General features: G+C 73.0%; 58 protein-coding genes and 1 riboswitch (1 of these 59 cut by a window edge). Of the genes, 41 read left to right on the forward strand and 17 right to left on the reverse strand.

What is annotated here, in order from left to right:
- The 6 genes from ACWDBE_RS30095 to ACWDBE_RS30120 all read left to right on the forward strand — a co-directional run.
- Positions 1-730: hypothetical protein (locus ACWDBE_RS30095; RefSeq protein WP_449809581.1), on the forward strand; the 730-nt coding region annotated here is incomplete at its 5' end.
- Positions 731-892: 162 nt separating this feature from the next.
- The gene (locus tag ACWDBE_RS30100; RefSeq protein WP_449792225.1) at positions 893-1627 is read left to right on the forward strand and encodes an LmeA family phospholipid-binding protein; all 735 of its coding nucleotides are present in this window, start codon (positions 893-895) and stop codon (positions 1625-1627) included.
- A 224-nt stretch (positions 1628-1851) separates the two neighbouring features.
- Positions 1852-1932, forward strand: a complete 81-nt coding sequence (locus tag ACWDBE_RS30105; RefSeq protein WP_350517234.1) for an Ms5788A family Cys-rich leader peptide — start codon at positions 1852-1854, stop codon at positions 1930-1932.
- 233 nt (positions 1933-2165) lie between these two features.
- On the forward strand, positions 2166-3002 hold the full coding sequence (locus ACWDBE_RS30110; RefSeq protein WP_449809582.1) for a sulfurtransferase: 837 nt from the start codon (positions 2166-2168) through the stop codon (positions 3000-3002).
- Positions 3003-3042: 40 nt separating this feature from the next.
- Entirely contained in the window at positions 3043-3333 is a 291-nt protein-coding gene (locus tag ACWDBE_RS30115; protein WP_030288989.1) for a DUF1416 domain-containing protein, read from the forward strand.
- A 73-nt stretch (positions 3334-3406) separates the two neighbouring features.
- Positions 3407-3679, forward strand: coding sequence for a DUF3099 domain-containing protein (locus ACWDBE_RS30120; protein ID WP_449792227.1), 273 nt, complete (start codon positions 3407-3409; stop codon positions 3677-3679).
- A gap of 13 nt (positions 3680-3692) precedes the next feature.
- Here the strand turns inward: ACWDBE_RS30120 and ACWDBE_RS30125 are convergent, their stop codons facing one another.
- Positions 3693-4055, reverse strand: coding sequence for a DsrE family protein (locus tag ACWDBE_RS30125; RefSeq protein WP_030059603.1), 363 nt, complete (start codon positions 4053-4055; stop codon positions 3693-3695).
- 370 nt (positions 4056-4425) lie between these two features.
- Here ACWDBE_RS30125 and ACWDBE_RS30130 point away from each other — a divergent pair, with 370 nt between their 5' ends.
- The 3 genes from ACWDBE_RS30130 to ygfZ all read left to right on the forward strand — a co-directional run bounded on the left by ACWDBE_RS30130 (position 4426) and on the right by ygfZ (position 6560).
- On the forward strand, positions 4426-5010 hold the full coding sequence (locus ACWDBE_RS30130) for an FABP family protein (protein ID WP_402406171.1): 585 nt from the start codon (positions 4426-4428) through the stop codon (positions 5008-5010).
- Positions 5011-5113: 103 nt separating this feature from the next.
- Positions 5114-5578, forward strand: a complete 465-nt coding sequence (locus ACWDBE_RS30135) for a Fur family transcriptional regulator (RefSeq protein WP_402406172.1) — start codon at positions 5114-5116, stop codon at positions 5576-5578.
- A 19-nt stretch (positions 5579-5597) separates the two neighbouring features.
- A complete protein-coding gene (ygfZ, locus tag ACWDBE_RS30140) occupies positions 5598-6560 on the forward strand; it encodes a CAF17-like 4Fe-4S cluster assembly/insertion protein YgfZ (protein WP_449792250.1) in 963 nt (320 codons plus the stop codon).
- Positions 6561-6596: 36 nt separating this feature from the next.
- Here the strand turns inward: ygfZ and dtd are convergent, their stop codons facing one another.
- A complete protein-coding gene (gene dtd, locus ACWDBE_RS30145; RefSeq protein WP_359818859.1) occupies positions 6597-7037 on the reverse strand; it encodes a D-aminoacyl-tRNA deacylase in 441 nt (146 codons plus the stop codon).
- A 552-nt stretch (positions 7038-7589) separates the two neighbouring features.
- Here dtd and ACWDBE_RS30150 point away from each other — a divergent pair.
- From ACWDBE_RS30150 to ACWDBE_RS30160, 3 genes are all read left to right on the forward strand, one after another.
- Positions 7590-8210: an RsiG family protein gene (locus tag ACWDBE_RS30150; protein WP_449792251.1), complete on the forward strand. Its 621-nt coding sequence runs from the start codon at positions 7590-7592 to the stop codon at positions 8208-8210.
- A 74-nt stretch (positions 8211-8284) separates the two neighbouring features.
- Positions 8285-9244, forward strand: a complete 960-nt coding sequence (locus ACWDBE_RS30155) for an asparaginase (protein ID WP_449809583.1) — start codon at positions 8285-8287, stop codon at positions 9242-9244.
- A gap of 125 nt (positions 9245-9369) precedes the next feature.
- The gene (locus ACWDBE_RS30160) at positions 9370-9579 is read left to right on the forward strand and encodes a dodecin (RefSeq protein WP_030288965.1); all 210 of its coding nucleotides are present in this window, start codon (positions 9370-9372) and stop codon (positions 9577-9579) included.
- A 129-nt stretch (positions 9580-9708) separates the two neighbouring features.
- Here ACWDBE_RS30160 and ACWDBE_RS30165 read toward each other — a convergent pair whose 3' ends face one another.
- Positions 9709-10200 carry an inorganic diphosphatase gene (locus tag ACWDBE_RS30165; protein WP_030059594.1) on the reverse strand — a complete coding sequence of 164 codons (492 nt, stop codon included), beginning with the start codon at positions 10198-10200 and terminating at the stop codon, positions 9709-9711.
- A gap of 76 nt (positions 10201-10276) precedes the next feature.
- Here ACWDBE_RS30165 and dacB point away from each other — a divergent pair, with 76 nt between their 5' ends.
- The 6 genes from dacB (at position 10277) to folE (ending at position 18328) form a co-directional block, all read left to right on the forward strand.
- Positions 10277-11899: a D-alanyl-D-alanine carboxypeptidase/D-alanyl-D-alanine endopeptidase gene (dacB, locus tag ACWDBE_RS30170; protein WP_449809584.1), complete on the forward strand. Its 1623-nt coding sequence runs from the start codon at positions 10277-10279 to the stop codon at positions 11897-11899.
- Between the two features lie 226 nt (positions 11900-12125).
- On the forward strand, positions 12126-13298 hold the full coding sequence (locus tag ACWDBE_RS30175) for a zinc-dependent metalloprotease (protein WP_449792230.1): 1173 nt from the start codon (positions 12126-12128) through the stop codon (positions 13296-13298).
- Positions 13299-13583: 285 nt separating this feature from the next.
- Complete coding sequence (gene tilS / locus ACWDBE_RS30180) at positions 13584-14711, forward strand: tRNA lysidine(34) synthetase TilS (RefSeq protein WP_449809585.1); 1128 nt, start codon at positions 13584-13586, stop codon at positions 14709-14711.
- 71 nt (positions 14712-14782) lie between these two features.
- On the forward strand, positions 14783-15337 hold the full coding sequence (gene hpt / locus ACWDBE_RS30185; protein WP_030059589.1) for a hypoxanthine phosphoribosyltransferase: 555 nt from the start codon (positions 14783-14785) through the stop codon (positions 15335-15337).
- A 226-nt stretch (positions 15338-15563) separates the two neighbouring features.
- Entirely contained in the window at positions 15564-17615 is a 2052-nt protein-coding gene (gene ftsH, locus ACWDBE_RS30190) for an ATP-dependent zinc metalloprotease FtsH (protein ID WP_449792232.1), read from the forward strand.
- 107 nt (positions 17616-17722) lie between these two features.
- Positions 17723-18328: a GTP cyclohydrolase I FolE gene (gene folE, locus ACWDBE_RS30195; protein ID WP_449792233.1), complete on the forward strand. Its 606-nt coding sequence runs from the start codon at positions 17723-17725 to the stop codon at positions 18326-18328.
- Positions 18329-18348: 20 nt separating this feature from the next.
- Here the strand turns inward: folE and ACWDBE_RS30200 are convergent, their stop codons facing one another.
- The gene (locus ACWDBE_RS30200; RefSeq protein ID WP_449792234.1) at positions 18349-19137 is read right to left on the reverse strand and encodes a ferritin-like domain-containing protein; all 789 of its coding nucleotides are present in this window, start codon (positions 19135-19137) and stop codon (positions 18349-18351) included.
- Between the two features lie 149 nt (positions 19138-19286).
- The gene (locus ACWDBE_RS30205; protein ID WP_449809586.1) at positions 19287-20441 is read right to left on the reverse strand and encodes an alpha/beta hydrolase; all 1155 of its coding nucleotides are present in this window, start codon (positions 20439-20441) and stop codon (positions 19287-19289) included.
- Between the two features lie 379 nt (positions 20442-20820).
- On the opposite strand from ACWDBE_RS30205, the gene ACWDBE_RS30210 reads away from it, so the two are divergent.
- The 7 genes from ACWDBE_RS30210 (at position 20821) to ACWDBE_RS30240 (ending at position 27338) form a co-directional block, all read left to right on the forward strand.
- The gene (locus ACWDBE_RS30210) at positions 20821-22662 is read left to right on the forward strand and encodes a phosphatidylglycerol lysyltransferase domain-containing protein (RefSeq protein WP_449792236.1); all 1842 of its coding nucleotides are present in this window, start codon (positions 20821-20823) and stop codon (positions 22660-22662) included.
- 80 nt (positions 22663-22742) lie between these two features.
- Complete coding sequence (gene folP / locus ACWDBE_RS30215) at positions 22743-23624, forward strand: dihydropteroate synthase (RefSeq protein WP_392882584.1); 882 nt, start codon at positions 22743-22745, stop codon at positions 23622-23624.
- Between the two features lie 67 nt (positions 23625-23691).
- Positions 23692-24132, forward strand: a complete 441-nt coding sequence (locus ACWDBE_RS30220) for a nuclear transport factor 2 family protein (protein ID WP_449792237.1) — start codon at positions 23692-23694, stop codon at positions 24130-24132.
- A gap of 246 nt (positions 24133-24378) precedes the next feature.
- Positions 24379-24738, forward strand: coding sequence for a dihydroneopterin aldolase (gene folB, locus ACWDBE_RS30225; protein ID WP_392882701.1), 360 nt, complete (start codon positions 24379-24381; stop codon positions 24736-24738).
- A gap of 43 nt (positions 24739-24781) precedes the next feature.
- On the forward strand, positions 24782-25372 hold the full coding sequence (gene folK / locus ACWDBE_RS30230; RefSeq protein ID WP_449792238.1) for a 2-amino-4-hydroxy-6-hydroxymethyldihydropteridine diphosphokinase: 591 nt from the start codon (positions 24782-24784) through the stop codon (positions 25370-25372).
- 224 nt (positions 25373-25596) lie between these two features.
- Positions 25597-26085, forward strand: coding sequence for a DUF3180 domain-containing protein (locus ACWDBE_RS30235; RefSeq protein WP_449792239.1), 489 nt, complete (start codon positions 25597-25599; stop codon positions 26083-26085).
- Between the two features lie 143 nt (positions 26086-26228).
- Positions 26229-27338: a hypothetical protein gene (locus tag ACWDBE_RS30240; RefSeq protein WP_449809587.1), complete on the forward strand. Its 1110-nt coding sequence runs from the start codon at positions 26229-26231 to the stop codon at positions 27336-27338.
- Positions 27339-27432: 94 nt separating this feature from the next.
- On the opposite strand, the gene ACWDBE_RS30245 is transcribed toward ACWDBE_RS30240, so the two are convergent.
- Positions 27433-28008: a TerD family protein gene (locus tag ACWDBE_RS30245; RefSeq protein WP_449792241.1), complete on the reverse strand. Its 576-nt coding sequence runs from the start codon at positions 28006-28008 to the stop codon at positions 27433-27435.
- Positions 28009-28142: 134 nt separating this feature from the next.
- Positions 28143-28640, reverse strand: coding sequence for a hypothetical protein (locus ACWDBE_RS30250; protein WP_449792242.1), 498 nt, complete (start codon positions 28638-28640; stop codon positions 28143-28145).
- Positions 28641-28775: 135 nt separating this feature from the next.
- On the opposite strand from ACWDBE_RS30250, the gene arfB reads away from it, so the two are divergent.
- Positions 28776-29210 carry an alternative ribosome rescue aminoacyl-tRNA hydrolase ArfB gene (gene arfB, locus ACWDBE_RS30255; protein WP_392882569.1) on the forward strand — a complete coding sequence of 145 codons (435 nt, stop codon included), beginning with the start codon at positions 28776-28778 and terminating at the stop codon, positions 29208-29210.
- A gap of 40 nt (positions 29211-29250) precedes the next feature.
- Here the strand turns inward: arfB and ACWDBE_RS30260 are convergent, their stop codons facing one another.
- Positions 29251-29778, reverse strand: a complete 528-nt coding sequence (locus ACWDBE_RS30260) for a flavin reductase family protein (protein WP_449792243.1) — start codon at positions 29776-29778, stop codon at positions 29251-29253.
- 371 nt (positions 29779-30149) lie between these two features.
- On the opposite strand from ACWDBE_RS30260, the gene ACWDBE_RS30265 reads away from it, so the two are divergent.
- Together ACWDBE_RS30265 and ACWDBE_RS30270 are read left to right on the forward strand one after the other, a co-directional pair.
- Positions 30150-31934 (forward strand): diguanylate cyclase domain-containing protein, encoded by a 1785-nt coding sequence (locus ACWDBE_RS30265; RefSeq protein ID WP_449809588.1) that lies wholly within the window; start codon positions 30150-30152, stop codon positions 31932-31934.
- A 152-nt stretch (positions 31935-32086) separates the two neighbouring features.
- Positions 32087-33097 carry a hypothetical protein gene (locus ACWDBE_RS30270; protein ID WP_449792245.1) on the forward strand — a complete coding sequence of 337 codons (1011 nt, stop codon included), beginning with the start codon at positions 32087-32089 and terminating at the stop codon, positions 33095-33097.
- Between the two features lie 72 nt (positions 33098-33169).
- Here ACWDBE_RS30270 and nagA read toward each other — a convergent pair whose 3' ends face one another.
- Together nagA and ACWDBE_RS30280 are read right to left on the reverse strand one after the other, a co-directional pair.
- Complete coding sequence (gene nagA, locus ACWDBE_RS30275) at positions 33170-34366, reverse strand: N-acetylglucosamine-6-phosphate deacetylase (RefSeq protein ID WP_449809589.1); 1197 nt, start codon at positions 34364-34366, stop codon at positions 33170-33172.
- Positions 34363-35310 carry an ROK family protein gene (locus ACWDBE_RS30280; RefSeq protein WP_449809590.1) on the reverse strand — a complete coding sequence of 316 codons (948 nt, stop codon included), beginning with the start codon at positions 35308-35310 and terminating at the stop codon, positions 34363-34365. Before ACWDBE_RS30280 ends, nagA begins: the two co-directional genes overlap by 4 nt.
- 324 nt (positions 35311-35634) lie before the next feature.
- Here ACWDBE_RS30280 and ACWDBE_RS30285 point away from each other — a divergent pair, with 324 nt between their 5' ends.
- The gene (locus ACWDBE_RS30285) at positions 35635-36915 is read left to right on the forward strand and encodes an extracellular solute-binding protein (RefSeq protein WP_449809591.1); all 1281 of its coding nucleotides are present in this window, start codon (positions 35635-35637) and stop codon (positions 36913-36915) included.
- A gap of 47 nt (positions 36916-36962) precedes the next feature.
- Here the strand turns inward: ACWDBE_RS30285 and ACWDBE_RS30290 are convergent, their stop codons facing one another.
- The gene (locus tag ACWDBE_RS30290) at positions 36963-37313 is read right to left on the reverse strand and encodes a cupin domain-containing protein (RefSeq protein WP_392882550.1); all 351 of its coding nucleotides are present in this window, start codon (positions 37311-37313) and stop codon (positions 36963-36965) included.
- Between the two features lie 102 nt (positions 37314-37415).
- On the opposite strand from ACWDBE_RS30290, the gene ACWDBE_RS30295 reads away from it, so the two are divergent.
- Positions 37416-37643, forward strand: coding sequence for a DUF3263 domain-containing protein (locus ACWDBE_RS30295; protein ID WP_449792704.1), 228 nt, complete (start codon positions 37416-37418; stop codon positions 37641-37643).
- 101 nt (positions 37644-37744) lie between these two features.
- Entirely contained in the window at positions 37745-38584 is an 840-nt protein-coding gene (gene otsB / locus ACWDBE_RS30300; RefSeq protein WP_449792705.1) for a trehalose-phosphatase, read from the forward strand.
- Here otsB and ACWDBE_RS30305 read toward each other — a convergent pair.
- On the reverse strand, positions 38571-40037 hold the full coding sequence (locus ACWDBE_RS30305; RefSeq protein ID WP_449792706.1) for an alpha,alpha-trehalose-phosphate synthase (UDP-forming): 1467 nt from the start codon (positions 40035-40037) through the stop codon (positions 38571-38573). The two genes, otsB and ACWDBE_RS30305, sit on opposite strands and share 14 nt — an antisense overlap.
- A gap of 97 nt (positions 40038-40134) precedes the next feature.
- Positions 40135-41172, reverse strand: coding sequence for a glucosyl-3-phosphoglycerate synthase (locus ACWDBE_RS30310; RefSeq protein ID WP_449809592.1), 1038 nt, complete (start codon positions 41170-41172; stop codon positions 40135-40137).
- Positions 41173-41283: 111 nt separating this feature from the next.
- Positions 41284-41418: riboswitch (SAM riboswitch) on the forward strand.
- A 16-nt stretch (positions 41419-41434) separates the two neighbouring features.
- Between ACWDBE_RS30310 and thrC the strand changes: the two genes are divergently transcribed.
- The 5 genes from thrC to ACWDBE_RS30335 all read left to right on the forward strand — a co-directional run bounded on the left by thrC (position 41435) and on the right by ACWDBE_RS30335 (position 46194).
- A complete protein-coding gene (gene thrC / locus ACWDBE_RS30315; RefSeq protein WP_449809593.1) occupies positions 41435-42715 on the forward strand; it encodes a threonine synthase in 1281 nt (426 codons plus the stop codon).
- 27 nt (positions 42716-42742) lie between these two features.
- A complete protein-coding gene (locus ACWDBE_RS30320; protein WP_449792709.1) occupies positions 42743-43021 on the forward strand; it encodes a MoaD/ThiS family protein in 279 nt (92 codons plus the stop codon).
- 553 nt (positions 43022-43574) lie between these two features.
- Entirely contained in the window at positions 43575-43778 is a 204-nt protein-coding gene (locus ACWDBE_RS30325) for a cold-shock protein (RefSeq protein WP_030289665.1), read from the forward strand.
- 323 nt (positions 43779-44101) lie between these two features.
- Positions 44102-45724, forward strand: coding sequence for a chaperonin GroEL (gene groL, locus ACWDBE_RS30330; RefSeq protein ID WP_316526858.1), 1623 nt, complete (start codon positions 44102-44104; stop codon positions 45722-45724).
- Positions 45725-45837: 113 nt separating this feature from the next.
- The gene (locus ACWDBE_RS30335) at positions 45838-46194 is read left to right on the forward strand and encodes a hypothetical protein (protein WP_449809594.1); all 357 of its coding nucleotides are present in this window, start codon (positions 45838-45840) and stop codon (positions 46192-46194) included.
- 82 nt (positions 46195-46276) lie between these two features.
- On the opposite strand, the gene ACWDBE_RS30340 is transcribed toward ACWDBE_RS30335, so the two are convergent.
- Entirely contained in the window at positions 46277-46903 is a 627-nt protein-coding gene (locus ACWDBE_RS30340) for an HD domain-containing protein (RefSeq protein WP_449809595.1), read from the reverse strand.
- Positions 46904-46968: 65 nt separating this feature from the next.
- Between ACWDBE_RS30340 and ACWDBE_RS30345 the strand changes: the two genes are divergently transcribed.
- From ACWDBE_RS30345 to ACWDBE_RS30355, 3 genes are all read left to right on the forward strand, one after another.
- Positions 46969-47352 carry a PadR family transcriptional regulator gene (locus ACWDBE_RS30345; RefSeq protein WP_449792712.1) on the forward strand — a complete coding sequence of 128 codons (384 nt, stop codon included), beginning with the start codon at positions 46969-46971 and terminating at the stop codon, positions 47350-47352.
- Positions 47349-48305: a hypothetical protein gene (locus tag ACWDBE_RS30350; protein ID WP_449809596.1), complete on the forward strand. Its 957-nt coding sequence runs from the start codon at positions 47349-47351 to the stop codon at positions 48303-48305. The genes ACWDBE_RS30345 and ACWDBE_RS30350 overlap by 4 nt, the downstream gene beginning before the upstream one ends.
- Positions 48306-48437: 132 nt before the next feature.
- Positions 48438-49124 carry a copper homeostasis protein CutC gene (locus tag ACWDBE_RS30355; RefSeq protein WP_449809597.1) on the forward strand — a complete coding sequence of 229 codons (687 nt, stop codon included), beginning with the start codon at positions 48438-48440 and terminating at the stop codon, positions 49122-49124.
- A gap of 54 nt (positions 49125-49178) precedes the next feature.
- Here the strand turns inward: ACWDBE_RS30355 and ACWDBE_RS30360 are convergent, their stop codons facing one another.
- A complete protein-coding gene (locus ACWDBE_RS30360) occupies positions 49179-51230 on the reverse strand; it encodes a HelD family protein (protein WP_449792715.1) in 2052 nt (683 codons plus the stop codon).
- Positions 51231-51656: 426 nt separating this feature from the next.
- Between ACWDBE_RS30360 and ACWDBE_RS30365 the strand changes: the two genes are divergently transcribed.
- Positions 51657-51818: a hypothetical protein gene (locus ACWDBE_RS30365; protein WP_449792716.1), complete on the forward strand. Its 162-nt coding sequence runs from the start codon at positions 51657-51659 to the stop codon at positions 51816-51818.
- 21 nt (positions 51819-51839) lie between these two features.
- Here the strand turns inward: ACWDBE_RS30365 and ACWDBE_RS30370 are convergent, their stop codons facing one another.
- Entirely contained in the window at positions 51840-53477 is a 1638-nt protein-coding gene (locus tag ACWDBE_RS30370; RefSeq protein WP_449809598.1) for a DNA repair helicase XPB, read from the reverse strand.
- 125 nt (positions 53478-53602) lie between these two features.
- On the opposite strand from ACWDBE_RS30370, the gene ACWDBE_RS30375 reads away from it, so the two are divergent.
- Positions 53603-53857, forward strand: coding sequence for a hypothetical protein (locus ACWDBE_RS30375; RefSeq protein WP_392882511.1), 255 nt, complete (start codon positions 53603-53605; stop codon positions 53855-53857).
- 12 nt (positions 53858-53869) lie between these two features.
- Here the strand turns inward: ACWDBE_RS30375 and ACWDBE_RS30380 are convergent, their stop codons facing one another.
- Positions 53870-54826, reverse strand: the 3' portion of a protein-coding gene (locus ACWDBE_RS30380) for a helicase-associated domain-containing protein (RefSeq protein ID WP_449792718.1). Its footprint extends 1545 nt past the window's final position; only the last 957 of its 2502 coding nucleotides appear in the window; its start codon lies off the right edge, out of view; it ends in the stop codon at positions 53870-53872.

A 54826-nucleotide genomic window follows, 5' to 3' on the forward strand; every position in this document is an offset into this window, starting at 1 on the left:
CCCGCCCGCCGGCCCGCGCGGCCGGACCGGCTCGCCGATCATCGACCCGGGCCTGCAGCCGGCGCTGATCACCGCCGGCGCGGCCGCCCTGCTGGCCGGCGGCGCCGCGCTCGGCCAGGTCGCGCTGGCCCTGGTGGTGGCGCTGCTCCAGCTGCTGACGGCGGCCGGCTGGTTCCGGCTGAACGGGATGTGGCCGGCCCGGCAGGGCATCCTGCTCGCCGCGCTGGCCGGCTTCACGGCGGACGCGGCGGTGCTGCTGGCGGACTCCGACGGTGGCGTGGCGGCCGTGGTCGGCACCCTGGGCGGGTTCTTCCTGCTCGTCCTGGTGCTGCAGACGTTCCGCCCGTCGGACCCGAAGGAGCGCTTCTACGCGTTGACCGTGCTCGGCTCGGCCACCGTGGTGACGGCGCTGTGCACCACGCTGCTGCTGGCCGACTGGGTGCCCGCCGCGGTGGGTGCGGTGGCGCTGGCCACCCTGCTGGCCGCGGCGCCGCTGCCCGGGCCGAAGCAGCTGGGCCCGGTGCTGGGCCTGGCCGCGGCGGTGGCGCTGGGCCTGCTGGTCGGGGCGCCGGTGGCGCTCGGCGCGCTGGCCGGGCTGGGCGCGCTGGTCGGTCGCCGGGTCGCGGCGTACGACTTCCCGTCCCGTTTCGTGCACATGACGGCGGGCGTGGCGCTGCCGTTGGCGGTGGCGGCGCCGCTGATCTGGATCGCCACCGAGCTGCTGGCCTGACCCTTCCGCTCCGCCCCGGGTCGGATTCCGGCCCCGGAACCATGTTCCGGGGCCGGACGTCGTACGGTCGTGCTAGGGCGGACGTGTCCTGCGACCGCCGTGGAACGACGACTGACGACGACCGACGAACGACCACAGCGACCGGCGACGACGGGGGACACGATGCGCGGATGGCTGAAGGCCACGATCGGCCTGGTGGTGCTCTCCGGCCTGCTGCTGGGTGCCGACCGGATCGCGGTCGGCGTGGCCGAGGACGAGGCCGCCGACCGGATCGTGAAGAGCGGCCGGATGAGCCAGCGCCCGGACGTCTCGATCGAGGGCTTCCCGTTCCTCACCCAGGTGGTGTCGAAGAAGCTGGACGACGTCCGGATCTCCTCGGACGGCCTGACCGTCGGCGACGGCAGCCACCGGGTGGCGCTGCACTCCTTCAAGGCGCGGCTCTCCGGGGTCAAGGTGAGCGACAGCATGAGCAGTGCCACGGTGGACAGCGGCACCGGCAGCGGGGTGATCTCCTACCAGGACCTCGCGCAGCTGCTGCCGCCCGCCTCCGAGCTGCTGCACGGGACCAAGCTGCCGGTGGGCGGCAGCTCCCGGCTGAGCCTGTCCTACGCGGGCCCGGGCAAGGTCAAGGCCGCGCTGGGGCCGATCGCGATCGGCGAGGGCACCGTGCACAACAAGGGCAACACCGTGACGGTGGACGGCTTCCGGCTGAGCTCGCTCGCGGGGATGGTGGCCGGTGCCACCGGCCAGCAGGTCGAGCCGATGAGCTTCACCCTGGACTCGCTGCCGGCCGGCCTGAAGCTGGCCGACCAGGACGGCGGGAGCGGCGGCGTGACGCCGCTGCCGGAGGGCCTCCAGCTGACCTTCGACGGCAAGGACGTCAAGCTCCTGGGCTGATCCCGGCCCGTGCCGGGCGCTGCCGAATCGTTCCGCTCCGCGAGACGCGCTGTCCAGCGCGGACCGCGGAGCGGTGTCGTTTCCGCCCCGCGCACGCCGCCGGAGGGCCTCCGGCGGGGCCCGGGCGGGCCGTGCCGAGAGTGAATCCCATCATCCGGTCACTTCGATCCCATTATTCGATACGTTGATGACAGCGGGCCTCCGGTGTCCCTAGCATCGTCGGCATGAAGCGACAGACGGACCTCACGAAGCGGCGGGCGGTAGACCTGTGCCGCGTGGCCGCCTGTCTGTGTCGAATGCGCTGACTCGGCGCTCCGGCAGGGCAGTTGACGCCCGCCGCCGATCTTCCCGGTGACCGTGCCCGGCTCTGTGAGCGGGTGGTCCCCGAGGTATTCCGCAGTTCACCGCCCGGCCGCACCGGTCCACCCTCTCGTCCCAGCATTCGGACGGATTTTCGGACCGTGCCTGCCCGGGCCCCTGCAGCACCCCTCCTGAGCAGCACCTTCCGCACAACCGCCCTCGGATGGAGATCACCACCATGAGCCGCAGCGACGTCCTGGTCGACGCCGACTGGGTCCAGGCCCACCTGGACGACCCGAAGGTCGTCATCGTCGAGGTCGACGAGGACACCTCCGCGTACGACAAGAACCACATCCGCAACGCCGTCCGGATCGACTGGAAGCAGGACCTCCAGGACCCGGTCCGCCGTGACTTCATCGACCAGGCCGGCTTCGAGGCGCTGCTCAGCGCCAAGGGCATCGCCAACGACGACACCGTCGTCCTGTACGGCGGCAACAACAACTGGTTCGCCTCGTACGCCTACTGGTACTTCAAGCTGTACGGCCACGGCGACGTCCGCCTGCTGGACGGCGGCCGCAAGAAGTGGGAGCTGGACTCCCGCGACCTGGTCGCCGAGGTGCCGGCCCGCCCCGCCACCTCGTACACGGCGCAGGCCGCCGACTCCTCGATCCGCGCCTTCCGCGACGACGTGATCGCCGCCATCGGCAACCTGAACCTGGTCGACGTCCGCTCGCCCGACGAGTTCTCCGGCAAGCTGCTCGCCCCGGCGCACCTCCCGCAGGAGCAGTCGCAGCGCCCCGGCCACGTGCCGAGCGCCCGCAACATCCCCTGGGCCAAGAACGCCAACGACGACGGCACCTTCAAGAGCGACGACGAGCTCAAGGCGCTGTACGAGGCCGAGGGCATCGACCTGGCGAGGGACACCATCGCCTACTGCCGCATCGGCGAGCGCTCCGCGCTCACCTGGTTCGTGCTGCACGAGCTGCTCGGCCAGGAGAACGTCAGGAACTACGACGGCTCGTGGACCGAGTACGGCAGCCTGGTCGGCGTGCCGATCGAGCTCGGCAGCAACTGAGCCCCGGCTCGACCCGTAAGTCAGAAGGGAAATCACAGACATGTGCGGTGCGAAGGCCGGCGGCCCGGACCTGGCAGGAGTTGACGTGGCGAACGAGACGATCATCCAGGGTTCGGTGACCCGCGACGGTGAGCCGGTCAACGGCTACGTCCGGCTGCTGGACGAGAACAACGAGTTCACGGCCGAGGTGCCCACCTCGGCGACCGGCCAGTTCCGGTTCTTCGCCCGCCCGGGCAAGTGGACCCTGCGCGCGCTGGTGCCGGGCCAGACCGTGGACCGCCAGGTGGTGGCGTCCCAGGGCACCGCCGTCGAGGTCGCGATCGCGGTCTGACCCCGGTCGGAACGACTCCGGAGCACCCCGAGGGCCCCTGCCGCGCAGGGGCCCTCGGCCGTACCGTGGAGGAGTGCGGGCAAAGCGGCGGCGTCGCTACTACTTCGCCATGATGGGCGTGTGCCTGGGCCTGTTCGTCATGGCCTGGGGCGTGGTGCGGTTCTTCTCGGTCGGCGCGGCGATCGGCATGTGCGTGGTCGCGATGGTCATCCCGCCCGTCGCCGCGGTGTTCGCCAACAAGCGGGACCCGGACGACGACTGGTGGGACGACCCGCGCTGGGACGACCCGAAGTGGGACGAACCCGGTCACGACCGGGACCGCCCCGACCACGAGCGACGCCCGTAAGGCCCGGCGGGCGTCAGTACACGAGCGCCTGGACGCCGTCCGCCATGATCTCGCTGACGAAGACCTGGGCGCCCGCGATGCGGACGCCCTCGACGGTGTCCTTCTGCTCGATCCCGCGCCGGGCCGCGCACTGGGTGCACAGCGTCACCGAGCCGGCCGCCAGGATCGACTCCAGCAGGTCCGGCAGCGGCGCCGCGTGCGGCAGCTCGAACTCCGCCGCCCGGCCCGGCAGCGCGAACCAGGAGGACTCCCCGGTCAGCCAGAGCGAGACCTCGATCCCGCTGGCGACGGCCACCGCCGCCACCGTGAACGCCTGCGAGCACCGCTCCGGCGCGTCCGCCCCTGCGGTGACCTTGATGACCAGTTTCTTCGACATGGCGCCACCATAGAGCCCCTGCCACCCCCGCCGTCCGGCATCCCCGGAACCCTTGGGCAAAGCTTGGGCAGCGCCGGGGAGGCGGCGGGAACACGGCGGGGAGGCGGCGCGAGCCGCGACGTGGTGGGGCTCACCGCGACCGCCCGGAACCCGGCGGATAGAGTGAGCGGAGCAAAATCCACCACACTGTCGCCGCCTGGGAGCCCCCCGTGTCCGGTCTGGAAATCTTCTTCGACGGTCTGCTGGCCCTCATGGCCGTGCTGATCACCTGGTTCGCCATCTTCTCGGTGATGAAGCTGTACCAGGGCCAGCGCTGAGCCTGCCGTACGGTTGAGGCAGTCCCACACCGACGAGAACAGCGACCAGGAACATGATCGAGATCCCCTCTGACCTCCACAGGGACGTCGTCCCGCTCGCCTTCCTCCTCGGCACCTGGGAGGGCGCGGGAGTCTTCGACTTCCCCGGCGCGGAGAAGTGCAACTTCGGCCAGGAGATCGTGATCCGCCACGACGGCCGCCCCTTCCTGGAGTTCCGCTCCCGCACCTGGGTGCTGAACGAGGAGGGCGAGAAGGTCCGTCCGCTGGAGAACGAGCACGCGTTCTGGCGCATCACCAGCAACCACGACGGCACCAGCGGCGCCCGGGGGATCGAGATCTCCTCCGTCCGCGACGACGGCACGGTCGAGATCTGGTACGGCGAGCTGGCCGACGGCAAGCCCCAGGTCGACGTCTCCACCGACGCCGTCGCCCGGATCGAGGGCTCCCCGGAGTACTCGGGCGGCAAGCGGCTGTACGGCTTCGTCAACGGCGAGCTGCTCTGGGTCGGCGAGAAGGCCGCCCCGAACGTGCCGCTGCGCCCGTACATGTCCGCGCAGCTGAAGAAGGTGCTCAGCCCCGCCCAGCTGATCAAGGACATCAACGACCTGCCGGACGACGGCATCGCGTTCTTCAAGTAGGCCGGTCGCACGACCGGCACTTCGGTGCACGAGGTAGGGACCGGCCGGCGGCCGGTCCCTACACTTGCATCCAGGACCCCCGACCATTGGCAGGGACAGTACCGTGGCGGACACCGGCACCACCGACTGGCAGCTATCCGGCGACTGGAAGGCCGACCTGCGCGAACGCGGGTACCGACTCACCCCGCAGCGCCAGCTCGTGCTGGAGGCCGTCGACGAACTCGACCACGCCACCCCCGACGACATCCTCTGCCACGTCCGCCGGACGGCCAGCGGCGTCAACATCTCCACCGTCTACCGGACCCTGGAGCTGCTGGAGGAACTGGGCCTGGTCTCGCACGCCCACCTCGGCCACGGCGCCCCGACCTACCACCTGGCCGGCCGCCACCACCACCTGCACCTGGTCTGCCGGGACTGCGAGCAGGTCACCGAGACCGGCACCGAGATCGCCCAGCCGCTGGTCGACAGCCTGCGCGAGCGGTACGGCTTCGACACCGACCTCAAGCACTTCGCGATCTTCGGCCGCTGCGCGGACTGCACCGCCAAGCTCGCCGAGGGGCGGTCGTAAGCTGGCCGGTATGACCGGTGTGAAGAGCCCGCTGCTTTCCCTGTCCGGAGCCGTCCCCGCCGAGGGGGCAGACGAAGGCGTCGCCGCCCACTACGGCGACATCTTCCGCGAGCAACGCAACCTGGCGCAGGGCGCGGGCTTCGTGGACCTCTCGCACCGCGGCGTGGTCACCGTGACCGGCCAGGACCGGCTCTCCTGGCTGCACCTGCTGCTCACCCAGCACGTCAGCGAGCTGCCGCCGCAGCAGGCCGCCGAGGCGCTGGTGCTCTCCCCGAACGGGCACGTCGAGCACGCGCTCTACCTGGTGGACGACGGCACCACCACCTGGGCGCACGTCGAGCCGGGCACCCAGGAGGCGCTGGTGGCCTACCTGGACAGCATGAGGTTCTTCTACCGGGTGGAGGTCGCCGACGCGACCGCCGAGTACGCCGTGGTCCACCTGCCGGCCGGCTCCACCGCCGCCGTCGAGGGTGCCGCCGCCGTCCGCGAACTCCCGTACGGGCGTGACCTGTTCGTGCCGCGCGACGAGCTGGAGCGGCTCACCGCCGGGTACGGCCCGGCGGCCGGGGTCTGGGCGTACGAGGCGCTGCGGATCGAGGGCCACCGGCCCCGGCTGGGCTTCGAGACCGACCACCGGACCATTCCGCACGAGGTGGACTGGCTGCGCACCGCCGTCCACCTCCAGAAGGGCTGCTACCGCGGCCAGGAGACCGTCGCCCGGGTGCACAACCTGGGCCGCCCGCCGCGCCGGCTGGTCTTCCTGCACCTGGACGGCACCGAGGAGACGCTTCCCCCGCACGGCACCGAGGTGCGGCTGGCCACCGACCCGGACGGGCGGGCGCTGGGCTTCGTGACCTCCTCGGCCCGGCACCACGAGCTGGGGCCGATCGCGCTGGCGATCGTCAAGCGGAACGTCCCGGTGGACGCCGTGCTGCTGGCCGGGACGGTTCCGGGCACCCAGGACGTGATCGTCCCCCAGTAGACCGCCGCGCGGCCGGGGCCGCCCGGCCCGACGCGGTCAGACCTCGACGAGGACGGTGAACGGGCCGTCGTTCACCAGCGCCACCCGCATGTCGGCGCCGAACCGGCCCGTCTCCACCTTGGCGCCCAGCGCGCGCAGCTGCGCCACCACCTCGTCCACCAGCGGCTCGGCGACCGGGCCGGGGGCGGCGGCGTTCCAGGTGGGGCGGCGGCCCTTGCGGGCGTCGCCGTAGAGCGTGAACTGGCTGATCACCAGCAGCGGGGCGCCGAGGTCGGAGCAACTCTGCTCGACGCCCTCGTCGTTCGCGGGCAGCAGCCGCAGCGTCCAGAGCTTGCGGGCCAGTTGGGCGGCCTTGGCGGGGGTGTCGTCGTGGGTGACGCCGACCAGGACGCAGAGCCCGGGTCCCTCGATCGCGCCGACGGTCTCACCGGCCACGGTCACCCGGGCCTCGGTCACTCGCTGCACCACTGCTCGCATGCCGCCATTGTGCCGGAGCGCCGCAGGGCCCCCGGGAGGGCCCCCGGAGAGCCGTCCGCCGCCGCGTGTCGGTCGTGCCCCGGGCGCCCGCCGCACCCTTCCCGTCCGCCCCGGCGGCCTCCTCAGGGCGCACACCAGGGGCGCGCGTAAAGGTCGTGCACGCCCTGGAGTGCGCGCCTGCGCTGAATCGGGCGCCGCTCTTCCTGCGAAAAGGACCGGTCATATCAGCCACCCCCGTTCGCCAGGGGGCCGTTCGGGTGCACGGGCGGTGCGCGCGCGCCGGGAGGGGTGGCACGCTGGTGGACCGTACGAAGGGTCCGGGGCGCCAGGAGGTCCGCCGCGCCGGGCCGGGTTCGGCCGGGCGGTCGAGCCGGTAGGTCAGGCGTCTGGCGGTGCCGCCCGGTGGGCGGTCGCGGTCGGGGACCGGACCCTCCCGGGTTCCCGGGGGTGCCGGTGGACGGGACGCCCGGCCCGTCGGGGGCCGGGCCGGACCGGCGGCAGGGACGGGGTGCCGCGAGCGGGCGGGATCGGACGACGTCAGGTGGTTGGGTGATGGACGCGAGCGGCGCGGCGCGGGACCGGTTCGGGCCGGTGGTGCGGGACCCGGGGGGCCCGTACGGTCCGGCGGCGGGCGCGGAGGACGAGCCCGACCTGGAGCGGCTGGGCCTGGAGCAGCTGCGGGTGCTGCGCCGGGAGACCCTGGAGCAGGAGGCCGACCTGTCCTACCTGCGGCGGCTGCTGCACGGGCGGATGGACATCCTGCGCGCGGAACTCGACCGGCGGCCCGGGGTGGGCCCGGTCCGTACGGCCGGCCCGTCCGGCCCCGACCTCGTCCCCGGCGACCTGCTGGACCGGCTGCCGGCCATCCTGACCGACGCGCCCTCCACCGTGCGGCGCTCGGCCCGGCACGTCACCCTCGGCCCGCCGCGCACCGAGGAGTCCCGGCTGGAGGCGGACGCGCTGATGGGCGACGTCCAGCTCGCCGACCTGGCCGCGCACCCGGCCGAGGAGCTGCTGGCCGCCCTGGAGCGGCTGCGGGCGCACGAGCGCGAGGTGTCCGGACGGCGCCAGCGGCTGCTGCGCACGGCCGACGGTTGCAATGCCGAGATCACCCGCAGGTACCGTGATGGGGAGGCACGGGTCGACGACCTACTCGCAGGTGGGCCGCTCTGACCGGGTGAGTCACCGCGGGCGGTGGGACCCGGCTCGCTCCCGGCCCACCCTCGTCCCCGGAAGGCTCATCCGTCATGTCCCTGCCCGTCACCGCGCCCGTTCTCGCCGAGGTCGTGCGCTCCGGTTTCGTCGAGGGCCGCCACCGTGGCTCCCTGGTGCTGCTCGCGGCCGACGGCTCGGTCGAGTTCGCGCTCGGCGACCCGGACGCCCCGGTCTTCCCGCGATCGACCGCCAAGCCGTTCCAGGCGGTGGCCACGCTGCGGGCCGGGCTCGCGATCGGCGGCGAGCTGCTGGCGCTGGCGGCCTCCAGCCACTCTGCAGAATCGTTTCACCTCGATGGTGTGCGGAGCATCCTCGGCTCCGCCGGGCTCGACGAGTCGGCGCTGCGCACCCCGGCCGACCTCCCGCTGGACGAGACCGAGGCGGAGCTGCTGCTCGCCGCGGGCCGCGGGCGCGCCCCGATCCTGATGGACTGCTCCGGCAAGCACGCCGGCTGGCTGGCCGCCTGCACCGCCAACGGCTGGGACACCGCGAGCTACCTCGACCCGGTCCACCCGATCCAGGTCCTGGCCCGCGAGGCCCTGGAGGAGGCCACCGGCGAGACTGCCGTGCACGCCGGGGTGGACGGCTGCGGCGCGCCGCTGCTGGCCGTGTCGCTGACCGGCCTGGCGCGCGGCTACCGCGGCCTCGTGCTGGCCGCCCAGGGCACTGGGCCGCGCCGCGTCGCCGACGCGATGCGCGCCCACCCCGAGTACGTGGCCGGCACCCGCCGGGCCGACACCTGGCTGATGCGGGCGGTGCCGGGCGCGCTGTCCAAGATGGGCGCCGAGGCCGTCCAGGTGGTCGCGCTGCCGGACGGGCGGGCGCTGGCCTTCAAGATCGAGGACGGCGCCGAGCGGGCCCGTGGCCCGGTGCTGGCGGCCGCGCTGCGCCGGCTCGGGGTGGCCGGGGCGGACGGGACCGTCGAGCGGATAGGCGCGGCTCCGCTGCTCGGCGGCGGCGTGCCGGTCGGCGAGGTGCGGGCGGCCTTCTAGGGTCCCTGCCCGGCAGGGTGCGGGCGGCCTTCCGGGGCCCCTCGTCCCGGGGGCCGTCGGGGTGCGGGCGGACCCGGGCCGGTGCACGGTGGACCGGGGGCCGTCGCACAGCTGAGGAGTCCGCCATGACCGACCATGTGTACCGGGTGACCGAGATCGTCGGGTCCTCGACCGAGAGCGTCGACGCCGCGATCCGCAACGGGGTGGAGCGGGCCTCCCGGACGCTGCGCAACCTCGACTGGTTCGAGGTCTCGCAGGTCCGGGGCCACCTGGAGGACGGCCGGATCAAGCACTACCAGGTGTGCATCAAGGTCGGCTTCCGGCTGGAGGACTGACCTCCCCGGCGCCGGCCGGGTTCGGACACGACAGGGGCCGGGGCCCGCGGAGGAATCCGCGGGCCCCGGCCCCTGGCTGTCCCGACCTACCTCGAACCGCCCTCGATCGAATGAGATCGGAACGACGGCTCAGTGGCCGCCCTGCTCCGCCAGACGCTTGATCGAAGCGGTGACCTCGGCCTCGGCCTCGGCGCGGCCGACCCAGTTGGCGCCCTCGACGGACTTGCCCGGCTCCAGGTCCTTGTAGACCTCGAAGAAGTGCTGGATCTCCAGGCGGTCGAACTCCGACACGTGGTGGATGTCGCGCAGGTGCTCCCAGCGCGGGTCGGTCGCCGGGACGCAGAGCAGCTTGTCGTCGCCGCCGGCCTCGTCGGTCATGTGGAACATGCCGATGGCACGGCACTTGATCAGGCAGCCCGGGAAGGTCGGCTCGTCCAGGATGACCAGGGCGTCCAGCGGGTCGCCGTCCTCGCCGAGCGTGCCCTCGACGTAGCCGTAGTCGGCCGGGTAGCGGGTCGAGGTGAAGAGCATCCGGTCGAGCCGCAGACGGCCGGTCTCGTGGTCGACCTCGTACTTGTTACGAGAGCCCTTCGGGATTTCGATAAGGACGTCGAACTCCAACGGTTCCTCCAAGGTAGGGACTGACAGAATCCAAGTGTCTCCTACGGGAGTGAGTGCTCGGGAAAGGGGCCGGTCGGTGCGAGCAGGGGGAGGGGCGGCGCGCCGCCGCGGGGGGACGGCCGCGGGGCTGTTCGGGGCGGCGCTGCTGGTCGTCGGTACGGTCCTGACCTCGGGCGGCGCGTACGCGCAGCCGTCCCCGTCGCCGGGCGGGCACAGCGCCGGGCAGGGCGAGGACGGGGACCACGACGGGCAGGGCGGCCGCGACGGGAAGAAGGACGACCACGGGAAGGGCGGCAAGTCCCGGCCGGGCGACAGCCCGAGCGCGGGTCCGAGCACCACGCCCGCCCGCCGGGCCGCGCAACCGGGCGCCACCTCGCCCGCCGCCGCCGGCAGCGATGCGCCCGGCACAGGCCAGGCCCCCGCGCCGGGCGCCGTCCTGGCCGCCGTCGAGGGTGGTGCCGGCGCCGCCGTCCCCACCGCCCAGGGCCTCCAGCAGGCGCTCGCCGCCGCCCTCGCCGACCGGAGCCTCGGCGAGGTCACCGTCGCCGTCGCGGACGCCGGCACCGGCCAACTCCTGTACGGCTCAGGGGAGAACACCCCGGCCACCCCCGCCTCCACCACCAAGCTGGCCACCGCGGTCGCGGCCCTGTCCCTCATCCCGGGCGACACCCGGCTGCACACCCGGGTGGTCCAGGGCGCGGACCCGTCCGCGATCACCCTGGTCGGCGGCGGAGACCCGACGCTCACCGCGCTGCCCGCCGACCAGGTGCAGATCGGCGGGCAGCCGGCCGACGCCGACACCGCCCCCGCCTCGCTGGACCTCCTCGCCCAGCAGACCGCCGACGGCCTCAAGAACATCGGCGTCACGTCGGTCCGGCTGGACTACGACCTGTCGCTGTACGCGGGCAGCCCGCAGCACCGCAACCACGACGCGCAGAACATCGCCCTGGTGGTCCCGCTGATGGTGGACGAGGGCAGGGCGGACCCGAAGAGCCGGGAGGACGCGCCGGACCGGGTCGCCGACCCGGCCGCGGCGGCCGCCGAGGCCTTCGCCGCGCTGCTCAGGGCCCGGGGCGTCGCCGTGACGGGCAAGGTCGCGCCCGCCGCCGCCCCGGCTCCCTCCGACGCGATACCCCTCGCCGACGTCCGGTCGCCGACGGTCTCCCGGCTGGTCGAACGCCTGCTGACCACCTCCGACAACCAGCTCGCCGAGGCGATCGCCCGTCAGGTCGCCATCGCCGCCCACCAGCCGGCGAGCTTCGAGGGCGCCGCGGCCGCCGTCACCCAGGAGCTCACCCGGCTCGGCGTGCCGATGGGCAACGCGGTCCTCAACGACGGCAGCGGCCTGCACCCGGGCAACGCGATCCCGCCCGCAGTCCTGGTCCGACTGCTCGTGCTGGCCGCCTCCGAACAGCACCCCACCCTGCGCCCGGTGCTCACCGGCCTCCCGGTCGCCGGCTTCACCGGCACCCTCAACAAGCGCTACGGCTCCGGGTCCGGCGCCGCCGACGCGGCCGGCCTGATCCGCGCCAAGACCGGCACCCTCAGCGGCGTCAACACCCTCGCGGGCACCGCCGTCGACGCCGACGGCCGGCTGCTCGCCTTCGCCGTCATGACCCGCACCACCGCCCCCGCCGACACCGCCCGCGCCGCCATGGACCGGGTGGCCGCCCGCCTCACCGCCTGCGGTTGCCACTGACCCGGGCGTCCGGCGGCGGTGCCACGGGCGGGCGGCCGTCAGCCCCCGTTCGCCGGGTGCTCCGTCGGGGCACCTCGTCGGGCGCGCTCCGTCGGGTGCTCCGCCGGGCGCGGGGAGGTCCCGCCGGTGCCCGGCCGTGGCCGGGACGGTGCGCCGGGGCCCTCGGTGGAGAGGTGTTGGCGGCGGGTGGCTGCCGTTGGCGGTGGGGAGCACGTACGGTGAGGGCATGACGAGCGCGAGTGGCGGTGCTGACATGGTCGACTGGAACCTCGCGGTCGCAACCGCGACCAGGTTGGTGCGGCCGGGTCCGGAAGTGAGCCGGGAGGAAGCGGCGGCGGTGGTCGCCGAGTTGCGCCGGCACGCCCTGGCGGCGGAGGAGCACGTGCGGGAGTTCACCGGCATGCGCTCGTCCAGCCTGTCCCAGGCCGTGGCGACGCCGGTGCTGGTGGTGGACCGCCCCGGGTGGATCCGGGCGAACGTGGCGGGCTTCCGGACGGTCGTCCAGCCGCTGGTGGAGAAGCTCCGGGCGCGCCGGGCGAACAGCGCGGCGGCCGGGATGTTCGGGGCGGTGGGCGAGAAGGCCACCGGGATCGAGGTCGGGGCGCTGCTGGCGTTCCTGTCCACCAAGGTGCTGGGCCAGTACGAGACCTTCGCCCCGGCCGAGGCCCCGCTGGAGGCGCCGGACAGCCCGGCCGCGCTGTTCGACAAGCCGCGGCTGGGGCCGGACGGCCCGGGGCCGGGCCGGCTGCTGCTGGTGGCGCCGAACATCGTGCACGTCGAGCGGGAGCTGGACGTCGACCCGTCCGACTTCCGGCTCTGGGTCTGCCTGCACGAGGAGACGCACCGGACGCAGTTCACCGCGGTGCCGTGGCTGCGCGACCACATCCAGTCCGAGGTGCAGTCCTTCCTCGCCGAGACGGACATCGACCCGGGTGCCCTGCTGGAGCGGCTGCGGGACGCGGCGGGTTCGCTCGGTGGCCTGCCGGGCGGCGGAGACCGGGAGGGTGCCTCGTCCAGGAACCTGCTGGAGGTCGTCCAGTCGCCCGCGCAGCGCGAGATCCTCGGCCGGCTGACGGCCGTGATGTCGCTGCTGGAGGGCCACGCGGACGTGGTGATGGACGGCGTCGGCCCGGCCGTGGTGCCGACGGTCGCCGAGATCCGGGAGAAGTTCCAGCAGCGCCGGGACCGCGGTGCCAACCGACTCGACCTGGTGCTGCGGCGGCTGCTCGGCATGGACGCCAAGCTGCGCCAGTACCAGGACGGCGCGGTGTTCGTGCGCGGGGTGGTGGAGCAGGTCGGCATGGAGGGGTTCAACCGGGTGTGGACCTCCCCGAACACCCTGCCGACCAAGGAGGAGATCCACGATCCGGCCGCCTGGGTCGCCAGGGTGGCCCGCTGAGCGCGCGGTCGTGACGCGGGCGCGCCGGGAGCCGGACGGCAAGCGGCGCGCGCCGGTCAAACCCGCTCGTACGAGTGGTCCAATCGGCCGTACGACGGATGAAGAACCGTTTCTTCATTCACCCGAACGTGGGACGGTGGTGCCAGCGGGCGCGCGGGTGGCGTAGTGGGTGGCCACTATCTGCCACCATCTGTGAGCGCCCCGTAACCGGGCGTTCATGCCGGTGCGCGGTTCCCGCCGCGTCCGCCGCGAGTCCTGTCCCCCTCCGTCGAGGAGTCTTCCGCCGTGGGCCCTCACCCCGCCGTCGCCGCGATACGCCTGGCCGTTCGCCGTACGCTCACCGACCTCGCCGCCGAGGCCGGTTCCACCTTCACCGCGCCCGCGCGCGAGCCCCGCGACCGCCCGGCCGGGGCGCCGCTGGTGGGCGCCTCGGTCGGCACCACCCTGATCGGCAACGCCGCGCGCCACCCCTCCGGGCTGCCCCGGACCCCGGCCGCGCCCGGCTCGCCGCTGGTCCTGGTCGCCGTCAGCGGCGGCGCGGACTCGATGGCGCTGGCCATCGCCGCCGCCTTCGAGGCCCCCAAGATCGGTCTGCGGGTCGGTGCCGTCACCGTCGACCACGGCCTCCAGGCCGGCTCCGCCGAGCGCGCCGCCCAGGTGGCCGACCGGCTGCGCACGCTCGGCCTCGACCCGGTGGAGGCGGTCCCGGTGCGGGTCGGCCGCAGCGGCGGCCCGGAGGCCGCGGCCCGGGACGCCCGCTACGCCGCCCTGGACGAGGCCGCCGACCGCCACGGTGCGATCGCGGTGCTGCTCGGCCACACCAGGGACGACCAGGCCGAGACCGTGCTGCTGGGCCTGGCCCGCGGTTCCGGCGCGCGCTCGCTGGCCGGGATGCCCGCCCACAAGGGCCGCTACCGCCGCCCGCTGCTGGAGCTGGACCGGGCGGCCACCCGGCAGGCCTGCGCCGCCCAGTCGATCCCGGTCTGGGACGACCCGCACAACTGTGATCCCGCCTACACCCGCTCCCGCGTCCGCCACGAGGTGCTGCCCGTCCTGGAGAAGCACCTGGGCGGTGGAGTGGTCGAGGCGCTGGCCCGTACCGCCCGGCTGTTCCGCGACGACGCCGACGCCCTCGACCAGTGGGCCTCCCTGGCAGAACGCGACCTCCGTACGGGCGACGGGGCCCTGGACGCCGTGAAACTGGCCGAACTGCCGCCCGCGGTGCGCCGCCGGGTGCTGCGCCGGGCCGCGCTGCGGGCGGGCTGTCCGGCCGGGGACCTCTTCGCCCGGCACCTGGAGACGATCGACCTGCTGGTCACCGGATGGCGCGGACAGGGCCCGCTGCACCTACCCGGGGGCGTCGAGGCCACCCGCAGGTGTGGCACGCTGGTCTTTCGGCGGCAGGGCGACTGACGGGCGAGGCATGCCCCGGGGGAGCCGGCCGCCGGCCACAAAGACCCCGAACGTTTGAGGACGTATCCCCGGTGGACCAGAACGACATGGGCGCTGACCTCGCGAAGGTGCTCATCAGCAAGGACGAGATCGACGCCAAGCTCCTGGAGCTGGCCGAGCGCATCGACCGGGACTACGCAGGCAAGGACCTGCTGATCGTCGGCGTCCTCAAGGGGGCCGTGATGGTCATGGCCGACCTCGCCCGGGCCCTGCACTCGCAGGTCACCATGGACTGGATGGCCGTCTCCTCGTACGGAATGGGCACCAAGTCCTCCGGTGTGGTGCGGATCCTGAAGGACCTGGACACCGACATCGCCGGCCGTGACGTCCTGATCGTCGAGGACATCATCGACTCCGGCCTGACGCTGTCCTGGCTGCTGGGCAACCTGGGCTCGCGCGGCCCGGCCTCTCTGGAGGTCTGCACCCTGCTCCGCAAGCCGGACGCGGCCAAGGTCGAGATCGACGTGAAGTACGTCGGCTTCGACATCCCCAACGAGTTCGTGGTCGGCTACGGCCTGGACTACGCGGAGAAGCTGCGCAACCTCCCGTTCATCGGGACCCTCGCCCCGCACGTCTACGGCGGCTGAGGCCCCGTTCGGGCTACGGGCGGGAACAGTAGGCCGTTCCCGCCCGTTGTCCCGGGGGGACAAAGAACCAAAGCCGTGTCGCCGTGCTCCCGCCATGGGTGGGTTCGACTGCGGTACGGTCCAATAAACCGCTCTTCACATGAGCACCAATCGGATGCGCCGCGGCCCAACAGCCTCCCGGCGCCGTTGAGTGGCAGGAGGGACGGGGCGGCAACGCCCCGCATGGATGGACGTCAAGCGATACTTCCGTGCGCCGATCATGTGGATCGTGCTGGCCGTCCTCGCCGTCATCGTACTGATGCAGGTCGTTTCGGACTCGAACGGCTACAAGACGGTGGACACCGGTCAGGTCGTCGCGGCGATCGACGCGCACAACGTCAAGTCGGCGCAGATCACCACCGGTGACTCGAACACGATCAAGATCCAGCTGAAGGACGGCGCAACGCTGCCCAGCTCCGGCACGGGCAAGACCCCGTCCGGTACCAAGTTCCAGGCCTCGTACATCGGCGACCAGGGCGTCGCCATCGCCGACAAGCTCCAGGCCCAGGTCAACGACAAGGACCAGAGCACGCTCGCCGAGGGCTACACCATCAGCCCGGAGAAGCAGAGCACCTTCGTCAGCCTGCTGCTGTCGATGCTCCCGATCGTGATCATCGTCCTGGTCTTCCTGTTCCTGATGAACCAGATGCAGGGCGGCGGCTCCCGGGTCATGCAGTTCGGCAAGTCCAAGGCCAAGCTGCTCACCAAGGACACCCCCAAGACCACCTTCGCCGACGTCGCCGGCGCGGACGAGGCGGTCGAGGAGCTCCACGAGATCAAGGAGTTCCTCCAGGAGCCGGCCAAGTTCCAGGCCGTCGGCGCCAAGATCCCCAAGGGCGTGCTGCTCTACGGCCCGCCCGGTACCGGCAAGACCCTGTTGGCGCGCGCCGTCGCGGGTGAGGCCGGCGTGCCGTTCTACTCCATCTCCGGCTCGGACTTCGTCGAGATGTTCGTCGGCGTCGGCGCCAGCCGCGTCCGCGACCTCTTCGAGCAGGCCAAGGCGAACGCCCCGGCGATCGTCTTCGTCGACGAGATCGACGCCGTCGGCCGGCACCGCGGCGCGGGCCTCGGCGGCGGCCACGACGAGCGCGAGCAGACCCTCAACCAGCTGCTGGTCGAGATGGACGGCTTCGACGTCAAGGGCGGCGTGATCCTGATCGCCGCGACCAACCGCCCCGACATCCTGGACCCGGCGCTGCTGCGCCCGGGCCGCTTCGACCGCCAGATCGCGGTGGAGCGCCCCGACCTCCAGGGCCGGCTGGACATCCTCAAGGTGCACCAGAAGGGCAAGCCGATCGCGCCCGACGTCGACCTGTCGGCCGTCGCCAAGCGCACCCCCGGCTTCACCGGTGCCGACCTGTCGAACGTCCTCAACGAGGCGGCGCTGCTGACCGCCCGCTCGGACAAGAAGCTGATCGACAACGGCATCCTGGACGAGGCGATCGACCGCGTCGTGGCCGGTCCGCAGAAGCGCACGCGGATCATGTCCGACAAGGAGAAGAAGATCACCGCGTACCACGAGGGCGGCCACGCCCTGGTCGCGGCGGCCTGCCAGTACAGCGACCCGGTGCACAAGATCACCATCCTGTCCCGCGGCCGGGCCCTCGGCTACACCATGGTGCTGCCGGACGAGGACAAGTACTCCACCACCCGCAACGAGATGCTCGACCAGCTCGCCTACATGATGGGCGGGCGCGCGGCGGAGGAGCTGGTCTTCCACGACCCGACCACCGGTGCCTCGAACGACATCGAGAAGGCCACCGCGACGGCCCGGGCCATGGTCACCCAGTACGGCATGACCGAGCGCCTCGGCGCGATCAAGTTCGGCTCGGACAACTCGGAGCCGTTCCTGGGCCGCGAGATGGGCCACCAGCGCGACTACTCGGAAGAGGTCGCCGGGCTGGTGGACGAGGAGGTCAAGAAGCTCATCGACACGGCGCACAACGAGGCCTGGGAGATCCTGGTCGAGAACCGCGACGTGCTCGACAACCTGGTTCTGGAGCTCCTGGAGAAGGAGACCCTGAACAAGGAGCAGATCGCCGAGATCTTCGCCCCGATCGTCAAGCGCCCGGCCCGGCCGGCCTGGACGGGCTCCGCCCGCCGCACGCCGTCCACCCGGCCTCCGGTGCAGTCCCCGAAGGAGCTGGCGCTCACCAACGGCGCCGCCTCCGTGGAGAGCGCTCCGGTGGACGTCGTGAAGCTCCCGCCGCTGCCGGCCGAGCCGCCGACCGAGGGCTGACCCCCACTCCGCAGGGAATGGGTGCCGCGCCACCAGGGTTTGTACCCTGGAGGCGCGGCATCCGTGCTGTTCCGCCAGAGCTCTTCCCACACGTAAGCGAGGCCCGCATGATCGACCCGGTGACGTTCGACGGTCCGCCCGCCGTCGGTACCTTCGACCAGAAGCGGGCCGAGAACGCCATCCGCGAGCTGCTGCTCGCCGTCGGGGAGGACCCGGACCGCGAGGGCCTGCTGGAGACCCCGGCCCGGGTCGCGCGTGCCTACAAGGAGATATTCGCGGGCCTGTGGCAGGAGCCCGAGGACGTCCTCACCACCACCTTCGACCTCGGTCACGACGAGATGGTGCTGGTCAAGGACATCGAGCTGACCTCGGTCTGCGAGCACCACCTGGTGCCGTTCCGCGGTGTGGCCCACGTCGGGTACATCCCGTCCACCAGCGGCAAGATCACCGGGCTGTCCAAGCTCGCCCGGCTGGTCGACGTCTACTCCCGCCGGCCGCAGGTGCAGGAACGGCTGACCAGTCAGGTCGCCGACGCGCTGATGCGGATCCTGGAGCCGCGCGGGGCCATCGTCGTGGTCGAGTGCGAGCACATGTGCATGTCGATGCGCGGCATCCGCAAGCCCGGCGCCAAGACCATCACCTCCTGCGTGCGCGGCCAGCTGCGCGACCCTGCCACCCGGGCCGAGGCGATGAGCCTCATCATCGGCCGCTAGGGCGGTCGGCGGGGGTCCGCTCAGAGCACCTCGTGCTCCGCGTGCGGCGGGGCCGGGGTGCCCAGGGCGTTGCGGCGCTCGGGCATCCGCAGTGTGACCATCCGGCGCCAGCGGTAGGCGCGGTCGTACAGGTAGAGCGCCTGCACCCCGAGGGTGACCAGGGCGAGCCGCCGGCGCGGCCAGCGCAGGATCCGGGCCATCCGGGCGGTGACGGCGAGGCCGACGTCCCGGTGGGTGCGGATCTCGCCGCGGGCGCTGGTCTCCAGGGTGTGCCGGATGTACGGGCCGTGGCCCTCGGAGGCCAGCCGCAGCAGCTCCTCGTGGCAGTAGGCGAGGTGGTTGTCCTCGTCGGCGGAGATCATCCGCATCGCCCGGCCGAGGTCGGGGTTGTGCTCGTACACCCTCACCAGTTGGCGCATCTGCTCGGCGGCGCGCTGCTCGGTGACCCGGCTGTGGGCGAGGTAGGTGATGATCTCGCGGTCGGTCAGCGGGACGTCGCTGTTCAGCCGCTCGTGCGAGAGGCCGATGCCCTGGCGCTCCAGCAGCATGCAGTAGTCCGCCTCGTCCGGCACGGGCACCCTGGGCAGGCCGCGCTTGTGCAGCAGCCCGTCGAAGATCCGGCCGTGCTTGCGCTCGTCGGCACCGTGCCGGGCGACCTTCGGGGCGAGGACCGGGTCCCGGGTGAGCGCGGCGATCCGTTCGTTCTCCCAGCCGCCCTGGTCCTCGCCGCCGGCCGCGATGCTGCAGAACAGCTGGTACGCCTGGTCGTTCCGGTAGATCTCGTCGAAGAGCGAGCGGGTGCTCAGCACGGTGCCTCCTGCGCGGGTCCGGGGCGGCGCCCGGCGGGGGCCGACGGGCGGTCGCGATACGTTCCCCCGGGCCGCCGGCCGCCCCGGGCCGACCGTCGGGTAATCGCTCAGCTGTCCCAGTCCGGGTGCGCGCCCGGCTCGGGTGCGGCCTAGCCCAGGTGCGCGCCCAACCATTCGAGGGTGGCCGGCAGCTCCCTGGTCCAGCTCTCGAAGTTGTGCCCGCCGTCGTTCAGGTAGAGCGACTCGATGGTGAACTGCGGGTTGGCCGCCGCGGCCTTGGTGGCCTGGTCGACGAACTGGACGGTCTGCGGGTAGTCACTCTCCGTGTGGGTGGAGACGGCCAACAGGTTGAGCGTCGGGACCGGCAGGTTCTGCAGCCGCCAGCCGAGGTCGTGCTGCTGGGCCAGCTTCGTGTCGCCGTTGAAGAGGTCGCCGCCGGTGTAGTTGTCCTGGCGCACGGTGAAGTCGCCGTGCAGGCTCGCCGCGTTGCCGTAGACGTTCGGGAAGCGCATCGCCAGGCGCAGCGCGCAGCTGCCGCCGGTGGAGTAGCCGAAGGTGCCCCAGGAGCCGGCCGTGCGGCCGACCCGGTAGGCGCTGCGGATGGCCTCGGGGACGTCCTTGACGAACCAGGTCTCGGTGCGCGGCCCGCCGGGGACGTCCACGCACTCGGTGTCCCGGGCGGGGACGACCGCGGGGCGGGCCAGCACCAGGATGGTCGGCGGCATCTTGCCGGTGCGCTGCAGTTCGATCCCGGTCTGGGCGAGGGGGAGTTCCTGCAGCAGGTTCAGCGTGGTGCCCGGGTAGCCGGCGATGGCCAGCAGGACGGGGAAGCGGACCAGGGCGAGCTTCTGGTCGAAGTACGCGGGCGGCAGGTAGACGAACATCTGGTCGGAGAGGCCCGTCTCCTTGCCGTTGACCCGGATCGACTCGATCTTGCCGACCTCCTCGGGCGGGCCCTTCGGCAGGTTGGTGACGGCCTCCAGGCCGCCCTCGGTGGTGGGCACGACCAGTGCGTCGGCGACCGGGGTGCCGCCCTCGTGGTTCTCGTTGCTGGTCAGCGCGAGCTTGGCGCCGCCAGGGCTGAGCAGGTCGTCCCAGGAGGTGTAGAACCCGAAGGAGTTGTTCACCGACAGCGCGAGCACGGCCAGGACGGAGGCTTGAACGACCGTCAGCAGTCCGATCCGGCCGAGTACCTGCAGTGGGCGCTGGGGTGCCAGCCGCGGCCAGAGCCACAGGGTCGCGACGATGGCCACAACGCCGAGTGCGAGCAGCGAGTTCACCAGCGCTTCGCTGGTCAGTTCCATGCCGTCGGCCTTCCGGTGGGACGCTGTCGGTGCGGGCTCCATCGTCTGGCGGTCCGTCAGGTCCGGCCACTGCGGCTAGGCTGTCCGGGCGCTCGGGCGGGCCGGGTGGGGCGGGGGGAGCCGCGAGGCAACCGGCGCCCTAGAATGCGGCGTCCACCGTACGTAACGCGTCCCGGAGGGTCCCGTCGCGCCACGCTGCGCCGGGCTCCGGGCTCCCGCCGCCGGCTCAACCCGCAGCGCGACCACGGCCCCGGTTTACCGACCGTTTCCGGGTCCTTGGTATGCGCATTGCCTGATGAAGGAATAGGCATGAAGGTCCATCACGCGTCCTCCTCCCGAGTGACCGGACACCGCACCGCAGCCTCTACGCTGAGCTTCCATGAGCGTTCCCGTGTCCGTTGAGCCGAGCCCCGAGCAGCCGTCCCGCCGTCGCCGCGGCCTGCAGACGCTGCGCACCCAGGCGGCCGCCGTCCCGAGGGCCTGGCTCCCCGGAGCGGTCGGCTACGCCTGTCTGCTGATCGGGCTCATGGACATAGCCAGCGCGGTGTTCCCCAAGCTCCGGCACACCAAGGTGCACACCTTCGCCGGGCAGCTGCCGGGCGGCACCACCAGTCTGGCGGCGGTCGGCACGCTGATGGTCGGCATCCTGCTGGTGCCGCTGGCGCACGCGCTGCGCCGGCGCAAGCGGCGGGCCTGGCGGGCGGTCTGCGTGCTGCTGCCGGTCAGCGCCGCACTGCACATCGTGCGCTGGCACCAGATCGGCCCGGCGGTCGTCTCGCTGGTGGTCCTCGTCGTGATGCTGGTCCACCAGCGCGAGTTCTACGCCAAGGCCGACCCGCGCACCCGCTGGCGGGCGCTGGTCAACCTGATCGTCATGGGCGCCCTCAGCGTGCTGCTCGGCCTGCTGATCGTGAGCACCCGGACCAAGTACGAGATCGGCCACCCCGGCCTGACCGAGCACCTGCAGCACGTCGGGTACGGACTGTTCGGCTTCGAGGGCCCGGTCCGGTACAACAACATCCGGATGTCCGACCTGGTCGCGTACCTGCTCGGCGGACTCGGCCTGCTGACCGCCTTCACCACCGCCTACCTGGCGCTGCGTCCGGGCAAGCCGAAGCCCGAGCTGACCGCGGAGGACGAGGACAGGGTCCGCGAGCTGCTCAAGCGGCACGGCGAGCGCGACTCGCTCGGCTACTTCGCGCTGCGCCGCGACAAGAGCGTGCTGTTCTCGCCCACCGGCAAGGCGGCGATCTCCTACCGGGTGGTCTCCGGCGTGATGCTGGCCTCCGGCGACCCGGTCGGCGACGTCGAGGCCTGGCCCGGCGCGATCAAGGTGTTCATGGCCGAGGCCCGCGAGCACGCCTGGGTGCCGGCGGTGATGGGCTGCAGTGAGGTCGGCGGCGAGGTCTGGACCCGCGAGGCGGGCCTGGACGCGCTGGAGCTGGGTGACGAGGCGATCGTGGACACCGCCACCTTCTCGCTCTCCGGCCGGGCCATGCGCAACGTGCGCCAGATGGTCAAGCGGATCGAGCGCAACGGTTACTCCTGCCGGGTGCGCCGGGTCTCCGAGCTCACCGCCGAGGAGAAGTACCGGATCGCCGACGCCGCCGCCCGCTGGCGCGGCACCGACACCGAACGCGGCTTCTCGATGGCCCTCGGCCGCTTCGGCGACCCGCTGGACGACGACTGCGTGGTGGTCACCGCCCACAAGGCCCCGGAGGAGGGGGAGGAGGGCGACGACCTGAAGGCCGTGCTGCACTTCGTGCCCTGGGGGCCGGACGGCATCTCGCTGGAGCTGATGCGCCGCGACCGCGCCGCCGACCCCGGTCTGAACGAGCTGCTGATCGTCGCCGCGCTGCAGGCGGTGCCCGCGATGGGCGTGCGCCGGGTGTCGCTCAACTTCGCGATGTTCCGCTCGGCGCTGGCCCGCGGCGAGCGGATCGGCGCCGGCCCGGTGCTGCGCGCCTGGCGCGGGCTGCTGGTGTTCCTGTCGCGCTGGTTCCAGATCGAGTCGCTGTACAAGTTCAACGCCAAGTTCCAGCCCGAGTGGGAGCCGCGCTTCCTGGTCTTCCCGAGCACCCGGGACCTGCCGCGGATCGGCTTCGCCGCGATGCAGGCGGAGGCCTTCATCACCCTCGGCATGCCGCGTTTCGGCCGCAAGCGCCAGCGCGAGGGGCTGATGCCGGTCCCGTCGACCCGTGAGGTCACCGAGGTCGCCTGAGGCCCGCCGCCGCCCTCCGGGGCCCGCCGGTACGGAACGGGGCCCCCGCCGAGAACCCTCGGCGGGGGCCCCGTTCGATAATGGGAAGCATGAACGATTCGCCGTCTTTCTCCCTGCCGGCCGGCCTGCCGCGACTGGAGCGCTGTGCCGTGATGGGCGTTGTCAACGTCACGCCCGACTCCTTCTCGGACGGCGGGATGTGGCACGACCCGGCCAAGGCGATCGCGCACGGCCTCGCGCTGCGGGCCCGCGGCGCTGACCTGGTGGACGTCGGCGGCGAGTCCACCCGGCCGGGCTCGCAGCGGGTGCCCGAGGAGGAGGAGCTGCGCCGGGTGATCCCGGTGGTGCGCGAGCTCTCCGACGCCGGGGTGATGGTCTCCGTGGACACCATGCGCGCCTCGGTCGCCGAGCGGGCCGTCGAGGCCGGTGCCGTGATCGTCAACGACGTCTCCGGCGGGCTCGCCGACCCGGCGATGGCCCGGGTGGTCGCCGAGACCGGCGCCCCCTTCGTGGTGATGCACTGGCGCGGGCAGTCCGCCGACATGGACCGGCTGGCCGTCTACGACGACGTGGTCCGGGACGTGGTGACCGAACTGACCGACCGGGTGGACGCGCTGCTGGCCGCCGGGGTCAAGGAGGACCAGGTGATCCTCGACCCGGGGCTCGGCTTCGCCAAGACCTCCGAGCACAACTGGGCGCTGCTCGGCCGGCTGGACGCGCTCACCGCGCTCGGCCGTCCCGTGCTCGTGGCGGCTTCGCGCAAGCGGTTCCTGGGTACGCTGCTCGCCGACCCGGCAACCGGGGAACTGCGCCCGGCCCGGGAGCGCGACGACGCGACGGCCGCGGTGTCGGTGCTGTCTGCCCGGGCCGGAGCCTGGGCGGTGCGGGTGCACGACGTGTCCGGCACGGCGGATGCCGTCCGGGTCGTCGCGGCCTGGCAGCACGCGGCGCGGTCGGTGTGAGGGAGGGTCTGTGACAGGTGACGGCAGGTTGAGCGGCGGTACCGCCGGGCGGGCTCGCGAGGCGGACGTGGAGGCCGTGCTCGCGGCGAACCGGGGGCTCTACGAGGCACTGGAACGGGGGGACCTGGAAGCGGTCGAGGACGCCTGGCTGGGCGCCGCCGACGCCGACGACAAGGGCGGGGTGGTGTGCGTGCACCCGGGCTGGCCGGTCCTGCGCGGCCGCGCCCAGGTGACCCGTTCGTACATGCTGATCATGATGAACACGGAGTACATCCAGTTCTTCCTGACCGATGTCGAGGCCGAGGTGAACGGGGATGTGGCCCTTGTCACGTGCACGGAGAACATCCTGTCCGGCGGTGAGTCGGAAGAGGAGGGGGAACTCGGGCCACTGGTCGGCGGAAAGGTCGTGTCGACGAATCTGTTCCGTCGCACCCCGGCCGGGTGGAAGCTCTGGTCGCATCACGGCTCACCCGTTCTGACCAGCGGGGACGACGACGAGGAGAGCTGATTCCGGCGGCCGCGGAAATGCGCTGCCGAGAAGTCGCCGGGAATTTCCGAGTGGTCACCGAACGTTCACGTCAATCGCCATATCGGCGCGCGTGGCGTCGGTTCGTGCCGGGTAGGACGGTCAGGCGTTGTCCGTGCTCGCGGGTAGATTCGAAACGGAGTGGCGGGCGTGCTGCCCGCCTTCGCCCTGCCCGTCCATGCCTTTCTCCGGGTGGGGCCCGTCCGACTGGGAGCAGTGATTCGTTTGCTGGACCGCGTCACCCTGCGGGGGCTGCGAGCCCGGGGCCACCACGGCGTCTTCGAGCGCGAGCGCGTCGAGGGGCAGACCTTCGTGGTCGACCTCGTGCTCTACCTGGACACCCGCCCCGCCGCGGCCGGAGACGACCTCACCCGCACCGCGCACTACGGCCTGGTGGCGGAGGAGGTCACCGCGATCATCGCCGGGGAGCCGGTCGACCTGATCGAGACGCTGGCCCAGCGCATCGCCGACCAGTGCCTGAAGCACGATGCGGTCGAGGAGGTCGAGGTCACCGTGCACAAGCCGGACGCCCCGATCACCGTGCCGTTCGACGACGTGACCGTGACCATCCACCGGGGCCGCGCATGACCCCCACCGCGCGCCCGGTACCCGATGCAGAGGGATTTCTTCGATGAACAGCAGCGACACGCCGAACGCGTTCGACCTGGAGAGCCGGGTGGACTCCGCCGACACCACGCTGCACAGCCAGCGGTGCGCGGTGATCGCGCTCGGCAGCAACCTGGGCAACCGGCTGGACACCCTCCAGGGCGCCGTCGACGCGCTCGCCGACACCCCGGGGCTGAAGATCAAGGCCGTCTCCGCGGTGTACGAGACCGAGGCCGTCGGCGGCCCCGAGGAGCAGCCGAACTACTACAACGCGGTCGTGGTGCTGCAGACCTCGCTGCCCCCGCGGGACCTGCTGGAGCGCGGCAACGCCATCGAGGACGCCTTCGGGCGGGTGCGGACCGTCCACTGGGGCCCGCGCACCCTGGACGTCGACATCCTGGCCTACGAGGGCGTGCTGAGCGACGACCCGCAGCTGCTGCTGCCGCACCCGCGCTCGCACGAGCGGGCCTTCGTGCTCGCCCCCTGGCTGGACGCCCAGCCGGAGGCCGAGGTGCCCGGGCACGGGCGGGTGGAGGCGCTGCTGACGGCGCTGGGCGGCCCCGACGCTCAGGGCGTGAAGCGCCGCGACGACATCCGGCTGACGCTGCCGGAGTGAGGCCGTAGCAGGGCCGCCGCGGGGCCGGGGGAGCCCCGCGGGGGCCGGGCGGCCGGGGCCGTCGCCCGGGGAACTCGACCGGGGGCCCGGCCGTACGAGTAGGTGACCGTCGTCGGCGCGGGTGTCCGCCCGGCCCGGCCCGGCCCGGTACGGTGGCTTGGCGTCGCCGCGCCGGGCCGCCGGGCGGTCGGCCGGTTCTGGTACCCGGGAAGGACCTCCTCCGCGTGAAGCTGCTTCGCCTCCGTCTGCTGATCGGCATCACCGCCGCCACGACGGCGCTGTCCTGGGCCGGCTCCAAGCTGTGGGCCTCCGTGGACACGCTGCCGGCCGTTCCGGCCGCGGCGCCGGTGGTGCTGGCGGCGGTGGCCGTGATCCTGCTGGCGACCGCGCTGTCGCTGCGGGCCCGGCTGAAGGCGGTGCGCGAGCGGCAGCCCGGGGCGAAGGGGGTCGACCCGCTGCTGGCGGCCAGGGCGGTGGTGCTGGGGCAGGCCAGCGCGCTGGTGTCGTCGGTGGTCACCGGGATCTACGCGGGGGCCGGGATCTACCTGCTGGGCGAGCTGGACGTGCCGGCCCGCAAGGACCAGGCCGTGACGGCCGGGCTCGCGGTGCTGGCGGGGGCCGCGGTGATCGCGGCGGCGCTCTGGATCCAGCACGTGTGCAAGCTGCCGGAGGACCACGACGACCCGGGCGGTCCGGCGGCGTCGCACCGCTGAGACCGCCGGGGCCTCGTTGAGCAGGGCTTTCTTCGTGATCTTGGGTGAGAATCCGGGCACGTGCGGTAAAAACCGCCCCCTGTCAAGGGCGGAAGGGGACCCTGGGCTGACACGCCCCCAATTCGCACGCTAGTTTCTTGGACATGTCTCGCGGACGCCACCGTCATTCCTCCGTCCTCGGCCGGGTCTTTCCCCCCACCGCCGCCGGCGTGCTGCTGGTCGCCGCGCTGGCCGCGCTGCTTTTCAGTCAGGACACCGTCCTGGTGCGCTCGGTGGGCGTCGCAGCGGTGATCGCGACGCTCGGCTTCGCGCTGCTGCTGCGCCAGCGGGACAAGGCGGCCCGGGCGGCCGCCGAGATGTCCTCGGCGCAGCGGCTGCGCGCCGAGGAGCGGTTCGAGGAGCAGCTGGCCGAGGCCGAGTACGCGGCGGAGGTCGCCGAGGAGCGCGCCACCCGGTTCGGGCGGCGGCTGACGGCGGAGAAGTCGCGGCTGGCGAAGGCCGAGACCGAGATCGCTCGGCTGCTGCGCGAGCGGGCCGTGACGGTGGCCGAGCAGGCGCTCAAGGAGGCCGAGGCGGCCCAGCGGGCGCTCGCCGCGAGCCGTCCGAAGTACCCGGCCAGCCCGGCGGCGTACGTGCGGGCGGCGGCCGTGCTGCGGCAGCTGGAGCGCCGTGCGGCGGAGCAGGAGGCCCAGCGGGCGCGGACGGCGGGCGCGGAGGTGGCTCTGCGGGCGCGTACGGCGCCGGCGCCGACTGCGGTGCCCGCCCCGGTGGCCGTACCGGCTCCGGTGGCGCCCTCGGTGCCCACGCCGGAGCAGGCACCGGCGGCCCAGCCGCCGGTGCGTCCGGCGCCGGTGCGTCCGGCGCTGACCGCGACGGTGGGTCAGCTCGGCGGGACGCCCGCCGCGCCCGCCGCGCCCGCCGCGGCGCCCGCGCCGGCCGAGCGGCAGCGGCCGCGGCCGGCCCAGTCCGGGCAGGCGCGCGGGCAGGGCTTCAGCTTCTTCGGCCGCGGCTCGGCCGCCCCGGCGCGCCCGGCGGCTCCGGCACCGGCCGTGGGCAGCGTCGCCGAGCTGGGGGAGCGCGCCGACCTGGCGGACGTGGTGGGCGACGAGGCGGTGGCCGCGAAGGCCGAGGCCGACGCCCGGGCGTCGGCCTCGGCCGAGCGGCCGGAGCAGGGCGCGCCGGCTGTGGTGGACCTGACGCCGGAGGACGAGACCGAGCTGATCCAGCTGCCGGAGCTGCGCGCCTCGCGCTGAGGGTGCCGGGCCCGACGGGCCCCGGAACCGAGAACCGCGGCGCGGGAGGTCGGACGGACCGACTTCCCGCGCCGCGGTGTTTTCCGCGGGTGCGTCAGATCTGGACGCCGAAGTCCTGGGCGATGCCCGCCAGGCCGGAGGCGTAGCCCTGGCCGACGGCGCGGAACTTCCACTCCCCGCCGTTGCGGTAGAGCTCGCCGAAGATCATCGCGGTCTCGGTGGCGGCGTCCTCGGAGAGGTCGTAGCGGGCGATCTCGGAGCCGCCGGCCGCGTTCACCACGCGGATGTAGGCGTTGCGGACCTGGCCGAAGTTCTGGCCGCGGGCGACGCCGTCGTAGATGGTGACCGGGAAGGTGATCTTGACGGCCTCGGCCGGCAGGCCGGCCAGGTTGACGTTGATCGACTCGTCGTCGCCCGCACCCTCGCCGGTGCGGTTGTCACCGGTGTGCACGACGGTGTTGTCCGGCGTGCTGGTGTTGTTGAAGAAGACGAAGTGGGCGTTGGACAGCACCTTGCCGTCCGCGTTCAGGACGATCGCGCTGGCGTCGAGGTCGAACTCGGCGCCGGTCGTGGTGCGGACGTCCCAACCCAGGCCGACGGAGACCGCGGACAGGCCGGGGGCCTCCTTGGTCAGCGAGACGTTGCCACCCTTGGAGAGGCTCACTGGCATGACGATTGCAGTCCCTTCGTTGCTCTCGTTCGCTATTTCCCGGGACAACGCAATAGTCCGGGGGCTTGGTTCCGCAGAGCCCGTGAATTCTTCGTGGGCGCCAATCGGCTGGCAAAGCCCCGGCAAAGCCGGTGTCAGATCCGGCGGAACCGTCCCTGCAGCGTCCAGATGTTCGGGTTGTCGGCCAGACCGGGGTGCATGTCGAAGAGGTCGGCCAGGGTGTCCTGGAGGAAGTCCCGGGCCTCGCGCCGCAGTTCGCCGTGCCGGACGACCACCGGCGGCTCGTCCGGCAGCCAGGTGGCGGTGACCTCGACCCAGTTGAAGCGGCGGGCGAAGCGCAGCAGCTCGGTGTTCTGGGTGAAGTCGAGGTCGGCGGTCTGCACCCGGGCGGCCCGGACGCCGTCCGGGTCACGGTCCAGCAGCTCGGCGATGTCGCACAGCGCCCACGCGAAGTCGAGCACCGGCACCCAGCCCCAGGCGGTGGACAGCTCCGAGCCCTCGCCGTCCAGGTAGACGTCGCCGCAGAACAGGTCGTACCGCAGGGCGTGCACGGACGCGGTGCGGTAGTCCGTCTGCGGGGGGTCGGGGAAACGGTTGGAGAGGGAGTAGCCGAGCTCGATCACGTACGCCATTGTCGGGGCTCCGGACGCACGGGGGGAACCGGGGCCGGACGGGCGACGGGGTCCGCGGGCCGCGCCGCCCGGAGCCGGAGGGGCGGGGGCGAATAACGGCGTGACCGGGTGGGCCGGGCGCGGGATGATGGACGCATGTCCGAGCCCATCCGCGTACGGGGGTCGGTGGTCGTCCCCGACGCCGAGCTCGTCTGGCGCTTCTCGCGTTCCTCAGGCCCCGGCGGCCAGCACGTCAACACCTCCGACTCCAAGGCCGAGCTGCGCTTCGACCTGGCGTCGACCAAGGCGCTGCCCGAGGTCTGGCGCGAGCGCGCGCTGGAGCGGCTGGCCGGTCGGCTGGTGGACGGCCGGGTGCTGGTGGTCCAGGCCTCGGAGTTCCGCTCGCAGTGGCGCAACCGGGAGGCGGCCGCGGCCCGGCTGTCGGCGCTGCTGAGCGAGGCGTGCGCACCGCCGCCGAAGACCCGGCGGGCGACCAGGCCGAGCCGGGGGATGGTCGAGCGGCGGCTGTACAACAAGCGGCACCGCTCGGAGCTGAAGCAGGGCCGTCGGGCGCCGCGGGGCGGCGAGTAGACGCGCCTGGGCGGACGGGCCGTAGCCGAGCGGACGCGCCCTAGCCGAGGGTGCGGTAGCCGCCGCGGAAGTAGAGCAGCGGGCGGCCGCCGGGGTCGGGCACCACGGCCTCCAGGACGCGGCCGAGCAGCAGGGTGTGGTCCCCGGCCGGTATCCGCTGTTCGGTGCGGCACTCGACGGTGGCCAGCGCCCCGGCGATCAGCGGGGCGTCGGTGTGCGGGCCGCGGTGGTGCGGGGTGTCCGCGAACAGCAGCCGGTCGCTGAGCCGGCCCTTCATGGCGAACCGGGAGCCGAGCGTCTTCTGCCCCTCGGCCAGCACAGAGACCGCCCAGGTGTCCGCCCGGGAGAGCACGTCGTCCATCCGGGAGTCCTCGCGGACCGAGATCAGCACCAGCGGCGGCTCCAGCGACACCGAGAGGAAGGACGTGGCGGTCATGCCGGCGTCCTCGCCGTCCTCCGGGTCGTGGACGGTCACCAGACTCACGCCGGCGGCGAGCTGGGAGAGGGCAGCCCGGAACTCGTCGGGCGTGGCGTGGGGGGCAGCTTCGGGCTGCGGGGACGGGTACACGTACCGCACGGTAGTCGTCACCTGGGAGAAACGGCATCGGGCCTTGGTCGTAGGACCGGAGGTCAGGCCGAAGGGTTGCGCTCGGTGGCCGAACTCACCCGCAGGAGTGAAGCGGCCGCAGTGGCGGGCGCACTGGGCTTCAGCCCGCGGCCAATGCGGTCGACCACCAGAAATGTTCCGATGGCGCTTTATGTCCCGCTATGGGACAGATGAACTGATTAAGGGCGCATTAGTGTCGTGTGATTTAAGTCACAAGTGATGGCCTATTGCTGACCGAGCGTGCCGAGCGCTGTGCTCCCTGTGATTCAGTTCTTCTGGCAATCGGACGATAACCAATCAAGAACTATCCGAAGCAGCCGGGGAGCCCCCGCATGGAAGCCGAGTCGGAGCCGTACGTCCGTCTCGCGACCCTCCGCACCTTGCACCGGGTCGTGGCGGACCTCAACGCTGCCCGCAGCCTCGCTGGCACGCTCCAGGCCGTTGTCGAAGGCGCGGTGCACGGGCTCGGCTTCGACGCCGCCGCGGTCAGCCTGGTCCGGCCGGACGGCGACCTGGTGGTGGCGGCCGTCTGGGAGCTGGAGGAGAGCCCGATGGGCGGCCCCTCCGTCCTGCTCGGCCAGGTCGGCTCCCGGGAGTCCTGGGACCGGCTGCTCGGCGTCAGCGACCACTGGGGCACCCTGCGCTTCCTGCCGTACGACCGCGGCTGGGCCGTCGCCAGCGACATCCCGCGCTGGATCGGGGACGGTCCGCTGCCGGTGTACGCCAACGACTGGCACCCCGCCGACGGGCTGCTCGCCCCGATGTACAGCGCCGGCGGCGACCTCCTCGGCGTCCTCTCGGTGGACCGGCCGCGCAGCGGCAAGCGGCCGGGGGCGTGGACCCGCGAGGCGCTGGAGATGTTCTCGCTGCAGGCCTCCATCGCGATCGGCAACGCCCGGCTGCGGGCCGAGATGCAGCGCGCGCTGGCCCGCCTTGAGAAGGAGCAGCAGGCGCTGCGGGCCAGCGAGGAGAGCTTCCGCCAGGCGTTCGAGTACGCGCCCAGCGGGATGGCGATCACCGAGCTGCACGGTGCCGGGCGCGGCCAGCTGACCAGGGTCAACGACGCGCTCTGCCGGCTGCTCGGCCGGCCCCGGGCGGTGCTGCGCCAGCAGAGCTTCGCCGACCTCGTGCACCCCGAGGACCGGGCGCTGCTGGAGCGCACCAGCGCCGAGAGCGGCCGCGCCGAGCTGCGGCTGTCCCGGCGGGACGGCGGCTACCAGTGGGTCTGCCTGCGCAACTCGATCGTCGCGGACGCGGCCGAGGGCCCGAGCTTCCTGCTCACCCACGTCGAGGACATCGAGGACCGCAAGCGGCACGAGTTCCAGCTCGCCCACCGGGCCAGCCACGACGCGCTCACCGGGCTGCCGAACGGCGCCGAGCTCAAGGCCAGGCTGGCCCGCCGGCTCTGCGCCCAGCCGCAGCCGGTCGGCGCCGCCGGCCAGGTCGAGGTGGCCTACCCCCAGCCGTACGGCTACCCGGCCGACTCCTACGCCGTGCACAGGGAGTACGCCGGGGCGCAGGGGGCGGACCCGTACGCCGGGGCGGTGCACGGCTACGGGACGTACGAGGGCGTGCCGGGCGGGATCGGCCCGGGCTACGGGGAGCACGTGCACGCGGTGGTCCCCGCCGAGTACGGGCCGGGCGGCGAGGCCTGGTCGGTGCCGTTCCGCTCCGGCGGCGCGGCGGTGGTGGAGAAGGGGCTCGCGGTGATCTTCTGCGACCTGGACGGCTTCAAGTCGATCAACGACCGGTTCGGCCACAACGCGGGTGACGCGGTGCTGGTCGAGGTCGCCCAGCGGCTGAGCCAGGCGGTCCGGGACGGCGACACGGTGGCCCGGCTCGGCGGTGACGAGTTCGTGGTGCTGGCCGACGGGATCGGCCGCGAGGAGGCCAAGGACCTCGCCCACCGGCTGCGGGGCGCCATCATCCCGCCGATGCGGATCGACGGCCGGGCGATGCGGGTGGGGGTGAGCCTCGGGGTCGGCTGGGCCGGCTGCGGGATGAGCATCGAGGAGGTGCTGCACACCGCGGACGAGCGGATGTACGACGAGAAGCGGGCCCGGGGCGGGGCGGTGCGCGGGGCGCGGGGCGAGCGCTCGCACCGGCGCGCGGGCTGAGCGGGCGCCGAGCACGGCGGGTGCGGGCTCCGGTCCCGCCAGGTTACCGGTGAGTTGTCAAGGGGTCTTTTCCCGCTGTCACGTACGGCAGGTAGGGTTCCCGGTACGACAGCGTCCATGATCTGTGCCGCCCGCAGCCGGCGGTGCACCGGATGGGGGAGCAGACCACCGTGACGACCGCCGGCAGCAACGGAGTGCCCGAGGGCCAGGGGGGCGGTGCCCCGCAGGACGACGACCCGTTCGGCTACCTCTACCGCCCGGCCGACGGTTCCACCGGGCAGCCGGCCGAGCCGCAGCAGGGGGTCCCGCGCACGCCGTACAGCCGTCCGATGGAGGTCGGGCGCGCGCAGTACGGCTACCCGCCGCGAGCTCAGCAGCAGCAGCCGTACGGCCCGCAGGGCGGTCAGCCGCAGGGGTACCCGGGCGGCCAGCCGCAGGCCCCGTACGGCGGCCAGCCCGGCCAGCCGCAGCAGCCCGAGTACGGTGCCGTGCCCGCCCAGCAGACCCGCTACGCGGAGCACTCCCGGCCGCAGCCGGGGGAGGAGCCCCGCAGCAGCGGCCGCAGCAAGGGCGCGGTGATCGGCGCGGTGGCCGTGGTCGCGGCGATAGCGATCGGGGCCGGCATAGCGCTCTCCACCGGGGACCCGGACGACAAGGGCGGCAAGGGCGGGGTCGCGACCGCCGCACCGCCGGCCCCCACCACCCCGGCTCCGACGGCCACGTCCCCGAGCGCCGCCCCGTCGGCGAGCACCGCCGCGATCACCGGCCCGACGAACGTGGACGCCGGCCAGTTCCAGGCGCAGAACGCGCCGGTGGGCAACAGCGTCAAGGGTGCCAAGTCGGCCGACGGCAGCTACCTGACGCTGCAGCCGGGCGGCTCGGTGACCTGGACCGGCGAGATCGCCACGGCCGGGACGTACAAGCTGTCCGTGCACTACAACTACACGGGCGCCGACATCAAGGGCAGCGCCGTGGTGAACGGCAAGGACTGGCCGAGCGGGGTGACCTACAAGATCTACGGGGCGCCCCCCAAGGACCAGACCTCCGCCTGGTTCTCCACCTGGATACTCCCGCAGTTCCAGGCCGGGACGAACTCGGTGACCTTCACGGTGCCCTCCGGGCCGGTCCTGATCGACCAGATCACCATCGAGCCGAGCGGCTGACGCCGCCCCGGACGCGACACGGCCGCCCGTCCCCTCCCGGGGGCGGGCGGCCGTCGTGTCGGCGGGCTCCGGTCAGTCGGCCTTCACGGGCCGGAACCGCTCGCCGCCGAGGACCCACCGGCCGCGGCGCATCACGGCGACCAGGTCGTAGCCCTCGGAGTCGACCACGACCAGGTCGGCGAGCTTGCCGGCCTCCAGCGAGCCGATCGAGTCGCTCAGACCGAGCAGCCGGGCCGGGGTGGCGGACAGCGACTCGACGGTCTGGTTCAGGCTCAGCCCGTTGACGGTGACCGAGCGCTTGAACGCCACGTCCAGGGTGAGGGTGGAGCCGGCGATCGCGCCGCCCTCGACCAGCCGGGCCACGCCGTCCTTGACGTCGACCTGGAGCGGGCCGAGCGGGTAACGGCCGTCGCCCATGCCGGCCGCGCCCATGGCGTCGGTGATCAGGGCGACGCGGGAGGGGCCGGCGGTGCCGTAGGCGAGGTCGAGGACGGAGGGGTGCAGGTGGACGCCGTCGTTGATCAGTTCGACGGTGACCCGCTCGTCCTCCAGCAGGGCCACGATCGGGCCGGGGGCGCGGTGGGCGATGCCGGGCATGGCGTTGAACAGGTGGGTGGCGACGGTGGCGCCGGCCTCGATCGCCTCCAGGGTGGTGGCGTAGTCGGAGTCGGTGTGGCCGACGGCGGCGATCACGCCGAGGTCGGCGAGCATCCGCACCGAGTCCAGGCCGCCGGGCAGTTCGGGGGCCAGGGTGACCATCCTGGCGTGGCCGCGGGCGGCGTCGACCAGCTTGCGCACCAGCGCCGGGTCGGGGTCCCGCAGCAGGTCGGGGCGGTGGGCGCCGCAGCGGCCAGGCGAGATGAACGGCCCCTCGAAGTGGATGCCGGCCAGGACGCCGTCCTCGACGAGTTCGGACAGGACGTGGGCCTGGCGGGCGAGGTCGTCGATCTCGCCGGTGACGGTGGAGGCCACCGTGGTGGTGGTGCCGTGCTCCAGGTGGGTGCGGGCGGCCAGCAGCGCCTCCTCGGCGATGCCGGAGGTGTACGAGGCACCGCCGCCGCCGTGGACGTGCAGGTCGACGAAGCCGGGCACGACGGTGTACCCGGTCAGGTCGAGGTCGCCGGGCTCGCTGTCGCCGCCACCCGCCCCGTTCCCGATGGCGGCGATGCGCTCGCCGTCGACGGTGAGGCGGCCGCCCTCGACGACGCCGCCGGGCAGGACCAGTCGGGCGCCGGCCAGGGCAGTACGGTCACGGTCCGCGGTGGTCACGCGGTCACCTCCAAGGTGAGCAGATCCCAGGCGAGCAGGCCCGCGCCCAGGGATGCGGCGGTGTCTTTGAGCATGGCGGGCACGACCTTCGGGGGCATTTGGAAGGTCAGTCGCTCGGCGACCGCCGCGCGCAGGGGGGTGAAGAGCGTGTCGGCGGCCTCGGCCAGCCCGCCGCCGACGATCACCGTCGACGGGTCGAGCAGGCTCTGGGCCAGGACGATGCCGTCCGCCAGGGCGTCGACGGCCCGCTGCCAGACCGCGACGGCACGGTCGTCCCCGGCGTCCACCGCGGCGGCGCAGGATGCCGCGTCGGCGTCGGGGTCGCTGCTGGCCTCGGCCCAGGCGCGGGAGACGGCGGAGGCGGAGGCCAGCGTCTCCAGGCAGCCGCGGGCGCCGCAGCCGCACAGCGGGCCGCCGGGGCGGACCACGACGTGGCCGATCTCGCCGCCGTAGCCGTGCGCGCCGGCCTCGATCCGGCCGTCGATGCCGATGGCGCCGGCGATGCCGGTGCCGAGGGCGATGAACAGGAAGCGGTCGACGCCCCGGCCGGCTCCGATCCGGCCCTCGGCCAGGCCGCCGGAACGCACGTCGTGGCCGAGGGCCACCGGCATCGCGCCGCCCTGCGGCCCGGCCAGGCGCTCGCCGAGCAGCTTGCGCAGCGGGAGGTCGCGCCAGCCGAGGTTGGCGGAGTAGACCGCGATGCCGTTCTTCTCGTCGATCGTGCCCGGGACGGCGACACCGGCCGCGAGCGGGGCGACGCCGAAGCGGCTGCGGCCCTCGTCCGCCAGGTCGGTGGCGAAGTCGAGGATGGCGGTGACGACGGCGTCGGTGCCGTGCTCCCGCCCGGTCGGTCGGCGTGCTTCGAACAGCACGGAGCCGTCCTGGGCGAGCAGCGCGGCCTTCATGCCGGTGCCGCCTACATCGAGTGCGATGACGTGCTTCACGGAGGACAGTTTCCCTTGGGCGGGTCGAAGAGGTCTAGTCCAGTTGTCGGATTGGTCTGGTCCATACTGGGTGAGCTTTGTCGCAGCTGCGCAGGTGTGCGGGGCTTTGCGCCGGGGCGCGGGGCCGGGTGCCGGAGCGGGTGCGGACCGGGGTGCGCGGGGGTTCTGTTGCGCATTGTGCAATGACTCAGAGCACTTCGATAACTACTCGGGCGGGCCCGGTCGGTGGTGTGGACCCGCGGTCGGCGGGTTTGGCAGTGTGGCGCGTCCCCTGCCGGAATCCCCCGTTCCGGCCGATTCGTCCCCCCGAAGGCGGTACCCGCGTTGAACAGGCGCGTCCACGTTCCCACCCGTGTGCTCGGCGGTGTGCTGGCCGGAACACTGGTCCTCATCGCGGCCAGTGCCTGCACCGGGCAGGACGACGGGCCCGTCACCCTCAAGCTGGTCGCGGCCGACTACGGGGAGAGCCCCGAGACCAACTCCCGGCACTACTGGGACGCGGTCGCCAGGGACTTCGAGGCGGCCAACCCCGGGATCAAGGTCAGCGTCGAGGTGGACAGCTGGACCGAGATCGGCAAGAAGGTCGAGGACATGATCGCGGCCGGCAAGTCGCCGGACCTGCTGCAGACCGGCGGCTTCGCCGACCAGGTGGCGGCGGAGCGGCTCTACCCGGCGTCCGACGTGCTCTCGGTGGAGACCCAGGCCAGGTTCCTGGAGACCTTCGCGCACGCCGGGCAGGTGCTCGGGACGCAGTACGGGATCCCGTTCGTCTCCTCGTCGCGGGTGCTCTTCTACAACAAGGCGATGTTCCGGCAGACCGGGATCGCCCAGCCGCCGGCCACCTGGAACGAGCTGCGGCAGGACGCGGAGAAGATCAAGGCCAAGGTGCCGGGGGTGACCCCGTATGGGCTGCCGCTGGGACCGGAGGAGGCGCCGGCCGAGTCGATGCTGTGGACGCTGAGCGGCGGCGGCAGCATCTCCGACGACGTCGGCAACTACACCATCGACAGCTCCCAGAACCAGGCGACCTTCAGCTGGCTGAAGAGCAACCTGGTGGCCACCGGGCTGACGTACCCGGACCCCGGCAAGATGAACCGCACCCCGGTGTTCCAGGACTTCGCCGCCGGGAAGGTGGCGATGCTGAACGGGCATCCGACGTTGCTGCGGATGGCGACCGCCGGGAAGGTCGAGTTCGGGACGGCGCCGATCCCGAAGCGGGACGGGCTCGGGCGCACGGGGAGTCTCGGGGTCGCGGACTGGATGATGGCGTTCAAGGCGAACGGGCACAAGAACGAGATCAAGAAGTTCCTGTCGTTCGTCTACGACAAGGACAACCAGCTGAAGTTCGACGAGCAGTACAACCTCCTGCCGGTCACCCAGGACGCGTTCGCGCAGATGTCGACGGACCCGAAGCACGAGGACCTCAAGCAGTTCGCGGTCGGGCTGACCAACGCGAGCTTCTACCCGTTCGGGGACCCGGCCTGGGGCGAGGTCAGCGACCGCATCAAGGCGGGGATCGGGCAGGCGGTGACGGGGGATCCGAAGCAGGTGCTCGGGGGGCTGCAGGACGCGGCCGTGAAGGAGGCGGCGGCGGTCCGCAAGTAGGGGCCGGGGCCGGGACCGGCCCCGGCCCGGGCGGGGTCGTCCGGCTCCTACGGGAGCGTGATGGCGTAGGCCTTGCGGAGGGTCTCGTGGACCGTCCAGGTGGTGCGGTCGCCCTCGCGCAGGACCGCGCAGTCGCCGGGGCCGACCTCCAGGGTCGGGCCGCCCTCGATCTCGATGGTGGCCCGGCCGCTGAGCACCACGAACATCTCGTCGGCCTCGACGTCGGTGACCACGCCGGGGGTGATCTGCCAGAGGCCGCGCAGGTGGCGGCCGTCGGCGGACTCGGACAGCACCCTGCCGGTGACCTCGGGGGTGCCGGAGACGATCTGGGAGGGGTCCAGCGGGTCGGGGTCGAGGTCGGCGGTCGGGATGTGCAGGGCGAAGCTGGGCGTGGTCATGGGAGTGACGTTAGTGCGGCCGGGGTGGCGGTGGGGCGAGCACTGTGTGTCGGGGTCGCGCGGGAGAATGACACTCCGTAGTGGCGGGCGGAGGTGTGCGCGGTGGGCGAGCTGAGTGAGCGGGAACGGGCGGTGCTGGCGCTGGAGGCGCGGCAGTGGCGTACGGCGGGGGCCAAGGAGCGGGCGATCCGGGAGGAGCTGGGGCTCTCCCCCACGCGGTACTACCAGGTGCTGAACGCTCTGCTGGACCGGGAGGAGGCGCTGGCGCACGCGCCGGTGCTGGTGAATCGGCTGCGGCGGGTGCGGGAGGCTCGGCGGGGGGCTCGCTGACCGGCTCGGTGATCGAGGGGGACTCTCGGGAAGGTGGGGCTCCCGCGCGCCCGCGGGCCGGGGGAGTGCGGAGCGGGGTGCTCCGGGGTAGGGGCTCCGGTATGGGCTTTGAAGAGATGTTCGTGCCGGCGACCGGGGCTGGGCGGGACGGGGTGCGGGCCGTTCTGGCGGCGCCCGGGGATGCCGTGATCGGGTTGGACTTCGACGGGACGTTGGCGCCGATCGTGGCGGATCCGGAGCGGGCGCGGGCGCATCCGGGGGTGGTGGGGGCGTTGCGGCGGCTGGCTCCGGTGGTGGGTGGCGTGGTGGTGGTGACCGGCCGGCCGGCCGGGGTGGCGGTGGAGTACGGGGGGTTCGCGGGGCTGCCGGGGGTGGTGGTGCTGGGGCACTACGGGGCCGAGCGGTGGGAGGGAGGGGAGCTGTCGGCGCCGGAGGCGCATCCGGGGGTGGCGCGGGTGCGGGAGGAGTTGCCGGGGGTGCTGGAGCGGGTGGGGGCGCCCGGGGGGACGTGGGTGGAGGACAAGGGGCGGGCGGTGGCCGTGCACACCCGGCGGACGGCGGCGCCGCAGGAGGCGTTGGAGCTGTTGCGGGCGCCGGTGGGGGAGTTGGCGGCCGAGTACGGGCTGGTGGTGGAGCCCGGTCGGCTGGTGCTGGAGCTGCGGCCGCCGGGGGTGGACAAGGGGGCGGCGCTGACCGGCTTCCTGCGGGAGCGGGGGGCCCGTTCGGTGCTCTACGCGGGGGACGACCTGGGGGACGTGGCGGCCTTCGCCGCGGTGGAGAAGCTGCGCGGCGAGGGTGTCGCGGGGGTGCTGGTGTGCGCCGGCGCGGTGGGGGACGCGCCGGTGCGGGAGCTGGCCGACCGGGCGGACCTGGTGGTCGCCGGGCCGGAGGGTGTGGTGGAGCTGTTGGGGGCCTTGGGGGACGCGCTCACAGCGCGTTGAGCTGGTCCAGGAACCACTGCTGCGGGGGGAGTGCGGTGGCCGCCGCCGCCAGGCGCTTGGTGCGGTCGGCGCGCTCCTCCGGGCTCATGGTGAGGCCGGCGTGGAGGGCGTCGGCGGTGGCGACGACGTCGTAGGGGTTGACGGTGAGGGCGTCGTCCTTGAGTTCGGCGTGGGCGCCGGCCTCGCGGGAGAGGACGAGGGCGCAGCCGCGGTCGGAGACCACGGGGACCTCCTTGGCGACCAGGTTCATGCCGTCGCGGATGGGGTTGACCAGGGCGACGTCGGCCAGCCGGTAGGCGGCGAGGGAGCGCGGGAAGTCGTCGTCGACGTGCAGGATCAGCGGTTGCCAGGTGGGGGTGGCGAATTCGGCGTTGACGGCCTCGGCGAGTTCCCGGACCCGTGCCGTGTAGTCGCGGTACTCGGCGAGGTCGGTGCGGGACGGGTAGGCGAAGGCGATGTGCACCACCCGGTCGTGCCACTGCGGGCGGGTGCGGAGCAGGTGCCGGTAGGCCAGCAGGCCGCGGACGATGTTCTTGCTCAGCTCGGTGCGGTCGACCCGGACGATGGTGCGGCGGTCGCCGACGGCCGCGCGGAGGGCGGCGAGGCGTTCGTCGACGTCGAGGCGGTGGGCGCGCTCACGCAGGAAGTCGGCGTCGGCGCCGAGGGCGTGCACGCCGAGGCGGGTGGTGCGGCCGTCGAGCGTGACGGAGAGCGCGTCGTGGTCGACGCCGGCGCCGAGGAGGTCCGCGCAGCAGGCGGCGAAGGCGCGGGCCCAGCGCTCGGTGAGGAAGCCGGCCCGGTCGGCGCCCAGGATGCCGGTGAGGACGGCCCGGGCGACGTCGTCGGGCAGCAGCCGGTAGTACTCGGGCGGGGCCCAGGGGGTGTGCGAGAAGTGGCCGATCCGCAGGTCGGGGCGGGCCTCCCGGAGCAGGGCCGGGACCAGGGAGAGGTGGTAGTCCTGGACGAGCACCGCGGCGTTCGGGGCGGCTTCGGCGGCCAGGGCTTCGGCGAAGGCCTCGTTGTAGGCCTGGTAGGCGGCCCACTCGGTGCGGAAGCCGGCGTCGAAGGCGGGGGCGGTGGGGGTCGCGTAGAGCAGGTGGTGGACGAACCAGAGGGTGGAGTTGGCGACGCCGTTGTAGGCGCGGGCGAAGGTCTGCGGGTCCAGGTCCAGCATCCGTACGGCCTGGCCGCCGACCGCGTGGCCGGCCAGGTCGAGGCGGCCGCGGGGGGCCCCGGCGGCGGCTCTGCGGTCGGAGTCGTCGAGGGCGGCACAGACCCAGACGGCGTTCGGGTCCTCGATGGCGGAGAGGCCGGAGACCAGGCCGCCGCCGCCCCGCCGCAGGGTCAGCGTGCCGTCGTCGGCGGTGCTGAAGGACACCGGTCCCCGGTTGGAGGCCACCAGGACGGGGGCGGTGCCGGTCGCGTTCGAACGGTTGGTCGTGAGATCGCCCATGGTTGGCATCTTGCCGGGGGCTCGGCGTGGCAAACCCGCGGGGCCTGTCTTCGAACCCCCGGCGTCGCCCCGCGGACGCGGGTTCGAGGACAGGCCCCTAATGACGGGTGGCGTATTCCGGCACGGTGTGCATCGGGGGGCGTTCCAGGGCGGTCACCGGGTGGGTGTGCGCGGTGAAGGCGCGGGTTTCCGGGTCGCGGGTGAACTGGGTGAGGTGGGGGTGGACGAGGTCGGCCGAGGCCTTGAGGCGGTGGGTGCGGTCGAGGCGTTCCAGGGCGGTCCGGTAGATGGTGGCGGCCATCCGGCCGAGGGCCTGGCCGTCCTGGTGGCGGTGGTGCCGGACGCCGACGTCCACCTGGGCCAGGGCGTCGAGGCCTGCCACTTCCAGGGCGTCGACCAGCAGGCCGAGTTCGACGCCGTAGCCGGTGGGGAAGGGCAGCCGTTCGAGCAGTGAGCGGCGGGCCGCGTACTCGCCGCCGAGGGGCTGGACGAAGCCGGCGAGTTCCGGCCAGTGGAGGTTGAGCAGGGGGCGGGCGACGAGTTCGGTGACCCGGCCGCCGCCGGCGGGCAGGACGGCGCCGTCCGACTCCAGCGGGCGGTCGTACATGGCCTTGACCAGCTGGATGGACTCGTCGGTGAGCAGCGGGCCGACGATGCCGGAGACGAAGGCCGGGTCGAACTCGCGCAGGTCGGCGTCGACGAAGCAGACGATGTCGCCGTGGGTGACCAGCAGGGAGCGCCAGAGCACCTCGCCCTTGCCGGGGACGGCGGGCAGCCGGGGGAGGATCCGGTCGCGGTGTTCCACCCTGGCGCCTGCCTCGGCGGCGACGGCGGCGGTGGCGTCGGTGGAGCCGGAGTCGACGACGACGAGTTCGTCGACGAGCGGGAGGCGTTCCATCAGCTCGCGGCGGACGGTGCGGACGATGTCGCCGACGGTGGCCTCCTCGTCCAGGGCGGGGAGGACCACGCTGACGGTGCGGCCGGTGCGTTCCTTGGCGTCGAGGAGGGTGCGGACCGGCCGGTCGGCCGCGCTCCAGGAGCGGCGGTGGAGCCAGGATGCCGCCTGCGGGAGGAGCTCGGGAGTCGGTTCGGCGGGCACGGAGGTCTCCTCGGCGGGGTCGGTGGAATCTGTCATCTCGCGTGGCGGACGGTCCCGTTCAGGATTGGCGCCTTCGGATACAGTCTTCGTACAGCGGTCGGACCTTCGCACGCCGGGGTCGCCGTTGAGCAGCACCACAATTTCACAAGCTCATCCAGAGGGACTGAGGGAACGGCCCGTTGACGTCCCGGCAACCTTCTCGCGCGGCTGTCGTCGACAGGCTCCGGCGGGACAGGTGCCAATTCCGGCCCGTGCGCGACCGCGCCACGGGGAAGATGAGGAGAGAGGCCTCGCCATCATGGCTATCGACACCGCCGCACCAGTTTCCGTCGACCTCGGCCCCGCCACCGCGCTGTCCTGTCGCGAGTGCGGCACCCGTTTCCCGCTCGGCCCCAGCTTCGCCTGCCTGGAGTGCTTCGGCCCGCTGGAGATCGCCTACGAGTTCGGCAGCGAGGGCGCCGAGGAGCTGCGCAAGCGGATCGAGGCCGGTCCGGCCTCCATCTGGAGGTACGCGCCGCTGCTGCCCGTTCCGGCGGACGTGGCCTCGAAGCCGAACCTGAACCCGGGGTGGACCCCGCTGGTGAAGGCGGACAACCTGGGCCGGGAGCTCGGGTTCACCGCCCAGCTGCACGTCAAGGACGACTCCGGGAACCCGACGCACTCCTTCAAGGACCGGGTGGTCGCGTGCGCGATCGAGGCGGCCCGGGCGTTCGGCTACACCACGCTGTCCTGCTCCTCCACCGGCAACCTGGCCGGCGCGGTGGGTGCGGCGGCGGCCAGGGCCGGGTTCCGGTCCTGCGTGTTCATCCCGCACGACCTGGAGCAGGGCAAGGTCGTCATGGCCGGGGTGTACGGCGGTGAGCTGGTCGGCATCGAGGGCAACTACGACGACGTGAACCGCTTCTGTTCGGAGCTGATCGGCGATCCGGCCGGCGAGGGCTGGGGCTTCGTCAACGTGAACCTGCGGCCGTACTACGGCGAGGGCTCCAAGACGCTGGCGTACGAGATCTGCGAGCAGCTCGGCTGGCGGCTGCCGGAGCAGATCGTGATCCCGATCGCCTCGGGCTCGCAGCTGACGAAGATCGACAAGGGCCTCCAGGAGCTGATCAGGCTGGGCCTGGTCGAGGACCGGCCGTACCGGATCTTCGGTGCCCAGGCCGAGGGCTGCTCGCCGGTGTCGGCCGCGTTCAAGGCCGGCCGGGACGTGATCAAGCCGGTCAAGCCGGACACCATCGCCAAGTCGCTGGCGATCGGCAACCCGGCCGACGGCCCGTACGTGCTGGACATCGCCCGCCGCACCGGTGGCGCGGTGGAGGACGTCACGGACGCCGAGGTCGTGGCGGCGATCCGGCTGCTGGCGCGGACCGAGGGGATCTTCGCCGAGACCGCGGGCGGGGTGACCGTCGGCGTGCTGAAGAAGCTGGTCGAGACCGGGCAGCTGGACCCGTCGAAGGAGACCGTCGCGATCAACACCGGCGACGGCCTGAAGACCCTGGACGCCGTCTCCGAGGCCGGGATGACCGCCGCCATCCGCCCGACGCTGGACTCGTTCCGCGCCGCCGGCCTCGTGTCCGCCTGAACCATCCGCCCCCCGCAAGGAGAAGTCATGAGCGCCAACGTCCGCATCCCCACCATCCTGCGCACCTACACCTCCGGCGCCGCCGAGGTGACCGCCGAGGGCGCCACCCTGGCCGAGGTCGTCGCCGACCTGGAGAAGAACCACGCGGGCATCTCGGCCCGCATCCTGGACGACACGGGCAAGCTGCGCCGCTTCGTGAACGTGTACGTGAACGACGACGACGTGCGCTTCGCCGAGGGCCTGGCGACCGGGATCGAGGACGGCGCCAGCATCTCGATCATCCCGGCGGTGGCCGGCGGCTGCTGAGCCCGCGAGAGAACCCGCGGTCGCCCGCGCGTACGGAATTCCGCTGTCCGTATGCGCGGGCGACCGCTCGCATTCCTGCGGGAATATTTCCGGGTCGAGTCGGAGTAGAGTGTCGCTCGGCTGGGAACAGGGTTTCCCTTTCGGCCCCGCAGTGCTCGTTCGGCCCCGCAGTGCTCGGCCCGGGGCGTCCGGCCGATGAGACCGGCCCGTGAAACCTGTCAGGCAGATGTCAGAATTACCGCAGGCATTTGGGTAATTCGTCCGCTATGTCCGGCGTGAAATGCCGAGAACATCCCGATTCGGTCCGTCCTGTCCCTTGACGCCGTACCGGAATTACCGGTGGTTGGGCCTGTTGCAGAGGGCGTCGATCCGGATACATTCAGCGGCGGTCGACGCAATCACCCGCTCGTCGGAGGCCGCCTGGCGTCCTGTGCGGAGGGTTGCGGCGTGCACGGCTGCGCCCAGGGGGGGTTCCCCGGGCCGGCCTTCAACCAACCCGGGCCCGCGACCTGCGGGCGCGTGAAGGGCCAGCACAGCACTAGGGGAGTTCGGAATGGCTCAGGGCACCGTCAAGTGGTTCAACGCGGAGAAGGGCTACGGCTTCATCGCGGTCGACGGTGGTGCGGACGTCTTCGTCCACTACAGCGCGATCCAGATGGACGGCTACCGCACCCTCGAGGAGGGCCAGCGGGTCGAGTTCGAGATCTCCCAGGGACAGAAGGGCCCGCAGGCGGACATGGTCCGCGCGGCGGTCTGACCCCTTCCGGCTCCAGGAGCTCGGCGCGGCCCCACGGCTGGTGACCTCTCGCTTCTCGACGGGCCCGTGCGACGCGTGTCGCACGGGCCCGTCGGCGTTCCCGGGCGGCTCCCGCGGCGGCTCGCGGATTGCCGATTGGGCTTGCACTCGACCACCCGGAGTGCTAATCATTGGCGTTAGCACTCACAGTGTGAGAGTGACAGCGGACCGGGTCGGTGAGGCCCCCGGGAGCGGCAGGGGAATGGACCTCCGCGCACCAGGGCCGTCCGTCGCGGGCACCCCTTGGTCCGAGCAGTCGACCGTGTCCCGGAGGACCACTTCTGATGGCCAAGATCATCGCCTTTGATGAGGAAGCTCGCCGCGGCCTTGAGCGTGGCATGAACCAGCTCGCCGACGCAGTGAAGGTCACGCTCGGCCCCAAGGGTCGCAACGTCGTGCTGGAGAAGAAGTGGGGCGCCCCCACGATCACCAACGACGGTGTCTCCATCGCCAAGGAGATCGAGCTCGAGGACCCGTACGAGAAGATCGGTGCCGAGCTCGTCAAGGAGGTCGCCAAGAAGACGGACGACGTCGCGGGTGACGGCACCACCACCGCCACCGTGCTCGCCCAGGCCCTGGTTCGCGAGGGTCTGCGCAACGTCGCCGCCGGCGCCAACCCGATGGCCCTGAAGCGCGGCATCGAGAAGGCCGTCGCGGCCGTCTCCGACCAGCTGCTGGCCCAGGCCAAGGACGTGGAGACCAAGGAGCAGATCGCCTCCACCGCCTCCATCTCCGCCGCCGACACCCAGATCGGCGAGCTGATCGCCGAGGCCATGGACAAGGTCGGCAAGGAAGGCGTCATCACCGTCGAGGAGAGCAACACCTTCGGCCTGGAGCTCGAGCTCACCGAGGGCATGCGCTTCGACAAGGGCTACATCTCCGCCTACTTCGCCACCGACCTGGAGCGCATGGAGGCGACGTTCGAGGACCCGTACATCCTCATCGCCAACTCCAAGATCGGCTCGGTCAAGGACCTGCTCCCGCTGCTGGAGAAGGTCATGCAGAGCGGCAAGCCGCTGGTCATCATCGCCGAGGACGTCGAGGGCGAGGCCCTGTCGACCCTGGTCGTGAACAAGATCCGCGGCACCTTCAAGTCCGTCGCCGTCAAGGCCCCGGGCTTCGGTGACCGCCGCAAGGCCATGCTCGGCGACATCGCCATCCTCACCGGTGGCACCGTCATCTCCGAGGAGGTCGGCCTGAAGCTGGAGAGCGCCGGCATCGACCTGCTGGGCACCGCCCGCAAGGTGGTCATCACCAAGGACGAGACCACCATCGTCGACGGTGGCGGCGACAGCGAGCAGGTCGCGGGCCGCGTGAACCAGATCCGCGCCGAGATCGAGAACAGCGACTCGGACTACGACCGCGAGAAGCTCCAGGAGCGCCTCGCCAAGCTGGCCGGCGGCGTGGCCGTCATCAAGGCCGGCGCGGCCACCGAGGTGGAGCTCAAGGAGCGCAAGCACCGCATCGAGGACGCCGTCCGCAACGCCAAGGCCGCCGTCGAGGAGGGCATCGTCGCCGGTGGTGGCGTCGCCCTGCTGCAGGCCGGTGTCGCCTTCGACAAGCTGGAGCTGGACGGCGACGAGGCCACCGGTGCCAACATCGTCAAGGTCGCGCTGGAGGCCCCGATCAAGCAGATCGCGACCAACGCCGGCCTGGAGGGTGGCGTCGTGGTGGAGAAGGTGCGCAACCTCCCCGCCGGTCACGGCCTGAACGCCGCCACCAACGAGTACGTCGACCTGGTCGCCGAGGGCATCATCGACCCGGCCAAGGTCACCCGCTCCGCGCTGCAGAACGCCGCCTCCATCGCGGCGCTGTTCCTCACCACCGAGGCCGTCATCGCCGACAAGCCGGAGAAGGCCGCCGCGGCCGCCGGCGGCGGCATGCCGGGCGGTGACATGGACTTCTGATCCTGATCGCTTCGATCGGATCGGCTGGTTCCCCGTCCGTGTGGGCGGCTCCCTTCGGGGGGCCGCCCACACGGCGTTTCGGCGTTCGGGGGAGTTGAGGAGAGGATGGACGGATGGCTGCCGACGACATCGAGACCGCCCTGCACAACGCGCGGGCACTGATCCTGGCCGACCTCACCGCGCGGGACGTGGCGGACGCCGCCGTCGTCTCGCTGGTGGAGCAGGCCGTGACCCACCGCCGCTGGTGGCTGGAGCAGTGGCCCGACGGCACCGACTACGTGCTCGGACTGGTCGCCCAGGACGTCCAGGACGCGCTGCTGGAGGCGTACGGCCGCTGGCCGCTGTGCACCGACTGCGCGGCCGACGGGGATCCGCACGCGCTGAGCGTGGAGCCCGAGTTGGGGCCGGAGCCGCAATGGGTGTGCGGCAAGCAGGGCGCGGTGGTGGCTCCGGTGGGGGAGCTCTCCTAGGCCGCGCGGCGCGGCCGACGGGCGCGCGCGTGCGGGGGGAGCCGGCTGCTGGGGCGCGTGCGGGCGTGCGGGCGGGCTCGTGTCAGAGGGCGCCGAGCTCGGCCGCCAGGTTGGCGTGGGCGGCCGCCGTGAAGCGCTCGCGGGCGGCGGGCGTGCGGTAGAGCCCGGGCAGGGCGAGCAGGTGGCGCAGTACGGCGGCCCGGCCGGCCGTGAAGTCCGGTGCGGGGACGAAGCCGTACTCCTCGCGGACGGCGGCCGCGTACGCCGCGTACGCCTCGGGGGTGCCGCCGAGGACGGCGAGGTCCGCGTCGCAGAGCACCTCGCCGTTGCGGTCGCCGGGGGCGGGGTCGTGGCCGACGGTGAGCAGCACGAGGCGCTCGACCTCGGCGACCCGCTCGGCGGGCAGCCCGGCGGCGGTCAGCGCGCGGACGGCGAGGGCGGCGCTGCGCTCCTCGTTCTCGGTGCGGTCCGGCCGGTAGACGGCGTCGTGGAACCAGGCCGCGAGGCGGACGGCCTCCGGGTCGGCGGCGTGCCCGGCCAGCTCGTCGACGTGCCGCAGCACCGCGCGCAGGTGCGCGACGGTGTGGTACCTGCGCTGCGGCTCCGACCAGCGGCGCAGCAGCTCCCGGCCGTACGGCTCGGGGTCGACGGCGGCGCCGCAGCGGTGCAGCAGGGCGGTCCAGGCGGCGAGCAGGTCCTCGGTCGGCATGGGCACATTGTGGCGGACGGGCCCGGCCCTGGACCTATAGGTAGGTTGGCGATATATGTAGTCGTATGACAGAACGCTCCATGCAGGAGCCCACGCTGCTGCTGCTCACCGCCCTGGCCGACGCGCCGAGACACGGTTACGCGCTGATCCAGGAGGTCGCCGCGATCTCGGACGGCCGGGTCAAGATGCGCACCGGCACGCTCTACGGGGCGCTCGACCGGCTGCTCGGCCAGGGCCTGATCGAGGTCGCCGCCGAGGAGGTGGTGGACGGTCGGGCCCGGCGCAGCTACGCGCTGACCGGGGCCGGCCGGGACGCGCTGGCCGCCGAGGCGGAGCGGCTGCGGGCGGTCGCCACCGAGGCCGAGCGCCGACTGGCCAAGATCCGGTCGGTGCTGCCGGGCGGGGCGGGGTCGCAGGGGCGGCCCGCGGCGGGGGGAGGCCTCTCGTGAGCGCACCGGCGATCGGCGCGGGGCCCTCGGTGGCGCTGCGGACCGCGCTCCGGTTCTACCCGGAGCGGTACCGCCGCGAGCGCGGCGAGGAACTGGCCGAGGTGTTCGCCGACACGACGGCGGAGGGCGGCCGCCTGGCGGTCACCCGGGAGCTCCTCGGCCTGGCGGTGTACGGGCTGCGGGTGCGGCTCGGGCTGACCGGGGCCTCGCCGGCGGGGCGGCTGCTGGCGCTGGTCGCGCCGATGCTCGCCGGCGCGGTGGCCGGCGCCACGCTGGTGGCCTGGGCGGCCACCGCGGGCCGGGTCGCCAACCGGCTCTCCTGGGACGGCTCGTACGGCACCTACGCCGAGCTGCTCTCCCGGCCGGTGGCCGCCGCGCTGCTCCTGGTGGCGGCGCTCCTCGGGCGGTGGACGGCGGTGCGGGGCAGCGCGCTGGTCCTGGGCGCGGTGGGGCTGTACGAGCTGGTGGGGGCCGTGTGGGTCTCCTCCTTCGACGCGTGGTGGAGCGGCTACATCGGGATGGCCTCGCTGCCGCTGGTGCTGGCCGCGCTGCTGCTGGCCGCGGCGCCGACCGACCTGCTGGCCCGGCCGACCTGGCGCGCCGGCGGGCTGGTGCTGGCGTCGGCGGTCGTGGGCGGGCTGCTGGAGACGGCCCAGAACTGGGACGACACCACCTTCCCGCTGGACCTGCCGTGGATCGTGGCGATGCTGCTCCTCCCGCTGCTGCTGACCTTCGCCGGGCTGCGCGGGCGGGCGGCCCCGGCGGCCGCGGGGGTGGCGGCGCTGGTGCTGACCGGGCCGGGCTGCCTGTTCAACATCTGGCGCGAGTCCCGGGGGATCTCGCACCTGCTTCCGGTGGCGGCGCCGACGGTGGCGCTGCTGGTGCTGGTGGCGGTGGTGGTGCACCGGTCCGGGCGGCGGGAGGCGGTCGGGGCGGCCCACGGGGCGGCGTGACGGCGGTGGCTGAGGGTTGGTGGGGCGGGGCGGCGGGACCGGGCAGCTCCGGGCGTTCCGGCGTGACCGGATCGGGCCCCTGGGGGTCACCGGGGGTCGCCGGGCTCCGCCGGATGTGGCAGTCTGTCGAATATGTCTAGACCAATTTTCGAAGTCATCGCGCTGACGCCCCAGGACGCCCAGGCCGCCGAGTCGGGCGGCGCCGACCGGCTCGAACTGGTCACCGACATGGCGGCCGACGGGCTCACCCCGTCCGTCGAGGACTTCGGCCGGATCCGGGCCGCCGTCGGCATCCCGCTGCGGGTCATGCTGCGGATCCGGGACGGCTTCGCCCCCGGCGACGTGGAGGAGCTGTGCGCCCGGGCCGCCGCGCTGCGGGCCGAGGGCGCCGAGGAGTTCGTCCTCGGCTTCCTCGACGCCGACGGCGCCGTCGACCTGGCCGCCACCACCGCCGTCGCCGAGGCGATCGCCGGCTGCCGCTGGACCTTCCACCGGGCGATCGACCACAGCACCGACCGGGCCGCCCTGCGGGCCGCCGTCGGCGGGCTGCCCGGCCTGGACACCTTCCTCACCTCCGGCGCGGCCGCCGGGGTGGCCGCCGGGCGCGAGGTGTTGTCGGCCGAGCTGGCCCGGGTCGGCGAGCCCGGGTACCGGCAGCGGATCCTGATCGGCGGCGGTCTGCGGGCCGAGCACCTGAAGGAGCTGCGGGCGGAGGGCTTCGACGCCTTCCACGTCGGCGGCGCGGTGCGGGTCGACGGCTGGCGGACGCCGGTGGACGCGGCCAAGGTCGCCGGGTGGCGGGCGCTGATCGACGCCTGAGCGCGTGCCCGGAGGGCCCGGTCCGCGGGCCGGTCCCTCCGGGCGGGCGAGCCGCTACCGCAACTGCTCGGGCAGCGGCTCGCCGTGCAGCACCGTCAGCCCGGAGACGGCACGGGTCAGCGCCACGTACAGCCGCCGCAGTCCGGTCCGCTCGTCCGGCTCCCCGGCGATCACCGCGGCCGGCTCGTCCAGCACCACGTAGTCGTACTCCAGACCCTTGGCCAGCGAGGCGGGGACGAGGGTGAGCCGGGCCTCCGCGCTGGTCTCGGTGCCGGGGGAGAGGTACGGCAGGCCGGCCGCGGTGAGCGCCTCGGCGAACCGCGGGATGCGGGCGTCGGCGACGATCAGGCCGGTCGAGCCCTCGTGCTCCAGCGCCTCCCGGCAGGCTGCGAGGACCGCCTCCGTGCCGTCCTCGTCCGCGATCGGACGGATCGTCAGCGAGCCGGGCGCTTCGCGGACCGAGGAGGCCGGGGCCAGGCCGGGGGCGATCGCCGGGAGCAGCCGGGAGGCGTACGCGATGACCTCCTCCGGCACCCGGAAGCCCTTGGTCAGCTCCTCGATGTGCGCCTCCGGCTTGCCCAGGTGGCGCAGTGCCTCCGGCCAACTCGCCGTCGCCCACGGGGTGGTGCCCTGGGCGAGGTCGCCGAGGACGGTCGCCGAACCGGTGGTGCAGCGGCGGCCGACCGCGCGGTACTGCATCGGGGAGAGGTCCTGGGCCTCGTCCAGCACCACGTGCCCGAGCGAGGGGGTGCGCTGCACCAGGTCGGTCGCCTCGTCCACCAGAACGGCGTCGGCCGCCGTCCAGCGGGCCGTCTTCACCGAGCGGCCGGGCTTGGGCCACAGCACCGCCCGCTGCTCCTCGGGCGTCAGCACGCCCTCGGCGCACTCAGCCAGGAACTCCGGCTCGGAGAGCAGTCGCAGGACCAGCTTCGCCGGGTCGACGGCCGGCCAGCACTCCTTGACCACCGCCTTGACGGCGCTGTTGCGGGCCACGGCGTCCTGCACCCGGTCGTCCGGGGCCTCGCCGCCCTGCTCCATCTTCAGCAGCACGGCGTGCGCGATGCGCTGCGGCAGGGCGTCCCTGGACGCGCCGTAACGGACCTCGCGGCCCTTCAACTCCTCGATGATCTCGACCAGTTCGTACACCGGCACGCGCCAGCGGCGGGAGCCGCGGACCACCACGCAGGGCTCGGTGGGCAGCGAGATGCCCGACCGCACGGCCCGGCGCAGCACCTCGGCCATCCGGGCGTCGCCCTTCAGCCGGGCCGCCTCCGGGGTGTCCTCGCCCCGCACCTCGACGTGTCCGACCAGCTGCTGCACGGTGGCCTGGGCGACGTCCAGCTCGCCGAGGGCAGGGAGCACCTGCTCGATGTAGGAGAGGAAGGCGTTGTTCGGCCCGATCACCAGGGTGCCGGTACGGGCCAGGCGCTCGCGGTGCGCGTACAGCAGGTACGCGACGCGGTGCAGGCCGACGGCGGTCTTCCCGGTGCCGGGCGCCCCCTGGACGCAGATGGTGCCCGTGATGTCGGAGCGGACGATCTCGTCCTGCTCGGGCTGGATGGTGGCTACGATGTCGCGCATCGGGCCGACGCGGGGCTTCTCGATCTCGGCGGCCAGCAGGGCGGAGGTCTGCTCCGACTCGGTCGGGTCGGTGAGGTGCTCGTCCTCGTAGGCGGTGAGCTCGCCGCCGGTGTAGCCGAAGCGGCGGCGGCGCTCGACGTCCATCGGCTCGGTGCGGCTGGCCCGGTAGAACGGCTGGGAGACCGGCGCGCGCCAGTCGATCACCATCGGGTCGCCGTCGGTGTCGTGGACGTGCCGGCGGCCGATGTAGAAGCTCTCGCCGCCGCTGCCCTCGCTCAGCTCCTCGCTGATCGCGTGGAGGTAGTCGAGGCGGCCGAAGAACAGCGGGGTGTGCGAGAGGTCGGCCAGTGCGGCGATCCTGGCCTCGATCTGGTTTTGCAGGACGAGGGTGGTGACCCAGCTGCCGGTCACGTCGCGGATGTCGAGCGACTCGACGTCCTCGCGCATGGCGCGCAGCGCGGCCCGGGACGCGGCCAGGTGGTCGCGTTCGCGCTGGAGGGGGTCGGTGGTGGGGGTGGCGGGCACAGCGAACCTTCCCGGCTGCCCCGGTGGCGGGTGCAGCGGATCGTAGGAGCTCACGGTGGGCACGCCGACCGGTTGCCGTGCGGTCGGCACCTCCCCCGGCTGCCTGCGGGACTTCAGCAGGTACCACGGTTCGGGAGGGGGCAGACGGACGATCTTAGACCCGTCCGTCCCGGGGTTCCAGCCGTGCTCCTCCCGGGGTTCCAGCCGTGCTCCTCCCGGGGTTCCGGCCGTGCGGGTCTCGGGGTTCCGGCCGCGCCGGTCCCGGGGTTCGGGGCGCGCCGGTCCCGGGGTTCGGCCGTGCGGGCCTCGGGGTTCGCCCTACCCCGGCCCCGGGGTCCGCCGTACACCCGCAGGACGACCCGCGCACCTGCGGATACGGCCTTTGGAGTGATGCCGACGGTCGTCCGGGTGCCTACCGTTGAAGACATGAGCACCACGAACCGAACCCCCCGATCCGGCCCGTCCGGCGCCACCGCCGCCTCCGGGCGTCACCGCAGCCCGCTCGGCACCGCCGTCCGCAACGTCGGCATCGCCCTGGACACCGCCGCGCGCGTGATCTTCCTCGGGCGCGACGGTGTCCGGTACTGAAATGCCCGGTACTGACGCGCCCTACAGCACGTCGTCCGCGTCGATGATCCGGTACGCGTAACCCTGCTCGGCCAGGAAGCGCTGCCGGTGGGCGGCGAAGTCCTGGTCCACGGTGTCCCGGGCGACCACCGAGTAGAAGTGCGCCGCGTGGCCGTCCGCCTTGGGGCGCAGCACCCGGCCGAGGCGCTGGGCCTCCTCCTGGCGGGAACCGAAGGTCCCGGAGACCTGGATGGCGACGGTGGCCTCGGGCAGGTCGATCGAGAAGTTCGCGACCTTGGAGACCACCAGGACGCCGATCTCCTTGTTCCGGAAGGCGTCGAAGAGCTTCTCGCGCTGGGCGTTGCTGGTCTCGCCCTTGATCACCGGGGCGTCCAGGGCCTCGCCGAGCTCGTCCAACTGGTCGATGTACTGGCCGATGATCAGCGTCTGGTCCTTCTCGTGCTTCCTGACCAGCGCCTCCACCACCCGCCGCTTGGTCGCCGTGGTGGCGCAGAAGCGGTAGCGCTCCTCCGGCTCGGCGGTCGCGTAGGCGAGCCGCTCGGAGTCGGTCAGGGTGACCCGCACCTCGCAGCAGTCGGCCGGCGCGATGTAGCCCTGTGCCTCGATCTCCTTCCACGGCGCGTCGAAGCGCTTGGGGCCGATCAGGCTGAACACGTCGCCCTCGCGGCCGTCCTCGCGCACCAGCGTGGCGGTCAGGCCGAGCCGGCGGCGGGCCTGGAGGTCGGCGGTGAACTTGAACACCGGCGCGGGCAGCAGGTGCACCTCGTCGTAGACCACCAGCCCCCAGTTGCGGGCGTCGAACAGCTCCAGGTGGGCGTAGACGCCCTTCCGCTTGGTCGTCATCACCTGGTAGGTGGCGATGGTGACCGGGCGGATCTCCTTCCGCGTCCCGCTGTACTCGCCGATCTCGTCCTCGGTGAGCGAGGTGCGCTTGACCAGCTCGTGCTTCCACTGGCGGGCCGAGACGGTGTTGGTGACCAGGATCAGCGTGGTCGACTTGGCGTGCGCCATCGCCGCCGCGCCGACCAGCGTCTTGCCGGCGCCGCAGGGCAGCACGACCACGCCCGAGCCGCCGTGCCAGAAGCCCTCGACGGCCTGCGCCTGGTACGGGCGCAGCTGCCAGCCGTCCTCCTCCAGGTGGATCGGGTGCGCCTCGCCGTCGACGTACCCGGCGAAGTCCTCGGCGGGCCAGCCGAGCTTGAGCAGCACCTGCTTGATCTGCCCGCGCTCGGAGGGGTGGACCACCACGGTGTCCGGGTCGACCCGGGCGCCGACCAGCGGGACGATCTTCTTGGAGCGCAGCACCTCCTCCAGCACCGGTCGGTCGGTGGTGGTGAGCACCAGCCCGTGGGTCGGGTGCTTGACCAGTTGGAGCCGCCCGTACCGGCCCATGGTGTCCGCCACGTCCACCAGCAGCGCGTGCGGCACCGGGTAGCGCGAGTACGTCACCAGGGCGTCCACCACCTGCTCGGCGTCGTGCCCGGCCGCCCGCGCGTTCCACAGCCCGAGCGGCGTCACCCGGTACGTGTGCACGTGCTCGGGCGCCCGCTCCAACTCGGCGAACGGCGCGATGGCGCGACGGCAGTCGGCGGCCTTGGGGTGGTCGATCTCCAGGAGAAGAGTTTTGTCGCTCTGGACGATGAGCGGTCCGTCGTTCACGCGGGGGAGCCCTCCACTGGCTGACAGGGTGGATTGACGCAGACCCTCCAGTGTCGCGCATCGCGGGGGCTGCGCGGGAGGCCGCTCGGAGTGACCACGGTGCGTGCTCGCTCGTTGAGCTGGTCATGAAGAAGTCGAAGCGTGTTCTCACCGCCCTCGCCCTGATGGGCTCGGCCTTCGCGGCCACCGCGTCCTCGGCCGGTTCGGCGCATGCCCTCGCGGGCATCGGGGAGGGGCCCGGCGGGCTGCTCGCGGCGCCCGGGTTCCTGCTGGCGGACACCGTCACCGGGGGCGCGATGCCGGTCGGGCAGGGGCAGATCGGCAGCCTGGCGGACAAGGCCGTGCAGGAGAAGATGAAGGAGGCGCAGCAGGGGCACTGAGCGCCCCGCGGGTCACTCGTCGAGTTCCGCGACGCCGGTGATGCGGTGCAGGGCGAAGGTGCGGAGTTCGTCGGCGTGGTGGTCGAAGGCGGTGACGAAGCCGCCTTCGACCTTGACCGGGTCGATGATCCGCTGGCTGGCGATGCCCTCGGCGTTGAGGTAGCCGATCCACATGCGTTCGCCGAGCAGGACGGCCGTCTGGAGGGCGGCCAGGGTCTCCGCGGCGGCGGTGCGGGGGAGGTGGCGCGGGTCGGAGGTGGGCTCGCGGCGGGTGGCGGTGGCGGCGCGGTCGCCGGCCCGGATGGCCTTGATGGCGGCCGCGAGCAGGGTGTCGTCGGGGGCGGGCGGCCCGTCGGGGACGGGCACGGGGGCGGTCCGGGGCGGGGTGCGGTGGCTGTCCGGGCGGGTGATCAGCACGTCGCCTTCGGCGGACTCGGCGGCCGGGGCGTAGCCCATGGTGCGCAGGGCGGCGAGCAGGACGTCCGGGGCGGCCTGGGAGGCGAGGACGGTGGGGGCGAGCAGCCGGAGCCGCAAGTCGGCGGAGCGGCGGTCGGCGAGCACCTCGCCGAGCAGTGACGGGTCGTCGCAGCGCAGGTAGGAGGAGGCGGCGCCGACCCGCAGGATGCCGTGCCGGCGGGCGACGTCGTCGATCAGGTAGGCGAGCGGCTGCGGGACGGGTGTGCGGCTGTGCTGCTCCAGGAAGGTCCGCAGGTCGGTGGCGGTGCGGCCGGCGTCGAGGGCGCGGCGGACCGAGGCCGGGGTGAAGCGGTAGACGGTGGCGCCGCCCTTGGACTCGATGTCGGCGCACAGGGCGAGGGCCTGGGCGAGCGGGGTGAGCAGCGGGCCGGGGGCGATCGCGGTGAGGTCCGGCTGGAGGATCACGTGGTCCAGCGGCTGCGGGAGCAGCGGGGCGAGCACCTCGGCCGGGTCGGACTCGGCGGTCAGCAGTGCGCGGCCGGGGGCGGCCAG

The organism is Kitasatospora sp. NPDC001132, from assembly GCF_053598415.1.

Excerpts from the sequence above, each read along its gene's own strand:
- ACWDBE_RS30100 (WP_449792225.1), top strand. The coding sequence starts at position 893 with ATGCGCGGATGGCTGAAGGCCACGATCGGCCTGGTGGTGCTCTCCGGC.
- ACWDBE_RS30105 (WP_350517234.1), top strand. The coding sequence starts at position 1,852 with ATGAAGCGACAGACGGACCTCACGAAGCGGCGGGCGGTAGACCTGTGC.
- ACWDBE_RS30110 (WP_449809582.1), top strand. The coding sequence starts at position 2,166 with ATGAGCCGCAGCGACGTCCTGGTCGACGCCGACTGGGTCCAGGCCCAC.
- ACWDBE_RS30115 (WP_030288989.1), top strand. The coding sequence starts at position 3,043 with ATGTGCGGTGCGAAGGCCGGCGGCCCGGACCTGGCAGGAGTTGACGTG.
- ACWDBE_RS30125 (WP_030059603.1), bottom strand. The coding sequence starts at position 4,055 with ATGTCGAAGAAACTGGTCATCAAGGTCACCGCAGGGGCGGACGCGCCG.
- ACWDBE_RS30130 (WP_402406171.1), top strand. The coding sequence starts at position 4,426 with ATGATCGAGATCCCCTCTGACCTCCACAGGGACGTCGTCCCGCTCGCC.
- dtd (WP_359818859.1), bottom strand. The coding sequence starts at position 7,037 with ATGCGAGCAGTGGTGCAGCGAGTGACCGAGGCCCGGGTGACCGTGGCC.
- ACWDBE_RS30150 (WP_449792251.1), top strand. The coding sequence starts at position 7,590 with ATGGACGCGAGCGGCGCGGCGCGGGACCGGTTCGGGCCGGTGGTGCGG.
- ACWDBE_RS30155 (WP_449809583.1), top strand. The coding sequence starts at position 8,285 with ATGTCCCTGCCCGTCACCGCGCCCGTTCTCGCCGAGGTCGTGCGCTCC.
- ACWDBE_RS30160 (WP_030288965.1), top strand. The coding sequence starts at position 9,370 with ATGACCGACCATGTGTACCGGGTGACCGAGATCGTCGGGTCCTCGACC.
- ACWDBE_RS30175 (WP_449792230.1), top strand. The coding sequence starts at position 12,126 with ATGACGAGCGCGAGTGGCGGTGCTGACATGGTCGACTGGAACCTCGCG.
- ftsH (WP_449792232.1), top strand. The coding sequence starts at position 15,564 with ATGGACGTCAAGCGATACTTCCGTGCGCCGATCATGTGGATCGTGCTG.
- folE (WP_449792233.1), top strand. The coding sequence starts at position 17,723 with ATGATCGACCCGGTGACGTTCGACGGTCCGCCCGCCGTCGGTACCTTC.
- ACWDBE_RS30205 (WP_449809586.1), bottom strand. The coding sequence starts at position 20,441 with ATGGAACTGACCAGCGAAGCGCTGGTGAACTCGCTGCTCGCACTCGGC.
- ACWDBE_RS30210 (WP_449792236.1), top strand. The coding sequence starts at position 20,821 with ATGAGCGTTCCCGTGTCCGTTGAGCCGAGCCCCGAGCAGCCGTCCCGC.
- folP (WP_392882584.1), top strand. The coding sequence starts at position 22,743 with ATGGGAAGCATGAACGATTCGCCGTCTTTCTCCCTGCCGGCCGGCCTG.
- folK (WP_449792238.1), top strand. The coding sequence starts at position 24,782 with ATGAACAGCAGCGACACGCCGAACGCGTTCGACCTGGAGAGCCGGGTG.
- ACWDBE_RS30240 (WP_449809587.1), top strand. The coding sequence starts at position 26,229 with ATGTCTCGCGGACGCCACCGTCATTCCTCCGTCCTCGGCCGGGTCTTT.
- ACWDBE_RS30245 (WP_449792241.1), bottom strand. The coding sequence starts at position 28,008 with ATGCCAGTGAGCCTCTCCAAGGGTGGCAACGTCTCGCTGACCAAGGAG.
- ACWDBE_RS30250 (WP_449792242.1), bottom strand. The coding sequence starts at position 28,640 with ATGGCGTACGTGATCGAGCTCGGCTACTCCCTCTCCAACCGTTTCCCC.
- arfB (WP_392882569.1), top strand. The coding sequence starts at position 28,776 with ATGTCCGAGCCCATCCGCGTACGGGGGTCGGTGGTCGTCCCCGACGCC.
- ACWDBE_RS30265 (WP_449809588.1), top strand. The coding sequence starts at position 30,150 with ATGGAAGCCGAGTCGGAGCCGTACGTCCGTCTCGCGACCCTCCGCACC.
- ACWDBE_RS30270 (WP_449792245.1), top strand. The coding sequence starts at position 32,087 with ATGGGGGAGCAGACCACCGTGACGACCGCCGGCAGCAACGGAGTGCCC.
- ACWDBE_RS30290 (WP_392882550.1), bottom strand. The coding sequence starts at position 37,313 with ATGACCACGCCCAGCTTCGCCCTGCACATCCCGACCGCCGACCTCGAC.
- otsB (WP_449792705.1), top strand. The coding sequence starts at position 37,745 with ATGGGCTTTGAAGAGATGTTCGTGCCGGCGACCGGGGCTGGGCGGGAC.
- ACWDBE_RS30305 (WP_449792706.1), bottom strand. The coding sequence starts at position 40,037 with ATGGGCGATCTCACGACCAACCGTTCGAACGCGACCGGCACCGCCCCC.
- ACWDBE_RS30310 (WP_449809592.1), bottom strand. The coding sequence starts at position 41,172 with ATGACAGATTCCACCGACCCCGCCGAGGAGACCTCCGTGCCCGCCGAA.
- thrC (WP_449809593.1), top strand. The coding sequence starts at position 41,435 with ATGGCTATCGACACCGCCGCACCAGTTTCCGTCGACCTCGGCCCCGCC.
- ACWDBE_RS30320 (WP_449792709.1), top strand. The coding sequence starts at position 42,743 with ATGAGCGCCAACGTCCGCATCCCCACCATCCTGCGCACCTACACCTCC.
- ACWDBE_RS30325 (WP_030289665.1), top strand. The coding sequence starts at position 43,575 with ATGGCTCAGGGCACCGTCAAGTGGTTCAACGCGGAGAAGGGCTACGGC.
- groL (WP_316526858.1), top strand. The coding sequence starts at position 44,102 with ATGGCCAAGATCATCGCCTTTGATGAGGAAGCTCGCCGCGGCCTTGAG.
- ACWDBE_RS30335 (WP_449809594.1), top strand. The coding sequence starts at position 45,838 with ATGGCTGCCGACGACATCGAGACCGCCCTGCACAACGCGCGGGCACTG.
- ACWDBE_RS30340 (WP_449809595.1), bottom strand. The coding sequence starts at position 46,903 with ATGCCGACCGAGGACCTGCTCGCCGCCTGGACCGCCCTGCTGCACCGC.
- ACWDBE_RS30345 (WP_449792712.1), top strand. The coding sequence starts at position 46,969 with ATGACAGAACGCTCCATGCAGGAGCCCACGCTGCTGCTGCTCACCGCC.
- ACWDBE_RS30355 (WP_449809597.1), top strand. The coding sequence starts at position 48,438 with ATGTCTAGACCAATTTTCGAAGTCATCGCGCTGACGCCCCAGGACGCC.
- ACWDBE_RS30365 (WP_449792716.1), top strand. The coding sequence starts at position 51,657 with ATGAGCACCACGAACCGAACCCCCCGATCCGGCCCGTCCGGCGCCACC.
- ACWDBE_RS30375 (WP_392882511.1), top strand. The coding sequence starts at position 53,603 with ATGAAGAAGTCGAAGCGTGTTCTCACCGCCCTCGCCCTGATGGGCTCG.